54 protein-coding genes and 1 pseudogene (1 of these 55 cut by a window edge) are annotated in these 56,451 nt (G+C 61.8%); 10 read left to right on the top strand and 45 right to left on the bottom strand.

The features are described 5' to 3' along the window. Window positions 1–80: 80 nt before the first annotated feature. From ACQ4WN_RS08645 to ACQ4WN_RS08590, 12 genes and pseudogenes are all read right to left on the bottom strand, one after another. Window positions 81–1,040: a sugar ABC transporter substrate-binding protein gene (locus ACQ4WN_RS08645; protein WP_436551156.1), complete on the bottom strand. Its 960-nt coding sequence runs from the start codon at window positions 1,038–1,040 to the stop codon at window positions 81–83. A 208-nt stretch (window positions 1,041–1,248) separates the two neighbouring features. Continuing rightward, window positions 1,249–2,130: an EamA family transporter gene (locus tag ACQ4WN_RS08640; protein WP_436551155.1), complete on the bottom strand. Its 882-nt coding sequence runs from the start codon at window positions 2,128–2,130 to the stop codon at window positions 1,249–1,251. A gap of 163 nt (window positions 2,131–2,293) precedes the next feature. Then, window positions 2,294–3,379 carry a zinc ribbon domain-containing protein gene (locus ACQ4WN_RS08635; protein ID WP_436551154.1) on the bottom strand — a complete coding sequence of 362 codons (1,086 nt, stop codon included), beginning with the start codon at window positions 3,377–3,379 and terminating at the stop codon, window positions 2,294–2,296. An 8-nt stretch (window positions 3,380–3,387) separates the two neighbouring features. Then, the gene (locus tag ACQ4WN_RS08630) at window positions 3,388–4,518 is read right to left on the bottom strand and encodes a zinc ribbon domain-containing protein (protein WP_436551153.1); all 1,131 of its coding nucleotides are present in this window, start codon (window positions 4,516–4,518) and stop codon (window positions 3,388–3,390) included. Window positions 4,519–4,576: 58 nt separating this feature from the next. After that, window positions 4,577–5,299, bottom strand: a complete 723-nt coding sequence (locus tag ACQ4WN_RS08625) for a hypothetical protein (protein WP_436551152.1) — start codon at window positions 5,297–5,299, stop codon at window positions 4,577–4,579. Between the two features lie 47 nt (window positions 5,300–5,346). Then, window positions 5,347–6,099 (bottom strand): hypothetical protein, encoded by a 753-nt coding sequence (locus ACQ4WN_RS08620; protein ID WP_436551244.1) that lies wholly within the window; start codon window positions 6,097–6,099, stop codon window positions 5,347–5,349. Between the two features lie 192 nt (window positions 6,100–6,291). After that, window positions 6,292–6,399, bottom strand: a pseudogene (locus ACQ4WN_RS08615) (zinc-ribbon domain-containing protein); the annotation flags it as partial. Window positions 6,400–6,680: 281 nt separating this feature from the next. Beyond that, window positions 6,681–8,942, bottom strand: a complete 2,262-nt coding sequence (locus ACQ4WN_RS08610; RefSeq protein WP_436551241.1) for a YgiQ family radical SAM protein — start codon at window positions 8,940–8,942, stop codon at window positions 6,681–6,683. A 356-nt stretch (window positions 8,943–9,298) separates the two neighbouring features. Beyond that, the gene (locus tag ACQ4WN_RS08605; protein WP_071075022.1) at window positions 9,299–9,577 is read right to left on the bottom strand and encodes a DUF4404 family protein; all 279 of its coding nucleotides are present in this window, start codon (window positions 9,575–9,577) and stop codon (window positions 9,299–9,301) included. Window positions 9,578–9,589: 12 nt separating this feature from the next. Then, the gene (locus ACQ4WN_RS08600; RefSeq protein ID WP_436551151.1) at window positions 9,590–9,802 is read right to left on the bottom strand and encodes a VF530 family protein; all 213 of its coding nucleotides are present in this window, start codon (window positions 9,800–9,802) and stop codon (window positions 9,590–9,592) included. A 109-nt stretch (window positions 9,803–9,911) separates the two neighbouring features. Next, window positions 9,912–12,053: a M3 family metallopeptidase gene (locus tag ACQ4WN_RS08595; RefSeq protein WP_436551150.1), complete on the bottom strand. Its 2,142-nt coding sequence runs from the start codon at window positions 12,051–12,053 to the stop codon at window positions 9,912–9,914. 225 nt (window positions 12,054–12,278) lie between these two features. Further along, window positions 12,279–14,423, bottom strand: a complete 2,145-nt coding sequence (locus ACQ4WN_RS08590; RefSeq protein ID WP_436551240.1) for a M3 family metallopeptidase — start codon at window positions 14,421–14,423, stop codon at window positions 12,279–12,281. Between the two features lie 270 nt (window positions 14,424–14,693). Between ACQ4WN_RS08590 and ACQ4WN_RS08585 the strand changes: the two genes are divergently transcribed. Continuing rightward, on the top strand, window positions 14,694–15,062 hold the full coding sequence (locus tag ACQ4WN_RS08585; RefSeq protein ID WP_436551149.1) for a DUF6404 family protein: 369 nt from the start codon (window positions 14,694–14,696) through the stop codon (window positions 15,060–15,062). Window positions 15,063–15,090: 28 nt separating this feature from the next. Here ACQ4WN_RS08585 and ACQ4WN_RS08580 read toward each other — a convergent pair whose 3' ends face one another. Continuing rightward, window positions 15,091–15,309 (bottom strand): SlyX family protein, encoded by a 219-nt coding sequence (locus ACQ4WN_RS08580; RefSeq protein ID WP_436551148.1) that lies wholly within the window; start codon window positions 15,307–15,309, stop codon window positions 15,091–15,093. A gap of 160 nt (window positions 15,310–15,469) precedes the next feature. On the opposite strand from ACQ4WN_RS08580, the gene ACQ4WN_RS08575 reads away from it, so the two are divergent. Continuing rightward, entirely contained in the window at window positions 15,470–15,856 is a 387-nt protein-coding gene (locus ACQ4WN_RS08575; RefSeq protein WP_436551147.1) for a type II toxin-antitoxin system RelE/ParE family toxin, read from the top strand. Then, window positions 15,853–16,209, top strand: coding sequence for an addiction module antidote protein (locus tag ACQ4WN_RS08570; protein ID WP_436551146.1), 357 nt, complete (start codon window positions 15,853–15,855; stop codon window positions 16,207–16,209). The genes ACQ4WN_RS08575 and ACQ4WN_RS08570 overlap by 4 nt, the downstream gene beginning before the upstream one ends. 11 nt (window positions 16,210–16,220) lie before the next feature. Here ACQ4WN_RS08570 and ACQ4WN_RS08565 read toward each other — a convergent pair whose 3' ends face one another. Next, window positions 16,221–18,281: a UvrD-helicase domain-containing protein gene (locus ACQ4WN_RS08565; protein ID WP_436551145.1), complete on the bottom strand. Its 2,061-nt coding sequence runs from the start codon at window positions 18,279–18,281 to the stop codon at window positions 16,221–16,223. Window positions 18,282–18,490: 209 nt separating this feature from the next. Here ACQ4WN_RS08565 and ACQ4WN_RS08560 point away from each other — a divergent pair, with 209 nt between their 5' ends. After that, window positions 18,491–18,976 carry an SRPBCC family protein gene (locus ACQ4WN_RS08560; RefSeq protein WP_436551144.1) on the top strand — a complete coding sequence of 162 codons (486 nt, stop codon included), beginning with the start codon at window positions 18,491–18,493 and terminating at the stop codon, window positions 18,974–18,976. Here the strand turns inward: ACQ4WN_RS08560 and ACQ4WN_RS08555 are convergent. Together ACQ4WN_RS08555 and ACQ4WN_RS08550 are read right to left on the bottom strand one after the other, a co-directional pair. Further along, window positions 18,973–20,094: an HD-GYP domain-containing protein gene (locus ACQ4WN_RS08555; RefSeq protein ID WP_436551143.1), complete on the bottom strand. Its 1,122-nt coding sequence runs from the start codon at window positions 20,092–20,094 to the stop codon at window positions 18,973–18,975. The genes ACQ4WN_RS08560 and ACQ4WN_RS08555 overlap by 4 nt on opposite strands. A gap of 163 nt (window positions 20,095–20,257) precedes the next feature. Further along, the gene (locus tag ACQ4WN_RS08550; protein WP_436551142.1) at window positions 20,258–21,706 is read right to left on the bottom strand and encodes a dihydrolipoyl dehydrogenase; all 1,449 of its coding nucleotides are present in this window, start codon (window positions 21,704–21,706) and stop codon (window positions 20,258–20,260) included. Window positions 21,707–21,837: 131 nt separating this feature from the next. Here ACQ4WN_RS08550 and ACQ4WN_RS08545 point away from each other — a divergent pair, with 131 nt between their 5' ends. Then, the gene (locus ACQ4WN_RS08545) at window positions 21,838–22,728 is read left to right on the top strand and encodes an ArgP/LysG family DNA-binding transcriptional regulator (RefSeq protein WP_436551141.1); all 891 of its coding nucleotides are present in this window, start codon (window positions 21,838–21,840) and stop codon (window positions 22,726–22,728) included. A 1-nt stretch (window position 22,729) separates the two neighbouring features. Here the strand turns inward: ACQ4WN_RS08545 and ACQ4WN_RS08540 are convergent, their stop codons facing one another. Next, entirely contained in the window at window positions 22,730–24,790 is a 2,061-nt protein-coding gene (locus ACQ4WN_RS08540; protein ID WP_436551140.1) for a primosomal protein N', read from the bottom strand. A gap of 843 nt (window positions 24,791–25,633) precedes the next feature. After that, entirely contained in the window at window positions 25,634–26,719 is a 1,086-nt protein-coding gene (hemE, locus tag ACQ4WN_RS08535) for a uroporphyrinogen decarboxylase (protein WP_436551139.1), read from the bottom strand. A 198-nt stretch (window positions 26,720–26,917) separates the two neighbouring features. Between hemE and ACQ4WN_RS08530 the strand changes: the two genes are divergently transcribed. From ACQ4WN_RS08530 to ACQ4WN_RS08520, 3 genes are all read left to right on the top strand, one after another. Beyond that, entirely contained in the window at window positions 26,918–28,861 is a 1,944-nt protein-coding gene (locus ACQ4WN_RS08530; RefSeq protein ID WP_436551138.1) for a dipeptidyl-peptidase 5, read from the top strand. Further along, window positions 28,858–33,039 carry a DEAD/DEAH box helicase gene (locus ACQ4WN_RS08525; RefSeq protein ID WP_436551137.1) on the top strand — a complete coding sequence of 1,394 codons (4,182 nt, stop codon included), beginning with the start codon at window positions 28,858–28,860 and terminating at the stop codon, window positions 33,037–33,039. Before ACQ4WN_RS08530 ends, ACQ4WN_RS08525 begins: the two co-directional genes overlap by 4 nt. Before the next feature lie 67 nt (window positions 33,040–33,106). Then, complete coding sequence (locus tag ACQ4WN_RS08520) at window positions 33,107–33,595, top strand: hypothetical protein (RefSeq protein ID WP_436551136.1); 489 nt, start codon at window positions 33,107–33,109, stop codon at window positions 33,593–33,595. 119 nt (window positions 33,596–33,714) lie between these two features. On the opposite strand, the gene ACQ4WN_RS08515 is transcribed toward ACQ4WN_RS08520, so the two are convergent. Further along, on the bottom strand, window positions 33,715–33,972 hold the full coding sequence (locus tag ACQ4WN_RS08515) for a hypothetical protein (RefSeq protein WP_436551135.1): 258 nt from the start codon (window positions 33,970–33,972) through the stop codon (window positions 33,715–33,717). On the opposite strand from ACQ4WN_RS08515, the gene ACQ4WN_RS08510 reads away from it, so the two are divergent. Both ACQ4WN_RS08510 and ACQ4WN_RS08505 read left to right on the top strand, forming a co-directional pair. Then, entirely contained in the window at window positions 33,971–35,623 is a 1,653-nt protein-coding gene (locus ACQ4WN_RS08510; RefSeq protein ID WP_436551134.1) for a DUF885 domain-containing protein, read from the top strand. The genes ACQ4WN_RS08515 and ACQ4WN_RS08510 overlap by 2 nt on opposite strands. Window positions 35,624–35,795: 172 nt before the next feature. Then, complete coding sequence (locus tag ACQ4WN_RS08505; protein WP_436551133.1) at window positions 35,796–36,263, top strand: hypothetical protein; 468 nt, start codon at window positions 35,796–35,798, stop codon at window positions 36,261–36,263. An 84-nt stretch (window positions 36,264–36,347) separates the two neighbouring features. Here the strand turns inward: ACQ4WN_RS08505 and tatC are convergent, their stop codons facing one another. The 26 genes from tatC to ACQ4WN_RS08375 form a co-directional block, all read right to left on the bottom strand. Beyond that, a complete protein-coding gene (tatC, locus tag ACQ4WN_RS08500; RefSeq protein WP_436551132.1) occupies window positions 36,348–37,103 on the bottom strand; it encodes a twin-arginine translocase subunit TatC in 756 nt (251 codons plus the stop codon). After that, window positions 37,100–37,633 carry a Sec-independent protein translocase protein TatB gene (gene tatB, locus ACQ4WN_RS08495; RefSeq protein ID WP_436551131.1) on the bottom strand — a complete coding sequence of 178 codons (534 nt, stop codon included), beginning with the start codon at window positions 37,631–37,633 and terminating at the stop codon, window positions 37,100–37,102. The genes tatC and tatB overlap by 4 nt, the downstream gene beginning before the upstream one ends. Before the next feature lie 48 nt (window positions 37,634–37,681). After that, complete coding sequence (tatA, locus tag ACQ4WN_RS08490) at window positions 37,682–37,918, bottom strand: Sec-independent protein translocase subunit TatA (protein WP_436551130.1); 237 nt, start codon at window positions 37,916–37,918, stop codon at window positions 37,682–37,684. 80 nt (window positions 37,919–37,998) lie between these two features. After that, window positions 37,999–38,370 carry a histidine triad nucleotide-binding protein gene (locus ACQ4WN_RS08485; RefSeq protein ID WP_436551129.1) on the bottom strand — a complete coding sequence of 124 codons (372 nt, stop codon included), beginning with the start codon at window positions 38,368–38,370 and terminating at the stop codon, window positions 37,999–38,001. Window positions 38,371–38,385: 15 nt separating this feature from the next. Next, the gene (locus tag ACQ4WN_RS08480; RefSeq protein ID WP_034753849.1) at window positions 38,386–38,757 is read right to left on the bottom strand and encodes a phosphoribosyl-ATP diphosphatase; all 372 of its coding nucleotides are present in this window, start codon (window positions 38,755–38,757) and stop codon (window positions 38,386–38,388) included. Continuing rightward, window positions 38,754–39,191 carry a phosphoribosyl-AMP cyclohydrolase gene (gene hisI / locus ACQ4WN_RS08475; protein WP_436551128.1) on the bottom strand — a complete coding sequence of 146 codons (438 nt, stop codon included), beginning with the start codon at window positions 39,189–39,191 and terminating at the stop codon, window positions 38,754–38,756. Before hisI ends, ACQ4WN_RS08480 begins: the two co-directional genes overlap by 4 nt. Before the next feature lie 26 nt (window positions 39,192–39,217). Beyond that, a complete protein-coding gene (gene hisF / locus ACQ4WN_RS08470) occupies window positions 39,218–39,979 on the bottom strand; it encodes an imidazole glycerol phosphate synthase subunit HisF (RefSeq protein WP_436551127.1) in 762 nt (253 codons plus the stop codon). Between the two features lie 57 nt (window positions 39,980–40,036). Next, a complete protein-coding gene (gene hisA / locus ACQ4WN_RS08465; RefSeq protein ID WP_436551126.1) occupies window positions 40,037–40,810 on the bottom strand; it encodes a 1-(5-phosphoribosyl)-5-[(5-phosphoribosylamino)methylideneamino]imidazole-4-carboxamide isomerase in 774 nt (257 codons plus the stop codon). Window positions 40,811–40,879: 69 nt separating this feature from the next. Beyond that, on the bottom strand, window positions 40,880–41,518 hold the full coding sequence (gene hisH / locus ACQ4WN_RS08460; RefSeq protein ID WP_436551125.1) for an imidazole glycerol phosphate synthase subunit HisH: 639 nt from the start codon (window positions 41,516–41,518) through the stop codon (window positions 40,880–40,882). Window positions 41,519–41,558: 40 nt separating this feature from the next. Further along, window positions 41,559–42,149 carry an imidazoleglycerol-phosphate dehydratase HisB gene (gene hisB / locus ACQ4WN_RS08455; protein ID WP_436551124.1) on the bottom strand — a complete coding sequence of 197 codons (591 nt, stop codon included), beginning with the start codon at window positions 42,147–42,149 and terminating at the stop codon, window positions 41,559–41,561. A gap of 19 nt (window positions 42,150–42,168) precedes the next feature. After that, window positions 42,169–43,263, bottom strand: coding sequence for a histidinol-phosphate transaminase (gene hisC / locus ACQ4WN_RS08450; protein ID WP_436551123.1), 1,095 nt, complete (start codon window positions 43,261–43,263; stop codon window positions 42,169–42,171). A gap of 33 nt (window positions 43,264–43,296) precedes the next feature. Further along, the gene (locus ACQ4WN_RS08445) at window positions 43,297–44,235 is read right to left on the bottom strand and encodes a DNA-methyltransferase (RefSeq protein ID WP_436551122.1); all 939 of its coding nucleotides are present in this window, start codon (window positions 44,233–44,235) and stop codon (window positions 43,297–43,299) included. Continuing rightward, a complete protein-coding gene (gene hisD / locus ACQ4WN_RS08440; protein ID WP_436551121.1) occupies window positions 44,232–45,557 on the bottom strand; it encodes a histidinol dehydrogenase in 1,326 nt (441 codons plus the stop codon). Before hisD ends, ACQ4WN_RS08445 begins: the two co-directional genes overlap by 4 nt. A gap of 24 nt (window positions 45,558–45,581) precedes the next feature. Further along, entirely contained in the window at window positions 45,582–46,250 is a 669-nt protein-coding gene (gene hisG, locus ACQ4WN_RS08435) for an ATP phosphoribosyltransferase (protein WP_436551120.1), read from the bottom strand. 12 nt (window positions 46,251–46,262) lie between these two features. Next, window positions 46,263–47,513 (bottom strand): UDP-N-acetylglucosamine 1-carboxyvinyltransferase, encoded by a 1,251-nt coding sequence (murA, locus tag ACQ4WN_RS08430; protein ID WP_436551119.1) that lies wholly within the window; start codon window positions 47,511–47,513, stop codon window positions 46,263–46,265. 4 nt (window positions 47,514–47,517) lie between these two features. Continuing rightward, entirely contained in the window at window positions 47,518–47,754 is a 237-nt protein-coding gene (locus ACQ4WN_RS08425; protein WP_436551118.1) for a BolA family protein, read from the bottom strand. Window positions 47,755–47,827: 73 nt separating this feature from the next. After that, a complete protein-coding gene (locus ACQ4WN_RS08420; RefSeq protein ID WP_070290316.1) occupies window positions 47,828–48,589 on the bottom strand; it encodes an ABC transporter permease in 762 nt (253 codons plus the stop codon). Further along, the gene (locus tag ACQ4WN_RS08415; protein ID WP_436551117.1) at window positions 48,586–49,503 is read right to left on the bottom strand and encodes an ABC transporter ATP-binding protein; all 918 of its coding nucleotides are present in this window, start codon (window positions 49,501–49,503) and stop codon (window positions 48,586–48,588) included. The genes ACQ4WN_RS08420 and ACQ4WN_RS08415 overlap by 4 nt, the downstream gene beginning before the upstream one ends. A 211-nt stretch (window positions 49,504–49,714) precedes the next feature. Beyond that, a complete protein-coding gene (locus ACQ4WN_RS08410; protein WP_436551116.1) occupies window positions 49,715–50,062 on the bottom strand; it encodes an STAS domain-containing protein in 348 nt (115 codons plus the stop codon). Between the two features lie 52 nt (window positions 50,063–50,114). Continuing rightward, complete coding sequence (locus ACQ4WN_RS08405; RefSeq protein ID WP_436551115.1) at window positions 50,115–50,750, bottom strand: MlaC/ttg2D family ABC transporter substrate-binding protein; 636 nt, start codon at window positions 50,748–50,750, stop codon at window positions 50,115–50,117. 72 nt (window positions 50,751–50,822) lie between these two features. Continuing rightward, window positions 50,823–51,707 (bottom strand): MlaA family lipoprotein, encoded by an 885-nt coding sequence (locus ACQ4WN_RS08400; protein ID WP_436551114.1) that lies wholly within the window; start codon window positions 51,705–51,707, stop codon window positions 50,823–50,825. Continuing rightward, complete coding sequence (gene mlaD, locus ACQ4WN_RS08395) at window positions 51,704–52,174, bottom strand: outer membrane lipid asymmetry maintenance protein MlaD (protein WP_101483233.1); 471 nt, start codon at window positions 52,172–52,174, stop codon at window positions 51,704–51,706. The genes ACQ4WN_RS08400 and mlaD overlap by 4 nt, the downstream gene beginning before the upstream one ends. Before the next feature lie 78 nt (window positions 52,175–52,252). Beyond that, on the bottom strand, window positions 52,253–53,038 hold the full coding sequence (gene mlaE, locus ACQ4WN_RS08390) for a lipid asymmetry maintenance ABC transporter permease subunit MlaE (protein ID WP_332861853.1): 786 nt from the start codon (window positions 53,036–53,038) through the stop codon (window positions 52,253–52,255). Continuing rightward, complete coding sequence (locus ACQ4WN_RS08385) at window positions 53,035–53,844, bottom strand: ABC transporter ATP-binding protein (protein WP_436551113.1); 810 nt, start codon at window positions 53,842–53,844, stop codon at window positions 53,035–53,037. Before ACQ4WN_RS08385 ends, mlaE begins: the two co-directional genes overlap by 4 nt. Window positions 53,845–54,103: 259 nt before the next feature. Continuing rightward, entirely contained in the window at window positions 54,104–55,567 is a 1,464-nt protein-coding gene (locus tag ACQ4WN_RS08380) for a glutamate synthase subunit beta (RefSeq protein WP_436551112.1), read from the bottom strand. Between the two features lie 69 nt (window positions 55,568–55,636). Next, window positions 55,637–56,451: the final stretch of a glutamate synthase-related protein gene (locus tag ACQ4WN_RS08375; protein ID WP_436551111.1), read on the bottom strand. It continues 3,886 nt past the right edge of the window; 815 of the gene's 4,701 nt are visible here — the last part of the coding sequence; its start codon lies off the right edge, out of view; it ends in the stop codon at window positions 55,637–55,639.

Raw genomic sequence — 56,451 nt, 5'->3', positions numbered from 1 at the left:
AAACTCCGCGGTAGTGGCGGCGGGGCCAGCGGCGCCTGCTCGGTGAGCAAGCGGGCACCGGCCCCGGCGGGATCAAACGATCAGGACTTGGCGCCCTTGGCGACCAGTTCGACCTTGGTTTCGATGACGCCACCCAGATCGGCTTGCTTCTTCTTCTGCGCCAGGGCTTTCAGCACGGTCTCGATGCCGAACACGGCTTGCTGCGAACCGAACTGGTCGGCGGTAGCCAGCACGCGGCCATCGGCCAGCATCGGCTTGATGGCGTTGATGTTGTCGTAGCCGACGACCAGCACTTTGCCCGTCTTGCCGGCCGCCTTGATGGCGGAAATGGCGCCGATGGCCATGTTGTCGTTACCGCACAGCAAAGCCTTGATATTCGGATTGGCGTTCAGCATGGCGGCGGCCACCGTGTTGGCAGGGGCGATTTCCCACTGACCCGACTGTACGCTGACGACCTTGGCACCGGCCGCGTTCATGGCATCCTGGAAACCCAGGGTGCGCTGCTGTGCGTTGTAGGTGGTGGAGACGCCTTCGATGATGCCGACGGGATCGTCCTTCTTGATCTGCTTGGCCAGGAAGTCGCCGACGACCTTGGCGCCCTTGCGGTTGTCCGGACCGACGAATGGCACGATGATGCCCTTCTCTTTCAGCGCACCCTCGTCGAGCTTGTTGTCGATATTGACGACGATGATGCCCGCGTCGATGGCTTTCTTCAGCACCGGCACCAGCGCCTTCGAGTCGGCCGGCGCGATCACCAGCGCATTGACGCGCGAGACGATCATTTGCTCGACCAGCTTGATCTGGCTCGACGTATCCGTTTCATCCTTGATGCCGTTCGACAGCAAGTCGTACTTGGCGGCATTCGCCTTCTGATGCGCCTTGGCGCCGTTTTCCATGGTCAGGAAAAATTCATTGGCGAGCGACTTCATCACCAGCGCCACCTTCGGTTTGGCAGGTGTCTGCGCCATCGCCGGCACGGCGGGCAAGGCACACACCAGGACAGCGGCGGCAATCATTTTCAGGCGAATACGGGATGTCATGAGCGTCTCCAGAGTTGTTGGTCAAGCACGTGTAGATCATGCTTTTATGGAATTTCGTTGTGCGCAAACGTTTGCGCGAAGCGAATAGTGCCTCAATGCCACACATCAGTGCAAGCAAAACTGTATGTGCGGTGCAGCAAAAAAGGGGGGTACAGAGATGAGCAGGCAGGCTGATACGTTCAGCCTGCCAAAGGGAAGTGCGCGGAAGTCAGGACTTTGTTGCGGGACGGGCACTGGCCCACTGCACGGCCAGCACGCTGGCCAGCACCAGCAGCAAGCCCAACATCGACCAGCCCGTCATGGCCTGTCCCAGCAAGGCCCAGCCCAGCACGACAGCCATCAGGGGGCTGAGCAGGCCCAGCGAGGAGACGGCCACGGGTGTGAGGCGGGCGATGCCGCGGAACCACAAGGCATACGCCAGCAAGGCGCCGGCCAGGCACAGGTAGGCGTAGGCCAGGACTTGCTGCAAGGCTAGCGCTGGCAAGGGTGCGTCGACCAGCCAGGCGACGGGCGCCAGCATCAGGCCACCGAGCAGCAATTGCCAGCCCGTCAGCGCCAGCACGGGCAAGTCCGGCTTCCAGCGCCGCGTCAGGTAGGTGCCGGCCGCCATGCAGGCCGTGCCGCCCAGTGCGGCGGCGATGCCGATGGGTTCCCACACCGTGCGCGGCGACAACAGCAAGACGCCCATGCCAGCCACACCCAGCACGCTGGCCAGCAGCGCCAGGCGGGCCGGACGGCGCCCTTCCACGCCCCAGGCCAGGCCCATCACCAAGAGCGGCTGGATGGCCCCCACCACGGCCGCCAGGCCACCCGGCAAGCGGTAGGCGGCCACGAACAGCAGCGCCTGAAACACGCCGATATTTAATGCAGACAAGATCAGCACGCGACCCCAGTCGTGCCGCGCGGGCAGGCGCCGCATCAGCAGCAGCAACAGCAAGCCGGCTGGCAACACGCGGATCAGGGCCGCCGTGAAAGGCCGATCCGGCGGCAGCAGTTCGGATGTGACGATATATGTGGAACCCCAGATCAAGGGCGCCAGCGCCGTGAGCACGATATCGCCCCAGGCGGGACGGGCAGGAGAGGCGGACATATACTATCTCGACGCTAAGATAAAAATCGAGTGTGGATGCAAACTATCTTGATGTCAAGATAAATATCCACCTCCTTTGCCTGGCTGGCGGCGAAAAAAAACCCGGCATGGCCGGGCTGCGGGGACTGCGCCAGGCGGCACGCTGCGCCGCCTGGCCTGATGCTTAATCGCGTACGCGCTGCAGCACCGTGATTGGCATGCCGCCGATGCTGAGCGTAGCCGTGTTGTTGCTATTGCTCAGGCTGAGTTGCATGGCCATGCCGCCTGCGCCTTCCGGCGCGAACGTCACGACATTGCCTTCGGTGGTAAAGGTGCCTTTGCTTACCTTGTCGTTCTCGATGACGCTATCACGCGTAAATTCCAGCACACCGCCCATTGGTGCCTTCCACTTGCCCGCCAGCGGATGGCTGCCAAAACTGAACAGGCCTTTCAGTTTGTCCAGCATGCCCGGCCCTTGCGCGCCGGACGCCTGGCGCATGGCGCCGGCCATGCTCATGGCAGCCTGCTGCAATTGCGCGCGGTCGGTGACTTGCCATTGCTTGTCCACCAGGGCCAGCGGCAATTCCACTTCCAGATCGCTGTGCGGCAAGCGTTGCAGGATCAATGCGCGGTCCGGCGATTTGGCGAGCCACGCCGCCTCATCGGTCAGCGCCAGCGTAGCCGTGGCCATCGCCACCTGCTGCCCGCCCATCTCGCGCACTTGCTCGTAGCCGCTGACCTTGGCCACTTTCACGCCCTTGGCCACGCACAGCTTGTCGCCGCGCAAGGCGGCCTTGCCCGGTGCGGCCAGCGCGTAGACAAATTGCGATTGCGCAAGCCAGCCACCGCTGCTTTGCTCGACGGGAGCGCTGTACAACCCGCCACGCACGAGGATATCGAGCCATTGCCGGGTCGAACTGTCGTACGAGGCCACGCGGATTTCTTCCTTCTGGTACGGCAAGTTGGTCAGGCACAGCAACTTGTCGCGCGCCGCCTCGTCAGCCGCCAGGTGAGCATCGATGGCACGGCTGAAACTGCTGGCCGATGCCGCTTCTGGCGCCAGCAGCCACGCCAGCGCGCCACCGGCCACGATGAGCACCGCCAGCACGCCGCCGGCCAGGATGAGGTGGCGCCGTTGCACGCCGGCGCCGGCCGGCCTGACCGGCGCCGGCGCTGCCGCTGCCGCGGCAGGCAAGGTATTGCCGCATTCATCGCAAAAGCGCGCGCCCGGGGCATAGGCCGTGCCGCATTTGGTGCAGAAGTGAGCCATGGTCTGCCTTACTTGAGTTTATGCGCGCATTCGCCGCAGAACACGTCATCGGACGCGACCGGTGCCTTGCAGTTCGGGCATTGCAGGCTGTCAGCCGGCGCAGCAGCTGGCGCTGACGGGGCGGCTGGAGCGGCTGGTGCCGTCGCCTGCTCGGTCAGGGCACGCGCACGTTCACGCGCTTCCTCGGCTTTTTTCTTGACCACGGCCAGGCCATCGTTCAGGCTCGCCTCCGAGGCGCTGAAATCGACATTGCGCGTGGCGTTCAGGTAAATGATGCACACGCCCTTGGTGAAGATCAGGCCCGGCACCACGGCTGCGGCCGCCATCAGCAAACCGCCGCCCAGTCCGGCAGCGATGATATAGCCGGAACCGCTGCCGCTCCCCAGGCCCGAGGCCAGCGCGTACATGTTCATCTGGCCGCCCAGGCCCAGGATGCCGGCCGACATGCCCGTGGTCAGCGACACGCCCGTGCCCAGCACGCCAAAGATCAGCAGCGCGGTAAACGACGTGATCAGGAACAGCAGCACTTCCAGCAGGATCACCGACACCAGCTTGGTGCGCACGATCAGGTTCAGACGGGCAATGATCTGGAACACGCTGGCGCCCGACCAGGCGGCAGGGCCGGCCAGCGGCAACATCACGTAAAACAGCGCAAACACCAGCACGCCCAGCACGATGGCCGACAGCGGGAAGACCACCGCGTACAGCACGGGGCCCAGCACGGGGATCTTGCAGACGAACAAGATGATGGCGATGGCGATCATGGCCGCCAGCACGATCAGGAATTCCAGGAAGACGACCGCGATCAGGCGATGGCTGGTGTACAGCGAGACGAGCACGGCATCAACCAGGCTCATGCCAGGCTGGCCCTGCACATCGCGCATCAGCAGGATGCCCACGGCATTGGAACCGTAAAACATCACCAGGAAAGCCATCAGGCCGCCCAGGAAGGCCAGCACGACACTGCTCATGCTACTGGCGAGCATCGTCAGCACGCCACCGACGAGCACGGCGCCGATGAAGGTCAGGGCCAGCAGGGCAATCGCGCGGAAATTCTTGATGGCGTCGGTCGCTTCGATCAGCGATCCCACGGCGGACGAAAAGGGAAAAGGTTTATGTGCTTCTGTGGAAATGGTCATGTCTAGCCTGGAAGGGGTGAATCGGGATGGGACGGCCTGCCTGGCCGCCCCGTGGTATTTAGTCGGCAAGCGCCAGTTGCAGCTCGCTCGCAGGCGCCTGGCGCTGGACGATCTGCAGTTTGACGTCCTGGCCACCGACACGCTTGCTATTCAGGTACAAGGCCGTACGCACGGGGTAAATGCCCTGCGGCACGCCTTCGGGCATGGGAATCGAGAAGCCGCCCTTGTAGGCGCCGCTGCCGTTATTGCTGCTGACCACTTTGCGCACAGTTTTGATCAGGTCGCCATTTGGCTTGTACAGGCTCAATTCCTCTTCCACCAACGGATTCGGATCGCGCGTGCCGGCCGCCACTTCAATATACGAATTGGTCTGCGCCTTCTGGCCCGGACGCACGGAAGACGGCGTAAAGCCCGTCTCATACTTCACCAGGGTCGACTGCTCGGGCAGCTTGCCCTTGTTGGCCACCTTGTAGTCGGCCTGCACTTGCTGCGCCGTCTTGACTTGCTGGCTTTGATAATTCAAGGCCACGCAGGCGAGTGCACCCAGGCTGGCGCCCAGGGCCGCGCCGCGCACGGTATTGGTGCCACCGCCCAGCAAGCCGCCGACGACTGCGCCGATGCCGGCCAGCACGGCCGTATTGCATTCACCGCTGGCCGCTTCCGTGCCTGCGGTGCTGGTGCCAGTGGCGCCTGGACCACCCGGCGCGGCGCAACCGGCCAGCATCGAGGACACGACCAGCAACGCCACCATGGGCTTGGCAATTTTTTTCAAGTTTTTCACGTTATTCTCCAGGAGGAACAAAATAGGGGGAAGGCAAGCAGCGCGGCTTACTCGATCTGGATTTGCGACAGCGCCTTGTCTTGCGCTTCTTTTGCCTTGCGCTTGATGTCGAGCGCGTAGCGGTTGCCCTTGTCCATGCGCAACACGGCATTCGCGTTGGCAATGGCACAGTCGTATTTGCGCTGGCTCATGCAGTGGCTCGCTTCCGACAGGCTCTCCGTGATCACGCTTTCCAGGCCGTCAGCCTTGTTGGCGGGGGCGGCTGGCGGTGCTGCCTTGACGGCCTTGGCTGGCTTTTCCACGACCGGAGCAGGTGCTGGTGCTGGCGTGGGTGCTGGCTCGGGGGCGGGCGCAGGGGCGGCAACCGGGGCGGGCGCGGGTTCGGCTGCGGCCGCAGCAGGTGTCGCGGCATGGTCGGCCGCCGTGGCGCCATCGAGCGCAGGGTCGCTGATGGCCAGCGGCTGCTCGGCGGCAGGCGCAGGTTCCGGCGGCACAGTTGGCACGGGTGCCGGCGCCGACGCTGGCGGCTTGCTTGACAGGAAATAGTACCCGCCTGCACCGCCCAGCAGCACTACCGCTGCGACGGCTGCGGCAATCAGTTTCATGCGGTTGCCACCCGGTGGGCTGTCGCTTGGCGCTTCGGGCACGCTGGCGGGTGCAGCAGCAGGCTCTGATGCGGGCGCGTGGACGGGTTCTGGTGCAGGAGCGGGCACGGCTTCAGGCTGGCGCTTTTCCAGCACGGGCGGCGGCGCCGGTGCCGCCACAGGTTCCGCCACTGGCGCCGGGGCAGGTTCAGGCATGGGCTCGATGGCGGGCGTAATGACGGGCGCAATGACCGGTTCACTCGCCGCTGCAATAGCCGGCGCAATGACCGGCTCCGGCAGAGGCGGCGGCACCGCTGCGGCGACGGGTGCCACGGCAAAGCTGAACGCGCACTTGGGGCAGAATCTGGCATCGGCCTTGCAATCATGGCCGCACTGGCCACAGGATTTGCCTGGCATCGGGGCGGCAACGGTCGTGGCAACGGCAAACGTCGTGCCGCAGGAAGAACAGAATTTTGCGCCCGGTTTATTCTCGGCCTGGCAGGAAAGGCATTTCAATTGGCATCTCTTTTCATATCAGCGCTGACGCCGTACGCCTGTATCGCTTGCCAGAATGGCAGCATTGTTGCCGTACGGCTAAATATTCAACGAGTATATTTTCAAACACCAAGTTGCCACAAGGGAAAATTGCTTTTTGCTCTATTCAATTTTTAAATATTAGTAAAAATCCTGCCGCGAAGGAGGTGCCGCGCCCCATCTTGGTGCACAGAGAGCAAAAAACCCGGCAACGCAGTACGCGTTGCCGGGTTTTCAGGCTATGCCCGAGGGCCGAAGGCAGCTTACTTGCGTCCGCTCCGTGCCGGCGCGGCATGGCCGCCCTTGGCAGGCGGCTTGCTGCCACGGCCCATCGGCACGGCGGCCGGCTTGGCCTTCGTCTTGATGGTCGACAAGATCGATGGCCGCACTTTCGACTCGGCAGCCGACGCTTTCGGCGCCGCTGCCGTGCCGCCCAGGGCGATGCGGTTTTTGCCCGGCGTGACCTTGAACTTGTCCGGCGTGCCGGCGCCATGCGTCTGGCGGCTGCGTTCGCCTGCGGCCAGGCCACCCGACTCCGACGACGTCCAGGCAGGAATCAAGTGTTTGTCGCCATTGCCGATCAAGTCGCCACGGCCCATGTTGACCAGCGCTTCGCGCAAAATCGGCCAGTTGGCCGGGTCCTGGTAGCGCAGGAAGGCTTTATGCGTGCGGCGGATCTTGCCGCTGCGCGCCGTTTCCACCACTTCCGAATCTGCCGTGACCTTGCGCAAAGGATTCTTGCGCGTGTGATACATGGTCGTGGCCATGGCCATCGGCGTAGGCATGAAGGTTTGCACCTGGTCCAGCTTGAAATTGTTTTTCTTCAGCCACAGGGCCAGGTTCAGCATGTCCAGGTCCGTCGTGCCCGGATGGGCAGCGATGAAATACGGGATCAGGTACTGCTTCTTGCCCGCTTCCAGCGAGAAACGGTCGAACATTTCCTTGAACTCGTCATACGCGCCGATGCCGGGCTTCATCATCTTCGACAAGGTACCCTCTTCCGTGTGCTCAGGGGCAATCTTCAACAAACCGCCGACGTGGTGCGTCACCAGTTCCTTCACGTATTCGGGCGAACGCACGGCCAGGTCGTAGCGCAAGCCCGAGCTGATCAGCACTTTCTTGATGCCGGGAATGGCGCGCGCCTTGCGGTACAGCGAGATCAGCTTGCTGTGGTCCGTGCCCAGGTTGACGCAGATGGACGGATACACGCACGACAGGCGGCGGCACGACACTTCGATCTCTTTTTCCTTGCAAGCGAGGCGGTACATATTCGCCGTGGGGCCACCCATATCGGAAATGGTACCCGTAAAGCCTTTGGTTTTATCACGGATATGCTCAATTTCACGCAGGATCGACGGTTCCGAACGGCTCTGGATGATGCGCCCTTCATGCTCGGTGATCGAGCAGAAGGTGCAACCGCCGAAGCAGCCGCGCATGATGTTGACGGAGAAACGGATCATTTCCCAGGCCGGGATATGCGCCTTGCCATAACTCGGGTGCGGCGCGCGCGCGTAATTCATGTCGTACACGCCATCCATTTCGTCCATGGCCAGCGGCAGCGGCGGCGGATTGAGCCACACATCGCGTTCGCCGTGCGCCTGCACCATGGCGCGCGCATTGCCGGGATTCGATTCCAGGTGGAACACGCGCGAGGCGTGCGCATACATCACGGGGTCATCCTTGACGACGTCGTAGGCGGGCAGGCGCACGACCGTCTTGTCGTGCTTTTCCTTGGCCATGGCCAGGCGCTCTTCGCGGCTCATGATGCGGATCGGCTTGATGACTTCGGCCGATTTCGAGGCATTTTCCGTGGCGCAGGCGGTCTTGTCTTCCTGCACCATCTCGTACGGGCTGTAATGCGGGTCGATCTTGCCGGGCACGTCGACGCGGGTGGAATTGTGCACGCCCCAGTCGTCGCCAGGCAACCAGCCGGACGGCACCATGAAGGCCGTGCCGCGCAAGTCGCGGATATCCTTGATGTGTTCGCCGGCGGCCAGGCGGTGGGTCAGGTCGACCAGCGCCCGCTCGGCATTGCCGAAGATCAACAAATCAGCCTTGGAATCGGGCAGAACGGAACGGCGGACCTTGTCCGACCAATAATCGTAATGGGCGATGCGGCGCAGGGACGCTTCGATGCTGCCGATGACGATGGGCACGTCGGAATACGCTTCGCGCGCGCGCTGGGCGTACACGGTGACGGCGCGGTCCGGGCGTTTATTCGGTTCGGCATTCGCCGTGTAGGCGTCGTCGGAGCGGATCTTGCGGTCGGCCGTGTACTGGTTGACCATGGAATCCATGTTGCCGGCGGTAATGCCGTAGTACAAACGCGGCTTGCCGAGGATGCGGAACGCTTCTGCCGACAGCCAGTCCGGCTGGCTGATGATACCGACGCGGTAACCTTGCGCTTCGAGCAGGCGGCCGACGAGGGCCATGCCGAAACTCGGATGGTCGATGTAGGCGTCGCCCGTGACGAGGATGACGTCGCACTGGTCCCAGCCCAGCACGTCCATCTCGGCACGCGACATCGGCAGGAAAGGCGCCACGGCAGCGCGGGCAGACCGCTTGGGAACGGTCGCAAATAAATTGGTAGGGGAGCTCATAGGGTACGGATTGTACCGGAATTGGCCATTTCCAACCTGACGGCCTGCTTTTTACTGTTGGATTTTCGTATAAAAAACGTTTATTTTTCAATCACTTGGGAAATTTCCATCGAGAAATTGTGACTGAGGAGCAGTTTTTATCATGGCATCAACATCGTCTCGGCGCCTCTCAAAACCGTAGCGAGCAAGCTCAATGCCGGGTTGAGTAGCGGAGCCGTACGAAGGTACGGTGAGCAACGGATGCCCGGCAGTGGGCTGCGCAGTAGGTTTTCAGAGGTGCATCAGATACCCATGTTGGCGAGAATTTCACCCAATTCACGTAAGGCCGGCTCCAGTTTAGGATGCTTGACGGCAAACTTGGCCGACAATTCCTGGCTGCGCTCGGCCAGTCCATAGGTGGTCGACTCTTCGTCCTGTTCCTGCGCGGCGCGCTTTTCCAGCAACTGCTGAATATCGCCATTGAGCTTTTGCAGCAAACCATGTGTTTCTTCATCCACAGGATCGCCAGATGCGATGGTCGATTGCAGCTGTTGCAGCGATTCCTTGAGTTTGCTATCCATATCTTTTTCCTGTCAGTCAGTAAATTGCGTGTCCAGGTACAGCTGTTCCACCTTGCTCCTGGCCCACGGGGTCTTGCGCAAAAACTTCAGGCTCGACTTGATGCTGGGATCGCTGATGAAGCAATTGATATCGATGTGCCTGGCCAGGCCGTCCCAACCGTAGTGGGCGTGCAGGCGCGTCACGATACCTTCCAGGGTAATGCCATTCAAATCTTGCTGACTCATATACTCTTTCAACTGCCTTCTTATTTACATCTTACTCAATTCTACGCCGCCGGCACGGAAAGCTTGCGTGCGCCATGTCAACGCAACGCAAGCTTCAGATGAGGACGACTTACTTGGCGTTCAAGCCACGCCGTTCCAGCAGCGGTGCCACGGTAGCGTCGCGGCCACGGAAGTCGCGGAACAGTTGCAGCGCATCGACGCTGCCGCCGCGCGACAGCAATTTGCTGCGGAACCAATCGCCATTCTTGCGCGTCAGGCCGCCGTTTTCCTTGAACCAGTTGACCGATTCCGCGTCCAGCTTTTCCGACCACAGGTAGGCGTAGTAGGCTGCCGAATAGCCGCCCGAGAAGCTGTGCGAGAAGTAGCTGGTGCGGTAGCGCGGCGGCACGGGCGCGTAGTCGACGCCCGCATCCTTCAAGGACGCCGCTTCAAAGGCCAGCACGTCGGTCGGGATCTGGCTCGGCGCCAGCTGGTGCCAGCGCTGGTCCAGCAGGGCCGCCGACAGGTATTCCGTCGTCATGAAGCCCTGGTTGAATTTCTTTGCCGCCGTGACTTTATCGAGCAATTCCTGCGGCATGGCCGCGCCGCTCTGGTAATGCTTGGCATAGTTTTGCAGCACTTCCGGCCAGATGGCCCACATTTCATTGACTTGCGATGGATACTCGACGAAGTCGCTCGGCACGCTGGTGCCGGCGAAGCGCGGGTATTTCACGTTCGAAAACATGCCGTGCAGCGCATGGCCGAATTCGTGGAACATGGTCGTCACTTCATCGAACGTCAGCAAGGTCGGCTGACCGGCGGGCGGCTTCGGAATATTCAATTGGTTGGCGACGACAGGATGCGTGCCCATCAACGACGATTGCGACACGTATTCATTCATCCATGCACCGCCGTGCTTGTTGCCGCGCGCATAGAAGTCGGCGATGAACAGGGCCAGCGGCTTGCCGTTGGCATCGAGCACGTCGTAGACGCGCACGTCCGGGTTGTACACCGGTAGATCAGTACGCTGTTTGAAGCTGATGCCATACAGTTTATTGGCGGCAAAGAACACGCCGTTATTCAGTACGCTGTTGAGTTCCAGATACGGTTTCAGCTCGTTTTCATCGAAATTGAAACGTTGCTTGCGCAGCTTGTCCGTGTAGATGGCCCAGTCGGCCGCTGCTACCTGGAAACCGCCTTTTTCCGCATCGACCACTTGCTGCAAGTCGGCCGCTTCGCGGCGCGCATTGGCGACGGCCGGTTTCGCCAGTTCCGACAGCAAGGTGTTGACGGCCGTGGTGGTCTTGGCCGTCTGGTCTTCCAGCGAATACGCGGCATAGTTGGCGTAACCGAGCAGGGTGGCCCGTTCGGCGCGCAGCTTGGCCAGCTTCAGCACGATGGCGCGGTTGTCGAACTCGCCGCCCTGGCTACCCCGGTTCAGCGACGCATCCATCAAACGCTGGCGTGTCTTGCGATGCGTCAATACGGCCAGTGGCGGCTGGCCGCTGGTGTTGACCAGGGCGATGACGAACTTGCCCGTCAAGCCGCGCTCCTTGGCTGCCGTGGCGGCCGTATCGATATCGCTCTCCGTCATGCCGGCCAGCTCGGCGCGCGTGTCGACGACGATGCTCTTGGCATTCGTTTCCTTCAGCACGTTTTGCGCAAAAGCCGTTTCCAGGCCCGCCTGCTCGGCGTTGTAGGCTTTTAATTTTTCCTTGTCCGCATCGGACAGCTTGGCACCGGCGCGCACGAAATCTGTGTGGTAGCGTTCCAGCAAGCGCAAGGATTCGGCATCGAGGCCCAGCTTGTCGCGCTTGGCGTACAGGGTATCGATGCGGGCAAACAGTTTCGGGTTCAGGGTGATCGCGTCGCCATGCGCGGCCAGTTTGGGCGACACATCCACTTCCACCGCTTCGATCACGCTGTTCGTGTTGGTCGAGGTCATGTTGCTGAAGATGCTCTGCACGCGGTGCAGCAGCTGCCCCGTGCGCTCGAGCGCCACGATGGTGTTTTCAAACGTGGGCGCCTGGCGGTTGCTGGCAATCGCATTGACTTCGGCCAGCTGGCGTTTCATGCCTTCGGCAAACGCCGGTGCATAGTGAGCATCCTTGATCAGGCCGAACTGCGGCATCTGGAACGGCAGCGGGCTGACTTTCAACAGGGGATTCTGGGCGCTGATGGCGGCGGCGGGTGCGGCGGCGGCCAGGGCGGAAGGAGCGGCGTGGGCCAGCATGACGCTGGCGGCGATGACGAGCAGTTGTGGACGGATCATGACATCTTTCAGGAAGCGCGGGAAGAACCGCGATCATGTCGCGGGCCAGTGGCAGATCATAGCAGCCTGTCACACAGGCGTCATCCAACATGGGCGATCCTGTGGTGCTGCACGCCAAATGCGCGGTTTACCACGGTTTTTAATCAACATCGCCAAATAAAAAAGGCTGCCGATCGCTTGGCAGCCTTTTTCATTGACCCGGCTTTGGCGCCGGAATCACACGACTTACTTGACGTTCAAACCACGGCGTTCCAGCAGCGGCTCGATCTTCGCATCGCGGCCACGGAAGTTGCGGTAGATGTCGAGCGCATCGGCGCTGCCGCCGCGCGACAGCAGCTTGGCACGGAACCAGTCGCCGTTCTTGCGCGTCAGGCCGCCGTTTTCCTTGAACCACTCGACCGTGTCGGCATCGAGCTTTTCCGACCACAAATACGCGTAGTAGCCGGCCGAATAGCCGCCCGCGAACGCGTGCGAGAAATACGTGGTGCGGTAGCGCGGCGGCGCCGGGGCGAAATCGACGCCCGCTTCCGTCAAGGCGGCTTTCTCAAACGCCAGCACGTCGGTGGGGATCTGGGCCGGGGTCAGCTGGTGCCAGCGCTGGTCCAGCAGGGCCGATGCCAGGTATTCCGTGGTTTTGTAACCCTGGTTGAAATTGTCGGCCGCCGTCACTTTCGCCAGCAGTTCGGCCGGAATGGCCGCGCCCGTCTGGTAGTGCTTCGCGTAGTTTTGCAGCACTTCCGGCCACAGCGCCCACATTTCATTGACTTGCGACGGGTATTCGACAAAGTCGCGCGGTACGCTGGTGCCGGCGAAGCGCGGGTATTTCACGTTCGAGAACATGCCGTGCAGCGCATGGCCGAATTCGTGGAACATGGTGTTGACTTCGTCAAACGTCATCAGGGTCGGCTGGCCCGCTTCCGGCTTTGGAATGTTGAGGTTATTCGCAATCACCGGCTTGCGGTTCAGCAAGCTCGACTGGCCCACATAGGCATTCGCCCAGGCACCGCCGCGCTTGTTGCTGCGTGCGTATGGGTCCAGCGTGAAGATGGCCAGCTGCGTGCCGTCTTCATTGAAGACGTCGTACACCAGCATGTCGGCCGTGTAGACGGGCAAGTCGGTGCGCTGCTTGAAGGTGAGGCCGTACAATTTTCCCGCAGCAAAGAACACGCCCTTGGTCAGCACGCTGTGCATTTCAAAGTACGGTTTCAACTGTGTCTCATCGAAGTTGTAGCGCTCGGCGCGGACCTTGTCGCTATAGAAGGCCCAGTCGGCGGCGCCCACCTTGAAGCCGCCTTTGCCTGCATCGATGACCTTCTGGATATCGTCCGCTTCACGGCGTGCATTGACGACGGCCGGCTTGGCCAGCTCGCCCAGCAGCGCATTCACGGCGGTGGTGTCGTGCGCCGTCTGGTCTTCCAGCGAGTAGGCTGCATAGTTCGGGTAGCCCATCAGCGCGGCACGTTCGGCGCGCAGTTTCGCCAGTTCCAGCACTTCGGCGGTATTGTCGAACTCGCCGCCACGGCTGCCGCGCGCTTGCGAGGCGGCCATGATGCGTTCGCGCACGGCGCGGTTGGTCAGCAGCGACAGCGGCGCCTGGCCCGTCGTGTTGACGAGAGCGATTACGTACTTGCCGTCCAGGCCGCGCTTCTTGGCCAGGCCGGCAGCCACTTCGATGGCGGCCGGCGACAGGCCGTCCAGTTCTTCGCGCGTGTCGACGACGACAGCCGAAGCGTTCAATTCCTTCAGCACATTTTGTGCGAACTTGGTCGACAGGGCCGCCAGCTGGCCATTGTAAGCGCGCAGCTTTTCCTTGTCCGCCGCCGACAGCTTGGCGCCCGCGCGCACGAAGTCCGTGTGATAGCGTTCCAGCAGGCGTTTCGATTCGGCATCGAGGCCCAGCTTGTCGCGCTTGGCGTACAGGGTATCGATGCGCTTGAACAATTTGTCGTTGAGCATGATCGCGTCGCTGTGGGCCGCCATCTTCGGTGCCAGCTCGCGTTCCAGGCCCTGGATCGTCTCATTCGTGTTGGAGCCGGACATCACGGAAAACACGGTGCGCACGCGGCCCAGCAACTGGCCCGATCGCTCCATGGCGACGATGGTGTTGTCGAACGTAGCCGGCTTCTTGTTATTCGCAATTGCGTTGATTTCCGCCAGGTTGGCGGCCATGCCTGCCGTAAAGGCGGGCGCGTAGTCGGCGTCCTGCACCTTGTCGAACGGTGGATACTGAAATGGCAGGCTGCTGGCCTGCGCAAACGGGTTCGAAGCGGGCAGTGCCGCCGCCGCGGTAACGGCGGTGGTTGGCGCAGTGGTGGCGGTGGCGGCAAAAGCGGCTGGCGCCAGCATCAGGCTGGCGGCGATGACGAGCATTGTTGGACGGGTCATGTCTTCTTTCAAGAAACGCAAGAGAGCCGCGATTGTGTCGCGGGCCAGCCTGAAATAATAACAGCCTGACACACTTGCGTCACCAGCAACTACCGAAGGTAGCGATACGCCCATACATGAAAGGTTTTCATGCCTGATACTCCCGACATGCACGCCAGTACGGCAGCGCCCGTGACCGGACCAATGAAAAATATCAATGCTCAGCTGACCTGTATGGCATATAGTATCCATTCGGCAACAATAGACGGAGAATCCATGAGCTTTGAACACCGCAAGGCACGCGCCCTGGAACTGTTGAGCAGCACGGGCATGGCCAGCAGCCACTATGCGCCGCCGCTGATACGCCTGTTGTGGAAGGCCGGCGTGCAAGTACCGCCGCCGCATTTCCAGTCCTTCCTGCGTGCCGCGCTCGGCATGGGGCTCTGGTTCGGCACATGCTGGGGCGTGGTCATGTGGATTTTTTTCTGGTCGCGGTCCGATCCCGCCACCCCCTTATCGCCCCTGGCGGCGCTGGTGGCGGCCTGCGCGGCAGGCAGCCTGTTTGGTCTCGCCATGGCCAGCTTCTATGCGCGTGACCGGCGCAAGCACCAGTTGCCGGCATGGACCGCGCTGGACGCTCAATAAGGCAGCAACGGCAGGCAAGGCCATTGTCTCAATAGTGCGGCGGACGTTCGTTGATCAGCCCGCCGTTCGCCTGCTGCGCCCCGTCGCGCACGTGTTCGCCCAGCTTGTGCAGCATCGCTTCGAGCTGGTCGATGCGCTTGCCCTGCTGGTACACCATCTGGTTCAGCGACTCGACCAGGTCTTCCTGCTGCGCCAGCTTGATTTCGATATCGACGAAACGTAATCCCATCTGTTCTGCATTGTCCATGGTGTTCTCGGTGATTCCTGACTGAAAGCGGCATTCTACCGCCGCAGCGGCGTGAGCCAGCACAAACAAGCGGCATTCTTTCCGAAGCGGAGCCGATTTCTGCCTATTCTCTCCGCATGGCTGAATCAAATGGCTTGACGAGTGAGAACAAACGATTACAATGGACACACCAGCGTCACCTGAACCACTACTCATCGACACGCGCAAGACGGCCGAATACCGCCGCTGGGAAGATGGCCTGCACGATGTGGCGGCTGCCACCATCGATGCGCGCATCAAGCATTTGCAACATGGAAAAAAGGGCGACTGGCGGCCAGTGGGTGAAGGTGTGTGCGAGCTGCGCTTCTTGCAGACGGGGCCCGGCTGGCGCGTGTATTTTCACGAGACCAATCTGGGCAGCCTGATCTTGTTGCTGCTGGGTGGAAACAAATCGAGCCAGCAACGCGACATCAGGCAGGCGCAAGCGATCCTCAGGGACTTGAAAGCCCGGCAGGCAGCCATGCGGAAAGCGGCGGCAGTCCCATCGACAGGAGCACGAAAGAAATGAACCAAGACATCCATAGCGACACCTTCGATCTCGACGACCTGGAAGCATTAGGCCTGAGCAAATTTGACCCGACGCAACACCTGACCAGCAAGGCCGCCGTGGCCGCCTACATGAGCGAAATCGTCGCCACCGGCAACGCGGAACTGTTCCAGTCGGCCATGAATGACGTGGTGCGCGCCTATGGCATGGGCAAGGTGGCGGCCAGGGCCGACATCACGCGCGAAGGCGCGTATAAAGCCTTGCGCGAAGGCAGCAAGCCACGCTTTGAAACCATTTTAAAGATGCTCGATGCGCTGGACATGCAACTGGCCATCGTGCCAAAAACCACGCCGGACGGCGCCGTGGAAGCGTGAACGTCCTTTAATTAAACTTTCGGTGTGGCCAAGAGCGCCTTCATGCGCGCCAGACGTTCTTTCGGCGAAATGATTTCCGACTCCGTCGGCACGGCGTCGCCCACGTCAAGCTGCATTTCCTTGATGAAGCGCGACGGGTCGCAATGGACTTGCTCACCGGCCCGCTTGCGTTTCTTGCACCAGGTGACGTGCAAGGTGCGCTGGGCGCGCGTGATGCCCACATACATCAGCCGGCGCTCTTCCTGGATGCGCGCGGCGATGGTTTCGGCTGGCGCGTCAGGGTCGCCCTTGTGCGGCAAAATCCCCTCTTCCACGCCCACCAGAAACACGTGCGGAAACTCCAGCCCTTTCGAGGCGTGCAGCGTGGACATGCGCACGGCGTCCTGCTCTTCATCCTTGCCTTCGAGCATGGTCATCAGGGCCACCATCTGCGTCAGTTCCAGCACGTTCTTTTCTTCGCCGTCGCGGTCCTTGCCGCCCCGGCCCCGTTCCTTCAGCCAGTTGACGAATTCCAGCACGTTCTGCCACTTGCTTTGCGCTTGCCGCTCCTCGAAGGCGTCGTACAGATATGACTCGTAGTGGATTTCCTTCATCATGTCATCCAGCACTTCGGCCGCGTTGTCGCCGCTGCCGGCCGCACCGGGGCGGCTGGCGCGCGATTCGAGGTCGTTGATGAAGTTGCAGAAGTCGCGCAGCGGACCCAGCTGGCGGTCCGTCAGCTTGGCCTCGATGCCGCCCTTGAAGACGGCCTGGAACAGCGAGCACTGCCACTGCCCCGAGAACGCGCCCAGCACTTCCAGCGTCGACTGGCCCACGCCACGGCGCGGCGTCGTCACGGCGCGGATGAAGGCCGGGTCGTCGTCTTCGTTGGCCAGCAAACGCAGATAACTGATGATGTCCTTGATTTCAGCCTTGTCGAAGAAGCTCTGGCCTCCCGAAATCGTGTACGGAATGCGTTCCTTGCGCAAGCATTGCTCGATGATGCGCGCCTGGTGGTTGCCCCGGTACAAAATCGCGTAATCGGAAAATTTGTTCTTGCGCTCGAAATGGTCGGCCGAAATCATGATGGCCACTTGCTCCGCCTCCTGCTCGTCCGTCTGCATGCCCAGCACCTTGATCGGCTCGCCCAGGCCGTGTTCGGACCACAGCGACTTTTCAAACAGTTTCGGGTTGTTACCGATGACGGCATTGGCCGCATTGAGCACGCGCATGGTGGAGCGGTAATTCTGCTCAAGCTTGATCACCCGCAAATCGGGGAAATCCGTTTCCAGTGTCTTCAGATTTTCCACCGTGGCGCCGCGCCAGGCATAAATCGCCTGGTCGTCGTCGCCCACGGCCGTAAACATCGGCTTCTTGCCGATGCCCGTCACCATCAGTTTCACCAGTTCGTACTGGCAGGTGTTCGTATCCTGGTATTCGTCGACGAGCAGATAGCGCAAACGGCGCTGCCATTTGTCGCGCACGGGGCCGTTGTTGCGGAACAGTTCCACGGGTAAGCGGATCAGATCGTCGAAATCGACGGCCTGGTAGGCGGAAAGCGTTGCCACGTAGCTGCGGTAGATGCGCGCCGCGTTCGCCTCGTCCTCGTCCTTGGCTTGCGCCAGCGCCATATCGGGGTCGATCAAGCCGTTTTTCCACAGCGACATGGCGCTCTGGATGCCGCGGATCACCTGTTTATCGGTGGTAATGGCAAGGTCTTGCACCAGAGAAAAACAATCATCGCTATCCATGATGGAAAAGCGGTCCTTCAAGCCCACGCCATTGGCTTCCTGGCGCAGGATTTTCACACCCAGCGAATGGAAGGTCGACACCGTCAGCTGCTTGGCCTGGCGTGGCTGCTTGAGCAGCTTGGCGATGCGTTCCTGCATTTCCAGCGCCGCCTTGTTGGTGAAGGTCAGCGCGGCGATGGTGCGCGGGTCATAGCCCCGGTCTTCGATCAAGTGGGCGATCTTTTGCGTGATCACGCGCGTCTTGCCCGAACCGGCGCCGGCCAGCACCAGGCAGGGGCCGTCGAGGTAGGTGACCGCTTCGCTTTGGGGCGCATTCAGACCGAACTGTGGTGCTTTGGACATCAGGGTACTTCCGCAGGGAACAGCAGCCCATTGTAACAGCGTCGCGCCCGCCATTTGCACGGCAGGATCTGCGTGAAAAACAGGCAATGGCATTGATATCTCGCCAATTGCCGCCATCTTGACCCATGCAATGCGTGCGGCGATGCCAGCGCTGGAGTACCATTCCGCCTGTATCGCCCGTGCGCGCCCACTTACCGAATGACAGTCCCATGAAATTTGAACACCTGATTGAAATCAACGATCCGCTGAACCCGCTGATCGACACCCTGAGCCTGGAACAAGTCTGGCGCGGCCTGGTCTTGCGCGCCGAGTCGCCCAGGCTGTTCGTGCCGCACCTCGACGAGTGCCAGATCAGCGAGCGCAGCGATGCCGGTTTCGCGCGCAGCCTGCGCTATGGCGAGCTGGTCATCAACGACACGGTGGTGCTGGTGCCGCACCTGCAGGTACGCTACGAAGTGCCGGCGCAACAGGATATCAGCGCGTCCTCGCTGGTGATGACCATCGAAATGCCCGACGAGGCCAGCCTGTGGGTGCGCTTCCAGTACGACGACGGCCACGACGCGGCCACCGATGCGGCCAACGCCTTGTACGACGACTTCCGCCGTTCCGCCTACAAGGAATCCGACATCGACACGGTGCGCATCATGCGCGAACTGGCGCTCGAAGGACGGCTGGATGCCGGCTTGCTGAATTAAACGCGCGCGCTGCGGCCCCACAACTGGTCAGGGCGAAACTGCAGACCCGCCTGCTCCGCGCTGAGCACTTCGCGGATGGCGTGCAAGTCCACGCGCGTATCACGGCGCAGCGGCACGTCCAGGCGCGCGCCACGCGGGCCGATCAGCGACTGCACGTGGGGCGTGGTGGCGTTCAAGCCCTTGCGCGTGACGACGCCGATTTCTCCATTCAACAGTTTGACGAAGGTGCCGACCGGGTAGATGCCCAGTTCGCGCACCAGCAAGGAAGCCAGCGGCGCATCCAGGGTGGCCTTGTCGGCCATCAGCATTTCGCGCAGGGCCACGTTCGGCAGCATGGGCTGGCGATAGCTGCGCTTCGACACGCGCGCGCAATAGCGGTCGGCCAGCATGATCAGGCGCGCGCCGATGCCGATCGCCTCGCCTTGCGTGCCCAGCGGATAGCCGCTGCCATCGATATTTTCATGGTGCTGCAACACGGCTTGCAGCCAGACGGCGTCCGTGACGCCGGCCGCGCGCAGCAAGTCGACGCCCGCTTGCGGATGGGCGCGCAAATAGGCGCGCTCATCTGCGTCCAGCGGCCCCGCCTTGTGCTGGAAATCCGCATGGCGTTCCAGCATGCCCACATTCATGCTCAGCGCGGCCAGCACCACGCTGCGCACGACGCCATCATCGAGCTTCAGGGCGCGCGCCAGCAGGGCCGTGATGACGGCCGTGTCGACGCTGTGGCGCACGGCAAAGTTGCCCGCGCCCTGGTTGTGCAGGATGCAGGCCAGCGCCACGTCGGCGTCCAGTGCCACCGCCTCTTCCACCAGTTGCGCCAGCGGCGCGAGGGATGCGTGGCTGCCCGCCTGCCTGGCGGCAATGGCCGGCAAGACGAGGGCCAGTCCTGCCGTGACGAGGTTCAGCATGCGCAGGGCCGAAGGCGCTTCCGTGGCCGTGCGCGGCAGGTCGGCACTGGTATCGGCGATGACGCCGCGCGCCAGCAGCAATTCAATCTGGTTCTCGCTGCTGATGACATGGCCCAGCCTGGCAAGCAAGCCGCCCGTCTCGCCGTGCACGTCCCAGGGCAGGGCTACGCCCAGGGCGAGTTCTCCCGCGTAAATGCGCCGAATTTTCACATCGTCTCCGTCATCGCTAGCCGCCACCCTTTTTACCATCGGGTGGTCGTGGGCATGAACCATTTGAAATATTTTTTGCTTTTAATCAATATTTCAATGTGGCATCGATGATCGCGCAATCATGTGCGCTTGTCTACAAAATTGTTTAAATACAAAAATTGCATCAGACGCCAGGCGAGCAATCGGCGCAGCCGGGCGCGTGTTCCGGGTCTTTTTCCAGGTGCAGCGCCAGCTCGCGCAAGGCCGTGCGCACGCCTTCCTCGATGACGGGGTGGTAAAACGGCATGTCGAGCATGGCGGGCACCGTCAGCTGGGCCTGGCACGCCCAGGCCAGCAAGTGGCCCAGGTGTTCCGCCCGTGGGCCGATCAGCTCGGCGCCGAGAAAGCGCTTGCTGCCAAATTCCGCATACACGCGCAGCAAGCCCTGGTTTTGCAGCATCACGCGGCTGCGGCCCTGGTTGCCGAACGACACGGCACCGACGGCAAAGCGGCCCGCATGGCTCACGCACAGTTGCTGGTAGGTAGCGCCCAGGGTGGCGATCTGCGGTTCCGTGAAGGCGATGGTCAGGGGCGTGCGGCGCAAGCCCGGTGTGACGTCAGGAAAGCGCGCCGCATTGTCACCTGCGATACGGCCCTCGTCGGCTGCCTCGGGCAGCAGCGGTAATGCATTGTCGGCATCCCCGGCGATGAAGATGGCGCTCTTGCCACACTGCATGGTGTGCGGGTCATGCAGGGGGATGCCGTGGCGGTCGAGTTCGATTTGCGCCGTTTCCAGGCCGATGTGATCCACGTTCGGTGCGCGGCCGATGGCGGCCAGCAGATACTCGAACTGCTCGGTTTTTTCCTGGCCCGCACCGTCGCGGCTGGTCAGCGCGATGCCGCTGCCATCCGGGCTTTTCGCCACATGCGCCACGCTGGTCTGGAAGCGGATGTCGAGTTCGCGCGCCAGCACGGCGCCGGCCTCTTTCAGCACCAGCGGGTCCGTCAGCTGCGCGACTTTATTGCCACGCGCAAACAGGGTCACGCGCACGCCCAGGCGGGCCAGCGCCTGGCCCAGCTCCAGGCCGATCACGCCGCTGCCGACCACGGCCACGGAGCTTGGCAAGTCCGTCCACTCGAACACGGCGTCGCTGGTGATGACGCGCTCGCCCGCCGCCTGCCACTCGGGCGGCACGATGGGCGTGGAACCGGTGGCGATCACCACGCTGCCAGCCTCGACGATGGTGTGCTCATCCACCTGCAATTTGCCGGGGCCGATGAAACGCGCGTGGCCGCGCAGTTTTTCCTCATCGGGGATGGCGTTGACGCCGTCGAGTACGAAGCCGACAAAGCGGTCACGCTCGCTGCGCACCCGGCTCATCACTTGCCGGCCGTCGATGCGCATGGGACCCGGATGCACGCCGAAGCCGGGCGCGCTCGCCACCGCATGAGCCGCCTCGGCGGCCGCAATCAAGAGTTTGCTGGGCATGCAACCCACGCGCGCGCATGTCGTGCCGTACGGCCCGCTTTCGATCATCAGCACGCGCTTGCCTTCCATGCGCGCCGCCCTGTGCGCCGTCATGCCGGCCGTACCGCTGCCGATCACGGCCACATCCACTCGTAGTGTTTTCATCGTGCCAGTCATCCCTGTTTCAGATTGTTCATGGCGTTCGATACTACTCGTTTGGCGAAAATAAGGTTTTACTTTGCAGCAATATATGTATTAGTATAACTAATCATTTTCAAAACTTATAAGCTGAGCTAATGGGATCACTCGATTATCGCGCGCTGGCCGTGCTGGACGCCGTCGCCAGCCATGGCAGTTTCGACAAGGCCGCCCTGGCGCTGGGCATCACCCAGTCGGCCGTCTCGCAGCGCATCAAGGCGCTGGAAGACGCCAGCGGGCGCTTGCTGATCATCCGTGGCCAGCCGGCCGTGCCGACGGGCCTGGGCCAGCGCCTGATCGTGCATCACCGCAACGTCAAGCTGATGGAAGCCTCGCTCGACATCGACCTGGGCAACAGCGTCAGCATGCCGGAAATCGCCATCGCCATCGATGCCGACAGCCTGGCCACCTGGTTCCCCGATACCTTGTCCGCCCTGCTGGCGCCGCCGCGCTGCCAGCTCGACGTGCGCCTGGCCGACAGCGACAGCGCCTTGCAAATGGTGCGCGACGGCTCCGTGTTTGGCTGCGTGGCGGCCGAGTCCGGCACAGCGCTGGATGCGGCGGCGGCCACCAGCGTCACGCCGCTGGGCACCTTGCGCTATGTCTGCGTGGCCACGCCCGTGTTTGCAGGGCACTGGTTCGGCGATGGTTTCAGTGACGAGGCGGTGCAACTGGCGCCGGCCGTAGTGGGCCAGCACGGCTTGCTGGCGCGTTTCCTCGCTGAACAGCTCAATCTGCGCGAAGCGTTTCCACACCACACCCTGCCCGTGGAAGCGGCGCGCCGCGCCTGCGTCCAGGATGGCCTGGCCTACGGCCTGATGCCGCAGCGCCTGGCCGCGCAGGCGCTGGCGACGGACAGACTGGTCGATCTGATGCCGGGCAGCACCCTGGACGTACCGCTGAGCTGGCATGCCTGGACCCTGGACACGCCGTTTACCAAGCTGCTGTCCGAGCAGATCGTCAAATCGGCGCGCGACTACCTGACTTGATTTAAATATCCAGCGGGTCCACTTCCAGCGACCATTTCACGCGCGACTTCATGGCGCGCAACTCAGTCAGCCATTCTTTTAAAAACGCCTGCAGCGCGGGCCGCGAGGGCGATTCCAGCAGCAACTGGGCGCGGTCCACGTTGTACACGCGCGTCATGCTCATGGGAATCGGGTCATTGATGGTCACCTGCGGGTGCGCCATGCACTCCTTGGCCGCCTGCAGGAATTCGATGGCCGTGGCCAGCTCGGGCGCCTCGGCGCGCAGCAGGGCCTGGAACAGATACGGCGGCAGCGCCGCCTGCGCCCGCTCTTCGAGCAAGGTGGTGGCGAAATGGTCGTAATCGTGGTTGACGACGGCGTCGTACAGCGGATGGCGTGCATAGCGCGTCTGGATCAGCACTTCGGAAACGCTGCCGCCTTCCGTCTGCGCGGCCCGCCCGGCCCGGCCCGCCACCTGCATCAGCTGGGCAAACAGCCGCTCGCTGGCCCGATAATCCTGCGAAAACAGGGCCGTGTCCGGATTCAAAATGCCCACCAGGGTCAGCTTTTTGAAATCGTGACCCTTGGCCACCATCTGCGTGCCGATCAGAATATCCACTTCGCCCCGGTGCACGGTGTCGAACGCTTCCTGTGCGCTACCCTTCTTGCGCGTGGAATCGGCATCGATGCGCAAAATGCGCGCCTCAGGAAACAATTGCTGCAAGCCCTCTTCCACCCGCTGCGTGCCGCGTCCCAGCGGTTGCAAATCGACGTTGCCGCAGGTGGGACAATGACGGGGAATGCGCAGTTCCAGGCTGCAATGGTGGCAGCGCAAGCGGTGTTCCGGCTTGTGCAGCACCATGAACGAGGTGCAGCGCGTGCAATTGCTGATCCAGCCGCACGATTCGCAGCAGATGACGGGAGAATAGCCGCGCCGGTTCAAGAACAGCAGCGACTGCTCGCCACGCTCCATGCGCAGTTTCAAGGCAGCGACCAGATGCGACGTCAGGCCATCATTCGGCCGGTCACGCTCCATGTCGAGTATCTTGACGCGTGGCAACACTGCGTTCTTGACGGCCCGTTCGCGCAACTCCAGCTTGCGGTAGCGCCCCGTCTGCGCGTGGTGCCAGCTTTCCAGCGAGGGCGTGGCCGAACCCAGCACGATGGGTATCTGCAATTGCCAGGCGCGCCACACGGCCAGGTCGCGCGCCGAATAGCGCAAGCCTTCCTGCTGCTTGTAGGAAGGATCGTGCTCCTCGTCGATGACGATCAGCTTGAGCTTGGGCAAGGATGCCAGGATGGCCAGCCGCGTGCCAAGGATGATGCGCGCCTGGCCCTGGTGGGCGGCCAGCCAGTGCAGCATGCGCTCGCCTTCGGACAGGCTGCTGTGCAGGGTCGCCAGCATGACGCCGGGAAAGCGCGCGCGGATATTGCCTTCCAGCTGGGGCGTCAAATTGATTTCCGGCACCAGGATCAGGATTTGCGCCGCCTCGTCGCGCGCCAGCACCTGGGCGCAGGCTTGCAGATACACTTCCGTCTTGCCGCTGCCCGTCACGCCGTACAGCAGGGTGGGCTTGAAACCCTGGGCGCCCCCGATGGCGTCGGCCGCCTCTTGCTGGGCGGCATTCAGCGCCGGCATGTTGAGCGGCGTGCCATCGTGGGCATTGGCCAGCTTGGCCAGCTTCTTGATGGCGCGGTCCAGCGCCACGGTGGTCAGCACGCGCAAATTCTTCGGCAAGCCCGGCAGCGCCACCTCGCCCAGCGGACGCTGGTAGTAATCGGCGGCAAAGGCGGCCAGCGCCAGCCACTGTTCCGACAACGGCGCCAGTTGGCTGCGCACGGCCAGCACGTCCTTCAATTTCGCGGCGGGCACGTCGGTGCTGTCGGACACGCCGACGATCAGCCCCATCACTTCGCGCCGGCCGAACGGCACCAGCGCCAGCTGTCCCACTTGCGGCAGAGGCACGGCAGCGGCAGCGTCCACATCAGCCGACGCCGCGTGCCAGCGGTAGTCGAACAGGGCGTTCAAGGGCGTGTCGAGCGCGATTTTCAGGATGCACGACGTCAAAATGCACTGCGACATGGGGAGTTGGCCTATCTCAATAAAAAAGCGCGCAGCAAGGTCAATGGTGCGGCGGGATGTCAGGCATCAAGCCAGCGGGCCATGATACTTGTTTCATCCATCAAACGCCTAACGGCGGACGCCACCGCGTGGCATGCTGCCTGAAAAAAATTCTGTGGATAACTTTGTGGACAAAGCAAAATTAACTTTCAGAAAAATGTGGATAGAAAATTTTGATCGCCGTCAAGAGGGGCACGCAAGAAAAATTAACTATTTAAAATCAATGACTTAAAAATTGATGCCCGGGAGGTGATAAATCCGTGGGACATTTTCGCCGCTGTGCATAACTGAACCATTTGTAATTTATTTATACAGAAATCAGCGCCATTTTGAGGCGTCCGAGCGGGAAAAACGCGGGCGGCACGCGGCAAAATTGACAATTGCCGGGCAAGCGTTCGTTTTTACCTGACGGACGACGAAACATTGTGAAATTATCATGCACTGCAACATGCACTTCAGCTGAAACCTGAACATCGGCGCTAAGTATCGGTTAACAAAATACTTTTCAATTTTATCCACAGAATCTGTTGATAACTTTGTGGACAATGAAGGAATAAGGCAAGCGAACGAAAGAACAACCTTATCAATAGCAACAAAGTTCGCCAGTCAATGGATTTTTTACCCCTTAATAATCAAGCACTTGCAGAGTCCCCCCGGGCATGGCTTTTACACTGCCTCTTATTTCCGCAGCAAAAAAAATTGTGCATAAGTCGGTATTTCTTGCTAAGGCGCAGCAAAGAAAAAGGCAGGCTTCCGCCGGAAAGCCTGCCTTTTCTTGCCCCTGAACCAGGGGGAAGCGAATACTTACTGGCCGCTGCGCATGGCGCGGCTCATGCTGTGCACTGCTTCCACCATAGCAGCCACCGACTCCGGCGGCGTGAACTGGGAAATGCCATGGCCCAGGTTGAACACGTGGCCCGTGCCTGCCGACGGCGCGCCGAAGGCATTCAAGACCTTGGCTACTTCGGCGCGGATCTGCTCCGGGCTGGCGAACAGGATGGCGGGGTCGAGATTGCCCTGCAAGCCCACTTTATGTCCCACCATCTGGCGCGCGCGCGTCAGGTTAACGGTCCAGTCCAGGCCCACGGCATCGGCGCCGATGTCGGCGATCTGCTCGATCCACTGGCCGCCGCCCTTGGTAAACACGATGGCGGGAATCTTGACGCCATCCTTGTCGCGTTTCAATTGCGCCACCACTTGTTGCATGTAGGCCAGCGAAAATTCCTGGTAGGCGCCATCGGCCAGCGCACCGCCCCAGGAATCGAAAAACATCACGGCTTGCGCGCCGGCATCGATTTGCGCATTCAGGTACTGCGCCACGGAGGTGGCGTTGATGGCCAGGATGTGGTGCATCAGGTCCGGGCGGCTGTACAGCATCTTCTTGATGGTATGGAACTCTTTCGAGCCGCCGCCTTCCACCATGTAGCACGCCAGCGTCCACGGGCTGCCGGAAAAACCGATCAGCGGCACGCGGCCATTGAGTTCTGTGCGGATTTGCGTGACGGCCTTGAAAACGTAGTCAAGCGATTCCAGGTCCGGCACTTGCAAGGCTTTCACGTCCTGCTCCGTGCGCAACGGACGCTCGAACTTCGGCCCTTCGCCATCGGCGAAATACAGGCCCAGACCCATGGCGTCAGGCACCGTCAGGATGTCGGAAAACAAAATCGCCGCGTCGAGCGGGAAGCGCTCCAGGGGCTGCAAGGTCACTTCCGTCGCGTAATCGGGATTCTTTGCCAGGCCCAGGAAGGAGCCGGCCCGCTCGCGCGTGGCGCGGTATTCGGGCAGGTAGCGGCCCGCCTGGCGCATCAGCCAGACTGGGGTGTGCTCGGTCGGCTGGCGCAACAGGGCGCGCAGGAAAGTATCATTCTGGAGCGGAGCAAATTGTGGCATGGCAGGCAATCGAGCTTGGAGAAGCGGTATTATCGCATCCAATCGCCGCCATTTCATTGATTCCAGTGCCACTTTGCAGCATTTGCCACGCACAGTGATGACTTTCGTTGTGCCAGCCCTTCCATTATGATGATGCACGCCGCCGCGCGCCCTGACCCTGCCTGGCGGCCCTTGATCCCTTCACTACACGGAGCCCGCATGACCTCGACCGCATCCAGTACCCCTTATGGCATTTGGCCATCGCCGATCAGCGCGGCCATCGTCGCCGCTGGCGCCTCGCCGCTGACGCAGCTGGCCCTGGGCGGTGCGGATGGCGCCGACGTGTTCTGGCTGGCCGGGCGCGCCAGCGAGGCGGGCCGCAACACCCTGCTGCGCCAGCGCGGCGCGCGTGTCGATGAATTGACGCCGGCGCCCTTCAATGTGCGCACCCGCGTACATGAATACGGCGGCGGCGCGTATGCCGTGGCCGGTGGCACCGTGTATTTTTCGCATTTCGCCGACAATTGCCTGTACCGCGTAGCCGGCGACGGCGCGCCGGAAGCCTTTACCACGGGCGGCAGCACGCGTCACGCAGACTTCGTCGTCGATGCGGCCCATTCCCGCCTGATCGCCGTGCGCGAGCAACATCCGGCAGAAGGCCACGCGCATCCGGAAAACTGCCTGGCGGGCGTCGGCTTCGACGGGCGCGACACGGTGCTGGCGCGGGGCCACGATTTTTATGCGGCGCCACGCTTGTCGCCGGACGGCAGCCAGCTGGCCTGGATCAGCTGGGACCATCCGCGCCTGCCATGGCAAGGCACGGAACTGTGGCTGGCCGACGTGCACGCGGATGGCAGCCTGGGTTCGCCACGCCTGATCGCCGGTGGCGCGCGCGAGTCGATTTGCCAGCCGGAATGGTCACCGGGCGGTGTGCTGCACTTCGTTTCCGACAGCAGCGGCTGGTGGAATCTGTACCGCCTGCACGGCGCCGACATCGAGGCGCTGTGCCCGATGGAAGCGGAATTTGCCACGCCGCACTGGACTTTCGGTGCGAGCATGTACGGTTTTCTGTCCGACGACGAGATCGTCTGCACGTATATCCAGGCCGGCGTCAGCTACCTGGCGCAATTGAACGTGGCGGAGGCGAAACTGGAGCCGATTCCCCACCCGTACCAGGAAATCCGCGAACTGCGCGTGGGACCCGGCTTCGTCGCACTGCTGGGCGGCAGCCCCACCATCGCGCTGGAACTGGCGCGCATCGACCTGTCGAACCATGAACTGGAAGTGCTGGCGCAGTCGATCGCCCACTTGCCCGCGCTCGACTACCTGTCCGTGCCGCGCAGCGTGAGCTTTCCTAGCAACAATGGCCGCACGGCTTATGCCTTCTTTTATGCGCCTACCAATGGCGACGTACAGGCGCCGGCAGGAACCTTGCCACCCGTCATCGTCATCAGCCACGGCGGCCCCACCAGCATGGCCAGCAATACCTTGAAACTGGCGACGCAGTACTGGACCAGCCGCGGCATCGGTGTGCTCGACGTCAACTATGGCGGCAGCAGCGGTTTTGGCCGCGAATACCGCGACGCGCTGCGCGGGCAATGGGGCATCGTCGACGTGGAAGACTGCATCGCCGGCGCGCGCTACCTGGCGGCCAACGGCCTGGCCGACCCGGAACGCCTGATCATCCGCGGCGGCAGCGCGGGCGGCCTGACGACCCTGTGCGCCCTGACCTTCCACGACGTCTTCAAGGCGGGCGCCAGTTACTATGGCGTGTCCGACCTGAAGGGCCTGGACAACGATTCGCACAAGTTCGAATCGCGCTACACCGATTACCTGATCGCTTCGCAGCCGCAAGCCGAGGCGCTGTACCGCGAGCGCTCGCCCATCCACCACACGGATAAGTTGTCGCGCCCGATGATTTTCTTCCAGGGCCTCGATGACAAGGTCGTGCCGCCGCAGCAGTCGCAGCTGATGGTCGACGCCCTGCGGGCACGCGGCGTGCCCGTCGCGTATGTACCGCTGGAAGGCGAGGGACACGGCTTCCGCAAGGCGGAAAACATCGTGCGCACGCTGGACGCGGAACTGTATTTCTACCAGCGCGTGTTCGGCTTGCCCGTGGTGGCTGGCGAGCCGCCCGTGCATATCGCCAATTTGCCCGCATGACCGACCCGCATCTCGACCAGCTCCTGCTAGACGAATTCGCCGCCCTGGAGCAGCACGAACAGATGATCCTGGCCTTGCTGGCCATCGCGGGCGAACCGGTGGGCAAGCATGCCGTGTATGAACACTTGCAGCGCGCCAATGTCGTCGAGCCGGATGGCACACCATTTGCCCTGCTCACCGTCACGGGCATGCTGCAGCATTTGACGCGGCACGCGCTGGCGTCCGAAGTGGTGGGACGGGGCTATGCCTGCGAGGCGAAGCTGCGCTGGCCCGCCATGCGCGCCGCCATCGAGCACCTGGTGTTTCGCGACCTGTGCCAGGCCATCGAGCTGATCAATCCCGTGCGCCGCAACTGGGATGGCTATGTGGAATTGCGCAGCTACCGGCAAGGCGTGGCGCGCTTGCGCATCGCCCTCTTGCGCAATGACGAGGTACGCCACGTGGCCGCCATCCTGGCCGCCTGCATGGCTTGCTATGAAGCGCAGCAGCTGCATCCGCTGATCGAGATTTTCGGCCGCCCGTTCGAGCCGGAAATGTTGTCTTTCGTCATGCCGCAACTGCAGGATGACATCCTGGCCGTGCTGCTGGGCAATGCGCCGCGCGAGCCGGCCACGGCGCACGCCATCCGCACCTATGCGCGCGCCCACCACGCGCGCCAGGCGGCGGCCGGCGACCATATCGGCGCCGCCCTGCCGCTGGCCCTGGCCGAAGATGCCCTGCTGTGCGGCGAACTCGACGCGGCTGCGCGCTACCTGGCGGGCCAGCAGGGACCGCAGGCGCTGTTTGTCGATAGCAGCATCGCCCTGTTGCGCGGCGAACATGCGCACGCCGTGGCGGGCTTTGAAACGGCCCTGAAAGGGCTGCGCAAGGAGGCAGGCAAACGCAAGCTGTGCTTTACAGGCATCGGCGGCCACCTGTACGTGCTGGCCCTGCTGCGCGGCAATGACGCCAAGCTGCTGAAAAGCGCGGAGACCTACCTCGATATCGCGCTGCACGCGCAGCCGAACCACGACAGCATCGTCTACCAGCAACTCAACACCTTGCGCCTGGTGCGCGCCGGCGTGCAACTGGCGGAAAGCATCCCCACGCGCAGCTGGGAAACGGGACTGCAGGCACAGCTGTTCCAGGCCTTGCTGTACTACTGGCTGGCGCTACCGCAATTGAGCGAACGCAAGGACCAGCTGCGATCGCTGGTGCAGCAAGCGGACGCGGCCGGCTACGATTTGATCGCCGCGCAGGCAGCCGGCTTGCTGGGCTTGATGGGCGAGCCGCAGCAGGAGCGCTATGCGACGGGCAAGCGGGCGCAGCACGGTCTGACGGACATGGCGCCGTGGTTCGAGCGCCAGGAAGCGTGGCAGCGCCAGTTGAGCGCCCTCATCAACCTGCAACAGAACGCACCCGCCGAAGCGCTGGGCGGCGTGTCGCGCCTGGTGTGGCTGGTGGCGTTCGACCCGCGCTTCGGCCTGACGGCCGTGGAAGTGCGCGAGCAGAAACGCGACGCGCGCGGCGGCTGGAGCAAGGGCCGCGCCATGGGCTTGAAACGCCTGGCCGAAGAGGCGGGCGACATCGATTTCCTCACGCCGCAAGACGCCCGCGCGGCAGGCAGCATCGCGCCCTTCAAACAATATTATTCGTCGGCACCGCGCTATGAAGTCGAGCTCGACAAGGCCGCCGTCTTGCTGGTGGGCCACCCGCTTGTCTTCTGGCTCGATCACCCCGACACAAGAGTGGAACTGATCGCCGGCGCGCCCGAGCTCCTCATCAAATCGCACGAGGGGCAACTGTGGCTGGGCATGCAACCGCCCCTGCCCGACAGCGGCAGCAATGTGGTGGTACAGCGCGAAACGCCGACGCGCTTGCGCGTGGTGCACATCCTCGACGAGCACCGGCGCATCGGCGCCATCGTAGGCCTGGGCTTGTCCGTACCCCTGCATGCGGAAAAACAGGTCATGCAGGCGATCGGCGCCATCTCCTCGATGGTCACCGTGCAATCGGATATTGGCGGCGGCGCCGGCGACGCGGAAGCGATCACGGCCGACCACCGCCTGCACGTGCACCTGCTGCCCTACCAGCAGGGCCTGAAAATGCAGATCCTCGTGCGGCCCCTGCTCGACAACGGCGCCTATTACGCACCGGGTAGCGGCGCCGAAAGCGTGTTTGCCGATGTGGCGGGCCGGGCTGTGCAGGCGCGGCGCGACCTGAATGGGGAGCGCGAAGCGCAGCGCCAGCTCATAGGCCGCTGCCGGGTACTGGAAGAAGCGGAAGAAGAGCACGGCGAGTGGCTGCTGGGCCAGCCTGCCCTGGGCCTGCAATTGCTGGTGGAATTGCAGACGCTGGACCCCGCTGGCATCGTGCTGGCCTGGCCCGAAGGCGAAACCATGCGCGTGTCGAAACGCATCGACAGCGGCCAGATGCGCCTGAATATCAAGAGCGAAAAAGACTGGTTTGCCGCCAGCGGCGAAGTGCAGATCGATGAAGACAAGGTGATGGATTTGCGCGCCCTGCTCGACTTGATGCAGAACAATAAAAGCCGCTTCGTGGCCCTGGGCGACAACCAGTTTCTGGCGCTGAGCGATGAGCTTCACCGGCGGCTGTCGGAACTGGCCGCGTACGGCGAGGCGCATGCCGATGGCGTGCACATCCACCCGCTGGCCGCCTTCGCGCTGGAAGAGCTGGCCAACGACGCGGGCGGCGTGAAGGCCGACAAATTGTGGCGCGAACACTTGCTGCGCCTGCGCGCACTCGACGACTTTCAACCGCAGCTGCCCAGTACGCTGCAGGCGGACTTGCGCGACTACCAGCTGGCCGGCTTTGAATGGCTGGCGCGCCTGGCGCACTGGGGCGTGGGCGCCTGCCTGGCCGACGACATGGGCTTAGGTAAAACATTGCAGGCGCTGGCGCTGATCCTGGCGCGCGCGCCCAACGGCCCCACCCTGGTGGTCGCCCCCACGTCCGTGTGCATGAACTGGATCAGCGAAGCGCAGCGCTTCGCGCCCACCTTGAAGGTCAAACTGTTCGGCAGCGGCGACCGGGCCGACATGCTGGAAACATTGCAGCCGTTCGACGTGGTGGTGGCCAGCTATGGCTTGCTGCAGCAGGAAGCGACCATGTTTGCCGGCGTGCGCTGGCATACCATCGTGCTCGACGAAGCGCAGGCCATCAAGAATGGCGCCACCAAGCGCTCGCAAGCCGTGATGGCGCTGCAAGGTGATTTCCGCATGGTGGCCAGCGGCACGCCACTGGAAAACCACCTGGGCGAATTGTGGAATCTGTTCCGCTTCATCAATCCCGGTTTGCTGGGTACCCTCGACCAGTTCAACCTGCGCTTCGCGGGGCCCATTGAGAAAGATCAGGACAAGCGCGCGGCAGCCGGCGCGCGCCTGCGTTTGCGCCGCTTGATCGCGCCATTCATCTTGCGCCGCACGAAGACGCAAGTGCTGTCGGAATTGCCGTCACGCACGGAAATCGTGCTGGAAGTGGAGTTGTCGCCGCAGGAAACGGCGCTGTACGAATCCCTGCGCCGCGAAGCGCTGGAAAAGCTGGCCATGGTGGAAGGGCCAGCGTCCAAGAAAGCCATCCAGATCCTGGCGGAAATCATGAAGCTGCGCCGCGCCTGCTGCAATCCGCAACTGGTGGCGCCCGAACTGGGCCTGGCCAGCAGCAAGCTGGCGGCGTTCGCAGAGCTGCTGTCGGGCTTGCTGGAAAACCGCCACAAGGTGCTCGTCTTCAGCCAGTTCGTCGACCATCTGACCCTGATCCGCCAGCACCTGGAGCAGCATGGTGTCAGCTATCAGTACCTCGATGGCAGCACGCCCATGCAAGAGCGCAAACGTCGGGTCGACGCCTTCCAGGCGGGCGAAGGCGATGTTTTCCTGATCAGCCTGAAAGCGGGCGGCATGGGCATCAACCTGACGGCGGCCGATTACGTGATCCACATGGACCCGTGGTGGAACCCGGCCGTGGAAGACCAGGCCTCCGATCGCGCCCACCGCATGGGGCAATTGCGCCCCGTCACCATTTACCGCCTGGTGGCGAAACACACGATCGAGGAAGGCATCGTCGAATTGCACCAGCACAAGCGCGACCTGGCCGACAGCTTGCTGGAAGGCAGCGACGCGGCTGCGCGCATGTCGGCCAACGACATGCTGGGCATGCTGCAAGAGGGGTTGAAGCAATGAGCTTGAAAAATAAACGGGAAGCCGCGTTCCATGCGATGATCGTTTTTCCGTTCTTCTTTCTTGCCCCATGACCGACTTTATCGCCACCACCGCCGGCCAGCGCGCCACCTTTTTGTGCGGCAAATCCTGGACCGCCTACGTCAGCACTTTCGTCATTGCCGTGCTGCTGTTTTTTGCCGCCCTGCCGCTGGCCTTCAAATACAACGCGCGCGCCGCCTTCGTCGTGCTGATCGGCTCGGCCCTGATCGTCGGCTACCGCCTGCTGACGATACGCAGCTATCAGCTGTACTACGACGAGGCAGGCGTGTGGCTGGCATCCGGCATCTTGCCGTGGAAAAAGAAACTCATGGGTGTCAAATGGCGCGACATGGATGAAGCCGTCTATGAAACCAATTTCTGGAGCTGGCTGTTCCAGTCCTACACGGTGCGCGTCAGCCAGCGCTACACGCAAGACATCGAAATCCACGCCACCGGCATGGCGCGCGGCAAGGATGCCGTGGCGACCCTGAATGCGCGCCACCAGGACATGCTGCATGGCGGCGCCATCGTCGTCTAGGCCACGCGCTCCCGGCGCAAAAAACCGCGCAGCGGCGGCAATTAATGCTAATCTTTGGGCCGCCCAGGCAAGCAAGGCCAACCTTTCAATAATTGTTTGTTACTTATATTATCAGTTCATTATTTTCTGATACTAACAAACGACAAAATATTCAAGAGATAAAATATGCCGATAAAAAACAAAGTTGTGCTCGCCGCATTGATGATGGCTTTTAGCCTGACACCGGCCAGCGCCGCCAAGAAGCCGCAGAAAAGCGGCAAGGCCAGCACCAGCAGCAGCAAGAAAAAAACCGTCAGCAAGAAGGCGGCCGTCGCCACGACTGCAACGGCTGCCACGGTCGCAGCCGTCGCCAGCGAGAACAGCAGCGACCGCTCCATGAATAACCTCAGTGGCCAATTCCTCACGGCCCTGTGGCGCCTGGACCCGGAAAGTGCGATTTCGGTCGGCAAGTACGATGGCGCCGCCAACCTGAGCATCCCCGACGCGGCCAGCCGCCAGAAGCAACTGGCCTTCATCGAAGAATGGCTGGGCAAGTTCGGCAAGCTGAATGCGAGCAAAATGTCGGACAAGCAACGTACCGATCTGGCCTTGCTGACGAATAAACTGCAATCGGACCGCTGGTATCTGACCACGTTCCGCGAATTCGAATGGAATCCCGCCCAGTACAACGTGGCCGGTTCCATCGACTTCATCCTGAACACGGAATACGCGGCCCAGCCGCAGCGCCTGCGCACCTTGCTCAAGCGCATCGCCAGCGTGCCGCAATACTATGCAGCCGCGCGCGCCAGCATCGTCAACCCCACGCGCGAACACACGCAGCTGGCCATCGCCCAGAGCGCTGGTGTGCTCAGCGTGCTTGAAGACCTGAACAAGACGGCACAGGCATCCATCCTGACGCCGGCGGAAAAACAGCTGTACAACGCGCGCATCGCCGCAGCCCGCACGGCCGTGCAAGGCTATGCCGCCTGGCTGACGGAACAGGATGCGGCGCTGGCGCAGAACGGCAATGCGCGCTCTTTCCGCATCGGCAAGGATTTGTATGAACAGAAATTTGCCTACGATATCCAGGCCAGCGTGAGCGCCGAGCAGATGTACCAGAAAGCCCTGGCCGCGCGCGAAAAGCTGCTCGAGCACATGGATAGCCTGTCCGACGAGCTGTGGCTGAAAACCATGGGCGCCACGGCCAAGCCAGCGGACCGCACGGCGAAGATCGGCATGGTGATCGACAAGCTGTCCAGCAAGCATGTGGCAGCTGCCGACTTCGTGCCGGAAATTCGCCGCCAGATCCCGGAACTGCAGGAATGGGTAACCAGCCACAACCTGCTGACGATGGACCCGAAAAAGCCCCTGGTCGTGCGTGAAACACCCGCTTACCAGCGCGGCGTGGCGGGCGCCAGCATCGAGGCCCCCGGCCCGTATCGCCCGCAGGACCGTACCTATTACAACGTGACGCCACTCGACGGCGAAACGCCGGAACAGGCGGAAAGCAGCTTGCGCGAATACAACCACTGGATCTTGCAGATCCTGAATATCCACGAAGCCATCCCCGGCCACTACACGCAGCTCGTGTATGCCAACAAGTCGCCCTCGCTGGTCAAGTCCATCTTCGGCAACGGCGCCATGATCGAAGGCTGGGCCGTGTATGGCGAGCGCATGATGCTTGAATCGGGCTATGGCAATAACGCGCCGGAAATGTGGCTGATGTATTCGAAGTGGAATTTGCGCAGCGTCACCAATACCATCCTCGACTACAGCGTACACGTACTGGGCATGACGGAAGCACAAGCACTCGACTTGCTGACGCGCCAGGCCTTCCAGACCAAGCGTGAAGCGACGGAAAAATGGCGCCGCGTGCAGCTGAGCTCGGTGCAACTGACCAGCTATTTCAGCGGCTACAGCGAAATCATGGACTTGCGCGAACAGCGCAAGCAGGCGCTGGGCAGCAAGTTCGTGCTGAAGGATTTCCACGAGCAATTCCTCAGCTATGGCAGCGCACCCGTGAAAGTCATCAAGGAATTGATGAATTAAGCGCTACGCATCCTCACCTTGCAAAGGGCGCTACGGCGCCCTTTTTGCATGCGTTTGCGCCGCCACAAACTACTCGCTGTCTTGTCCATTAAGCTGATAAGAAGGCAGGCACCACCGTTCTCCTCACTGGCAATTGCCGATTTTTCTGCTAGGCTGGATTTCAGGAGCGTCCATGCATATGCCCATCCAGTTCGACACCCTCGATTACGCCAAACGCCTCACCTCGGCCGGCGTGCCCGTGCAGCAAGCGGAAGCCCATGCGGCGGCCCTGGGCGAGGTGCTGGGGTCAGCCGTGGTCGTGCATGGCGAACTGGCGGCGCTGGAGTGTAATCTGCTGGGAGAAATCAAGCTGCTGGCGCAAAGAGTCGACACCAGGGTGGAGGCCCTTGATGTGAAAATAGATGCGCTGGAACTGAAACTCGATAGCAGAATAGATGCGCTGGAGCAAAAGTTCGATAGCAGAATAGATGCTCTGGAACAGAGGTTCGATGCCCGATTCAATCATTCCGAACAAAAATTCGATGCCCGCCTGGAACGCCTGGACTTGCGGCAGGGTGCGGACATGAAACACGTGTACTGGATGATGAGTACCTTGATCCTGCTCAACCTGGGCATCTTCAGCAAATTGATGCTGCAGTAAGCACTCACCTACTAATTCGGCGATAAAAAAGCCGCTGCTCCCGGAGGAGGTCAACGGCTTTTGCTTGCGAGTATTGTAGAGCGTCTAGGACGCTTCTTCCGGTGCCTGGGTGGCCTTGACGAAGATGGGCGCCACCAGCAGGCCCAGCTCGAACAGCAAGCACATGGGGATGGCCAGCGAGAACTGGCTGACCACATCCGGCGGCGTGACGATGGCGGCAATCACGAAGGCGCCGACGATGATGTAGGGACGTATTTCCTTGAGTTTCGCGATGCTGACCAGGCCCATGCGCACCAGGATCACCACCACCACGGGCACCTCAAACGTGGCGCCAAAGGCCAGACACATCGACATGACGAAATCGAGGTAGTTTTCGATATCGGGCGTGACGGCAATCGACGATGGCGAAAAATCACTGATGAAGTGAAATACGCGGCCAAACACAAAGAAATAGCAGAAGGCCACGCCAGCGATGAACAGCAGGGACGATGAAATCACCAGCGGCGCGATCAGGCGCTTTTCATGCGTGTACAGGCCGGGGGCGATGAAGGCCCACATCTGGTACAGCACCCAGGGCAAGGCGACGATGAAGGCGATTACCAGCGTCACTTTCATCGGCACCAGGAACGGCGAGATGACGCCGGTGGCGATCATTTTCGAACCGGCCGGCAGCGAGGCGATCATCGGCTCCGCAATAAAATCGTAGATTTGCGAGGGGCCGGGCCAGTAGAACAGCACGGCACAGACGACGGCGATGCCGATCGAGGCCTTGACCAGACGGTTGCGCAGCTCGACCAGATGCGAGATAAAGGTTTCTTCCACCGGGGATTTGCTACTCATGAGTAAAAGGAAGAGGAACTGGCGCGCGGACGGAAACGCGCCACGCGGGCGGCCGCCGACTGCACGTGCTGCTTGCCGCCATGGCGCTGCTTGTACCAGCCAGGGATGGCGGAATTGCGCACCAGCTTCTTGCGGCGAAATTCCCGCGCCTTGCGGACCAGGTCTTCATTGGTGGCGCGCAGCATCGCTTCATGGGCATCGTGGTGCCCATCATACGAGCTGGAATCGCCGCGCCAGGCGTTCTCCACCTCGGCCAGGTTGCCGGAGATCGAGTTTTCCACGCCATGCATGGATTTCTCCACGCTTTGCTTGACGGAATGGGCCGCATCCTGCACTTCCTTCTGCAGGCTTTTCAGCTCTTCCATTTCAATTTCGCGCGAGACTTCGGATTTCACCTGGTTCAGGTAGCGTTGCGCACGGCCATACAGGGTGCCGGCCATGCGTGCTACTCTCGGCAACTTTTCAGGGCCGATGACTATCAACGCAACCACGCCGATGATGGCGATTTTAGAGAGACCGAGATCGATCATAAGCTGACAAGGGCTGTTACCGGACGAGGCAAGCGCCCCGCCACGCTATCAGAACTTGCTTTTCTCTTTCGTCTCGACGTCGATGGTGCTTTTGTCGGCCACTTGCGATGGCGCAACAGGAGGGGTGTTGGCTGCCGGAGCATCATCTTCACCCTTGACGCCATCCTTGAAGCCTTTGACGGCCTTGCCGATATCACCGCCGATATTGCCCAGTTTCTTGGTGCCGAAGACCAGCATCACAATGACCAGAACGATCAGCCAGTGCCAAATACTCAATGAACCCATCACATTCTCCTTGCGGGACGGTGCCCGAATAGCGTCAACCAATGCCGATAGTATACACGTGAACCCGGCGCACGGCGAAATCAGTGCTGGCCGCGCCAGGGACGGGGACCGCCGTACACATGCATGTGCAAGTGATACACCTCTTGACCGCCGTTCGGGCCGCTGTTGATCATGGTCTTGAAGCCGCCGGCAGGCGTGCCATCGGCGTCATGGCTGACGGCGCAACCGAACTCGGCGGCGAGTTTCGGCGCCAGGCGCAGCAGCTTGCCCAGCATGTCCGTATGGCTATCGTCGCAGTCGGACAGGCTGGCCACGTGGCGTTTCGGGATCAGCAGCAAATGCACGGGGGCGGCCGGGTTGATGTCCTTGAAGGCCAGCAAGTCCTCGTCTTCATACACGATGGAAGAAGGAATTTGTTTTGCAGCAATCTTGCAAAAAATACAGTTATCCACGCACGCTCCAGTAGGTCAGTGTTTGTCTGTTTCGCCGGCGTCGCGCAGCTCATCCTTGCGCGCCGCCTTTTCTTCCAGGCCGGACAGGCCTTCGCGGCGCGCCAGCTCATCGAGCACCTGCTGCGGCGTCAGGTCGAACTGCGCCAGCATCACCAGCGAATGAAACCACAGGTCGGCACATTCGTACAAGACCTTCGATGGGTCATTGTCGCGGCGCGCATCCTTGGCGGCCATCACCGTTTCCGTCGCTTCTTCGCCGATTTTTTTCAGAATGGCATCATCACCCTTGGCAAACAGGCGTGCGACATAGGAAGTGGCGGGGTCGCCGCCGTTAGCCAGCTTGCGCGATTCGATCACGGCGGCCAGGCGCTTTAAAGTTTCACTCATTTGGTCTTGGTTTCCGCGTAAATCGTGTCAGGGTCTTTCAGCACGGGGTCGGTAATTTGCCATTCGCCCGTTTTTTCATCGCCTTCGAATTTCTGGAAGAAACACGAATGGCGACCCGTATGGCAGGCGATGCCGCCGGCTTGCTCGATTTTCAGCAAGACCACGTCTTCATCGCAATCGAGGCGGATTTCCAGCACCTTTTGCGTGTGGCCCGATTCTTCGCCCTTGTGCCAGAGTTTCTTGCGCGAACGGCTCCAGTACACGGCTTCGCCCAGCTCCACCGTGCGCGCCAGCGCGTCGCGGTTCATCCAGGCAAACATCAGCACGTCATTGCTGCCCGCTTCCTGCGCGATCACGGGCACCAGGCCGTGCTCGTCCCATCTGACCTTTTTCAGCCACTTGGCATTGCTTGCTACGATGGTTCCGTTTTGCATGTTCTTTATCCTGGGTACTATTTTGTTTACGCCAGGCGCATGGGGATGCCCTGCTGCGCCATGAAACGCTTGGCTTCCTGTACCGTGTGCTGGCCATAATGGAAGATGCTGGCGGCCAGCACGGCGTCCGCGCGCCCCACCTTGATGCCATCGACCAGATCCTGCAAGCCGCCCACGCCGCCGGAGGCGATGACGGGAATGCTGACGGCGTCCGACACGCCGCGCGTCAGGCCCAGGTCGAAGCCCACCTTGGTGCCGTCGCGGTCCATGCTGGTGAGCAAGATTTCTCCGGCGCCCAGGCTTTCCATTTTACGCGCCCATTCAAACGCGTCCAGGCCAGTCGCGGTGCGTCCGCCATGGGTAAACACTTCCCATTTGCCAGGCGACACTTGCTTGGCGTCGATGGCGACGACGATGCATTGCGAGCCGTGCTTTTGCGATGCCTCAAACACCAGTTGCGGGTTCGTCACGGCCGAGGTGTTGATGCTGACCTTGTCGGCGCCTGCGTTGAGCAGCCGGCGCACATCTTCCACCACGCGCACGCCGCCACCCACGGTCAGCGGAATGAACACTTGCGAGGCCACAGCTTCGATGATGTCGAAGATCAGGCCGCGGTTGTCGCTGGACGCGGTAATGTCGAGGAAAGTGATTTCATCGGCGCCCTGCTCGTCATAACGGCGGGCAATTTCCACCGGGTCGCCAGCGTCGCGCAATTGCGTGAAATTGACGCCTTTGACGACGCGGCCATTGGTCACGTCGAGGCAGGGAATGATACGTTTTGCAAGCATGATGATTTCCAGATTGTCGCCAGGCCGGCATGCACGCGCACACCCGGCCGGGCAGGCTTAAACGGCGGCGTCGGTCAGTTCGTCGGCGCGTTCTTGCGCCTGCGCCAGGTCGATTGTGCCTTCATAGATGGAACGGCCGCAGATCACGCCTTCGATGCCTTCGGCCTGGACCGCGCACAACGCTTCCACGTCGCCGATATTGTGCAGGCCGCCCGAGGCGATGACGGGGATCTTGACGGCTTGCGCCAGCTTGACGGTGGCGTCGATATTGATGCCGCCCATCATGCCGTCGCGGCCGATGTCCGTGTAGATGATCGATTCGACGCCGTAGGCTTCGAATTTTTTCGCCAGGTCGATCACTTCGTGGCCCGACATCTTGCTCCAGCCATCCGTTGCCACTTTGCCATCCTTGGCATCGAGGCCGACGATGATGTGGCCCGGGAAGGCGCCGCAGGCGTCGTGCAGGAAGCCGGGGCTTTTCACGGCTGCCGTGCCGATGATGATGTAGGTGATGCCGGCGTCGAGATAGCGCTCGATGGTGTCGAGATCACGGATGCCGCCGCCCAGTTGCACGGGGATTTCCTCGATGTCGTTTTCCACGGCGAAATCCTGCACCGCCTTCAGGATGGCTTTCACGGCGCCTTCGTTCTTCGGCTTGCCGGCAAAGGCGCCGTTCAGGTCCACCAGGTGCAGCCGGCGCGCGCCTTGCATCAGCCAATGGCGGGCCATGTCGGCCGGGTCTTCGGAAAATACGGTGGCAAGTTCCATATCGCCTTGTTTCAGGCGTACGCAGTGACCGTCTTTCAGGTCGATGGCGGGAATAAGCAGCATGGTCAGTGTGGTGTCAGAGTGAGTGAGAAGCGAAGCCGGAAAGGCCACGAAGGTACATCAAAAGGTACGTCAGGGTTGCCAGTGAACGAAGTTCTTGTACAGCTGCAAGCCAGCGGCAGCACTTTTTTCAGGGTGAAACTGCGTCGCGAAAATATTATCACGGGCAACGGCGCAAGCGAACGGCGCGCCATAAACAGTCTCGCCCACCGTGTGCGCCGCCTCTTGAGGTTGAGCAAAATAGCTGTGCACAAAGTAAAAATACGCATTGTCGGCTATGCCATCCCACATCGCATGGGACGCCGTTTGCCGCACTTGGTTCCAGCCCATTTGCGGCACCTTGAAGCGCGAGCCGTCTTCCTGCACCTGACCGTCGAGCTGGAAGCGCACGACTCTTCCCGGCAGCAAGCCCAGACCGGCCGCATCGCCCTCTTCGCTGCCCTCGAACAGCATTTGTTCACCGATGCACACGCCCAGCACGGGCTTGCTGTCGGTGGCGCGCAACAGCGCTTCGAGCACACCCGATTCGCGCAGGCTGCGCATGCAGTCGGGCATGGCGCCCTGGCCCGGCAAGACGATGCGGTCGGCGCTGTCGATGTCGGCAGCTACGCCGGAAATGCGCACATCGGCTTCTGGCGCAACAAAGCGCAGGGCCTGCGCCACCGAGCGCAGGTTGCCCATGCCGTAATCCACCACCACAATTTTATTCATGTGTTTAATCTCAGAATTGACAGTGTATCCCGGCCAGCGCTTACAGGCTGCCCTTGGTCGATGGAATGATGCCGGCCGCGCGCTCGTCGAGTTCGGCAGCCATGCGCAGCGCGCGGCCAAAGGCCTTGAACACGGTTTCGCACTGATGGTGGGCATTCGTGCCGCGCAAGTTGTCGATATGCAAGGTCACGCCCGCATGGTTGACGAAGCCGCGGAAAAATTCCAGGGTCAGATCGACGTCGAAGCCGGCGATCATGGCGCGCGTAAACGGGATGTGGTATTCGATGCCCGGGCGGCCCGAGAAATCGAGCACCACGCGCGACAGCGCCTCGTCCAGCGGCACATACGCATGGCCGTAGCGGCGGATGCCCTTTTTGTCGCCGATGGCCTTGGCCACGGCCATGCCCAGGGTGATGCCCACGTCTTCCACCGTATGGTGGTTGTCGATATGCACGTCGCCCATCGCTTCGATATCGAGGTCGATCAAGCCGTGGCGGGCGATCTGGTCCAGCATATGGTCGAGGAAGGGCACGCCGGTATTGAGCTTTTGCTGGCCGGTGCCGTCCAGATTGAGGGCGACGCGAACTTGCGTCTCATTGGTGTTGCGCGTGATTTCTGCGGTGCGGTTCATGGGAGGCTCTGGCGATAGGCTAAACGAGGGATGCCTTGAAGGCATCGTAAAAAAGGGAATTTTCTTCCGGGGTGCTGACGCTGATGCGCAGGCAATTGGCCAGCGCAGCATGCATTTTACTCATATTTTTAATTAAAACCCTGCGGGCAAGCAGTTTTGCGCAAACATCGTCGGAATCAGCCACACGAATCAGAAGAAAATTTGCCTTCGAGGGAAATACCGTCACGCCGGGCAGTTCCGCCAGGCGCAGCGCCAGTGCATCGCGCGCGCTGTTGAGCAGGTCCGCCTGGGCATTCAACACGTCGAGGTGCTCAAGCGCGAATTCGGCCGCCGCCTGCGTCAGCACATTCACATTGTACGGCGGACGCACTTTTTCAAATTGCGCCAGCAAGGCCGGCGCGGCCGACATATAGCCGAGGCGAATGCCGGCAAGGCCCAGTTTCGACACGGTGCGCATCACCACCAGATTCTCGAATTCGGGCAGGCGGCCCATGAAGCTGTGCTGCGCGAACGGCTCGTACGCTTCGTCGACGACGGCGATACCCGTGTCACCCAGGGCGGCGATGATGCGCTCGATGTCGGCGCTGGCAAACAGGTTGCCCGTCGGGTTGTTCGGATACGCGAGAAACACCAGCGCCGGGCGGTGCAGTTCGATGGCCGCCAGCATGGCGTCCATGTCCAGGCTGAAGTCGGCCTGCAGGGGCACGCCGACGAAATCCATGCCGGCAAACTGCGCCGAACGCGCATACATGACGAAGGCCGGCACGGGCGCCAGCAGCACGGCGCGCTTGCCCGGCTCCTGGTGGGCACAGGCCATGGCCAGGATGGAAATCAGTTCATCGGAACCGTTGCCCAGCATGACGTCGTAGCCGCTTGGCACGCCCAGCCTGGCGCAGATGGCCGCCTGCAGGCTGGCGTAGGACGGCGGATAGCGGTTCAGCGCCACACCGGCCAGGCGCGCGCCCAGTTCCTCGCGCAGATGCTGCGGCAGCGGATACGGGTTTTCCATCGCATCGAGTTTGATGTAACCACTGGCATCGGCTACCTGATAGCTTTTGACGGCCCGCACATCGGAGCGAACGGTGTTGCTGATTAACTGATCGAGGAAAGACATGCTGCAAACACTCCTGATGGAATTAAATGGAGACTAAATGACGACGTCTTCCGGCACGGCGGCGCTGCGCGCCTTGCGGGCCGGCGCTTTTTTCACAGCGGACGGCTTTTTCGCCGTTGCCGGCTTCTTGGCAGCCGCCGGTTTCTTCACGGCCGCCTTGGCGGCCTTCGCCACTGGAGCAGCCGGTTCGGCCAGTTCCAGCGCCAGTGCCGCCAGGCGCTGTTCGATGATGGCGCAGTAATCGGGATTCAATTCGAAACCGACGAAATCGCGTCCGCAGCGCTTGGCTGCCAGCGCCGTGGTGCCGCTGCCCATGAACAGGTCAAGCACCACGCCGCCGGGGGGACACGACGCCTTGAGCATGCGCTCGATGATTTCGAGCGGTTTTTGCGTCGGGTGGTCGGCCCGTTCCGGGTGTTCCTTGTGCAGGCGCGAGACACTCCACAAGTCTTTCGGGTTGTAGCCCACTTCCAGCCATTTCGCGCCAATGAAGATCGAGCGCGAACGGGCTTTCTTGGTGGCCGCGTCGTAGGCGATGCGCACCGCATCAAGGTCGAAGTAGTAATCCTTGCGCTTGACGAAGAAGCCGATGGTGTCGTGCACCGATGAAAAGCTGCGCACGCTGCCGCCCATGGACGGCACGCGGCGGTCCCAGATGATTTCATTCATCATCGCCATGCGCTGTTTCAGCATGACGAAGATCTCCGGCGAATAGCGCCAGGTCAAAAAGATATACAGGCTGCCGTTGGCTTTCAGCTTGGGCAGCGCCGCATCGATCCATTGCTCCGTCCAGCGCAGGTAGTCAGCCACGGACTGCTGATCCGAGGCATTGCCGTAATCCTTGCCCAGGTTGTACGGCGGATCCGTCAGGATCAGGTCCACTGAGCCATCGGGAATGCGCGCCAGCCCCGCCAGCGCGTCCTCGCAATAGACCCGGTTGACCCAGTCCGGCCGCTCCGCCAACTTCGTCATGGCTGCGGCTTCAAACGCAGTTCGGCGCTGCGCGCGTGCGCTTGCAAGCCTTCGCCATACGCCAGAGTGGCGGCGACACGGCCCAGGGTTTGCGCGCCAGCTTCGCTGACGTGAATGATGGACGAGCGCTTCTGGAAGTCGTACACGCCCAGCGGCGACGAAAAGCGCGCCGTGCGCGAGGTCGGCAGCACGTGATTGGGGCCGCAGCAATAGTCGCCCAGCGATTCAGACGAAAAGCGCCCCAGGAACATGGCGCCCGCGTGGCGAATCTGTTCGGCCCACTGCTGCGGGTTTTCCGCCGATATTTCCAGGTGTTCCGCCGCGATGGCATTGGCGATTTCACACGCTTCTTGCATGCTGCGCACCTTGATCAGCGCGCCCCTGTCCTGCAGCGACGTGCTGATGGTGGCCTGGCGCGGCATCGTCGGCAGCAGCTTGGCGATGCTCGCTTCGACCTTGGCGATATAGTCGGCATCGGGGCACAGCAGGATCGCCTGCGCCAGCTCGTCGTGCTCGGCCTGCGAAAACAGGTCCATGGCGACCCAGTCCGGGTCCGTCGTGCCATCGCACAGGACCAGGATTTCGGACGGCCCCGCGATCATGTCGATGCCGACGATGCCGAACACGCGGCGCTTGGCGGCGGCCACATAGGCGTTACCGGGGCCGACGATTTTATCGACGGCGGCGATCGTCTGCGTGCCGTAGGCCAGCGCGCCGACCGCTTGCGCACCGCCGATGGTGATCACGCGCGTCACACCGGCAATTGCGGCGGCGGCCAGCACCATCTGGTTTTTCACGCCATCGGGCGTCGGCACGACCATGATGATTTCGCCCACGCCCGCCACATGCGCGGGAATGGCGTTCATCAGCACGGAAGACGGGTAAGCAGCCTTGCCGCCCGGGACGTAGATGCCGACGCGGTCCAGCGGCGTGATCTTCTGCCCCAGCACCGTGCCATCGGGCTCGGTGTAGCTAAAACCGCGCAATTCTTCGCGCTGGCGTTCGTGGAAAGCGCGGATGCGCTGCGCGGCGATCTGCAGCGCCTCGCGCTGCGCCGACGGCAAGCCGTTCAGGGCCGCCTGCAATTCGGCCTGCGAAATATCAAAGGCCGCCATTTCCGCCGCGCCGCCATGCGGGATGCGGTCGAAACGGTTGGTGTATTCCAGTACGGCGGCGTCGCCGCGCGTTTTCACATCGGCCAGGATTTGCGCGACCGACGTTTCAATCGCTGCATCGGTGCCCGCCTCGAACGCCAGCAGCGTATCGAGCGATTGTTGGAAACCATCCTGGCTTGAATCGAGCTTGCGTATCTGTATCGGCATAATCGGCTTTCTGCTACTGAGTGTCTAGGCTTGCGAAGCGCGTTCAAACGCCTCGATAATCGGCTGCAAGCGCTCGCGCTTGAGCTTGAGCGCTGCCTGGTTGACCACCAGGCGCGATGAAATTTCCATGATGTGCTCGACCTCGACGAGGTTGTTTGCGCGCAAAGTGCTGCCCGTGCTGACCAGGTCGACGATGGCGTCGGACAGGCCGACCAGGGGCGCCAGCTCCATCGAGCCATACAGCTTGATCAGGTCGACGTGCACGCCCTTGGCGGCGAAATGCTCGCGCGCCGTGTGCACGAACTTGGTGGCCACGCGCAAGCGCGCGCCCTGCTGCACGGCCTTTTCATAGTCAAAGCCGGCCTGCACCGCCACCGACATGCGGCAGGAGGCGATATTCAGGTCGATCGGCTGGTACAGGCCTTCGCCGCCGTGCTCGAGCAGGACATCCTTGCCCGCCACGCCGAAATCGGCCGCACCGTACTGCACGTAGGTCGGCACGTCGCTGGCGCGCACGATGATGACGCGCACGTTCGGATCGTTGGTGGCCAAAATCAGCTTGCGCGAGGTCTCCGGGTTTTCCAGCACCTTGATGCCGGCCGCTTCCAGCAGCGGCATGGTGTCCTCAAAAATGCGGCCCTTCGAGAGCGCCAGGATCAGCTGGGAGCTGTCACCGTAGTTCGATCCGTTCATGCTCGTTCCTTGTTATTTAATACGTACGATGTTGGCACCTACGGCGGACAGCTTCACTTCCATGCGGTCATAGCCGCGGTCGAGGTGATAGATGCGGTCGATCAGGGTTTCGCCGTCGGCAGCCAGGGCCGCGATCACCAGCGACGCCGAGGCGCGCAAATCAGTTGCCATCACGGGCGCGCCGCGCAGCTGCTTGACGCCGGCGATGATGGCCGTGTTGCCCTCGATGGTGATGTCCGCGCCCAGGCGGTTCATTTCCTGCACGTGCATGAAACGGTTCTCGAAGATCGTCTCGGTGACGCGGCTGGCACCATTGGCAATCGTGTTGACTGCCATGAACTGCGCCTGCATGTCCGTCGGGAAGCCCGGGTATTCCGTGGTGCGGAAGCTGACGGGGTTCGGACGGGCCGACATCTCGGCGCGGATCCAGTCGGCACCGAAGGTCATCGTCAGGCCCATGGCGCGCAGCTTGTCGAGCGCAGCATCGAGAATGTCGGTACGCACGTTGCGCAAGGTGATATCGCCGCCGGTAGCCGCCACCGCGCACAGGAAAGTACCCGTCTCGATACGGTCGGCGATGACCGCGTGCGAGGCGCCATGCAAGGCGTCGACGCCCTGGATCACCAGGCGGCTGGTGCCGATGCCGTCGATCTTCGCGCCCATGGCCACCAGCAGGTGTGCCAAATCGGTCACTTCCGGTTCGCAGGCGGCGTTTTCCAGGATGGTCTCGCCTTCGGCCAGGGTCGCGGCCATCAAGAGGTTCTCGGTGCCGGTGACGGTGATCATGTCGGTCACGATGCGCGCGCCTTTCAGCTTGGCGCACTTGGCGTAGATGTAGCCCGCTTCGATGCGGATCTCGGCGCCCAGCGCTTCCAGGCCCTTGATGTGCTGGTCGACGGGGCGCGAACCGATGGCGCAGCCGCCCGGCAGCGAGACCTTGGCTTCGCCGAAGCGCGCCAGCATGGGGCCCAGTACGAGGATCGAGGCGCGCATGGTTTTCACCAGTTCATACGGCGCTTCCAGGGTGGTGATGGCGCTGCCATTCAAGACCACGCGGTCGCCGTCCTGTTGCACTTTCAGGCCCGTCTGGCCCAGCAGTTTCAGCATGGTGGCGACGTCGTGCAAGTTCGGCACGTTCGTCAGGTCCAGGTCGCCCGCGGTCAGCAGGCCGGCGCACAGGATGGGCAAGGCGGCGTTTTTCGCGCCGGAGATGGCGATGTCGCCGTTCAGGCGGTTGCCGCCGTTGATGAGGAGCTTGTCCATGTGCTTATCCTTGGAATTCTTCAGGTGTCAGGGTTTTCATCGACAGCGCGTGGATTTCCTCGCGCATGCGGTCGCCCAGCGCCGCATAGACGATCTGGTGGCGGGCGATCAAACGCTTGCCGACAAACGCGGGCGAGACGATCACGGCCTGGAAGTGCTGGCCATCGCCCTCCACTTCAAGGTGTGTGCATTCGAGGCCGGCCGACAGGTAGCCGTGGATCAGTTCTGGAGTGGTGGTCACGATAAGTCCTTGATATTGAATAATGTAGTGATGGGATGTGCCGCAATCAACGGCGCCGCAATTAGTGTCGCAACTAGTGACGCAAACGATAGCCGCTTTTCAGCAGGCGGATCGATGCCAGCGCCAGGATCACGAGGAAGCCGGCGACGATGGAAAGACTGAGCCACGGGCTGACGTCGGACACGCCGAAGAAGCCGTAGCGGAAGCCGTCGATCATGTAAAAGAAAGGGTTCAGGTGCGATACCGTCTGCCAGAACGGCGGCAGCGAGTGGATCGAATAGAACACGCCCGACAAAAAGGTAGCTGGCATGATCAGGAAGTTCTGAAAGGCGGCCAGCTGGTCGAATTTCTCGGCCCAGATGCCGGCGATCAGGCCCATGGTGCCCAGCATGGCGGCGCCCAGGAAGGCAAAGATGACGATCCACAGGGGCGCGACAAACGACAGGTCGGCGAACCAGCAGGTGATGGCAAACACGCCAAAGCCAACGGCCAGACCGCGCGCGACGGAAGCGAGTACATACGCCGAGAAGATTTCCCAGTGCGACAGGGGCGTCAAGAGCACGAACACCAGGTTGCCCGTGATCTTCGACTGGATCAGCGAGGACGAGGAATTGGCGAACGCGTTTTGCAGCACGCTCATCATCACCAGGCCGGGAATCAAAAAGGCCGTGTAGCTGACGCCGGGGCTTGGCTCCACGCGGCCGTCGAGCACATGGCCGAACACCAGCAGGTACAGCATCGACGTGAGCACGGGCGCGGCCACGGTTTGCGTCGCCACTTTCCAGAAGCGCAGCGTCTCTTTGTAGACGAGGGTGCGAAATCCTGTCGAAATCATACGGTACCTTTATCCATGATCTGCAAGAAGATATCTTCCAGGTCGGCTTGTTGCAATTGCATTTCGTCGATCTCGACGCCCGCTTCGCGCAGGCGGGCGAGGATTTTCTCGACTTCGCTGTATTCGTTGACGCGCAGGCTGAACTTGTTCGGCGCCTGCTGTTCTTCCGGGTGCAGCACCAGGTGCTGCAGGTCGGCCGGCAAGGCGCCGTATTTGAGGTGCAGCTGCAGCTGCGAGCCGGCGATGCGCCGGATCAGGGCCGACATGGTATCGAGCGCCACCACCTTGCCGCTCTTCAGCATGGCGACGCGCTGGCACATGGCTTGCGCCTCTTCCAGGTAGTGGGTGGTCAAGACGACCGTGTGGCCGCCTTCGCGGTTCAGGCGCGAGATGAACTTCCACAGGGTCTGGCGCAGTTCCACGTCGACGCCGGCCGTCGGCTCATCGAGCACGATGACGGGCGGCTTGTGCACCAGCGCCTGGGCCACGAGCACGCGGCGCTTCATGCCGCCGGACAGCGCGCGCATATTCGTGTCGGCCTTGCCGGTCAGGTCGAGGTTTTCCATGACCTCGTCGATCCACTTGTCGTTGTTCGGCAGGCCGAAATAGCCGGACTGCAGGCGCAGGGTTTCGCGCACAGTGAAAAACGGGTCGAATACCAGCTCCTGCGGCACCACGCCCAGGTTGCGGCGCGCGTTGCGGAAGTCCTTGACCACATCGTGGCCGTGGATCTTGACAGTGCCCGCGTCGGGGCGTATCAGGCCGGCGATGATGGAAATGAGGGTCGTCTTGCCGGCGCCATTGGGGCCGAGCAGGCCGAAAAACTCGCCTTCCTCGATGGCCAGCGACACGCCGCCCAGCGCCTTGAGCGATTTATAGCTCTTTTCTACATTCGTGATTTGAATTGCGGTCATGTGCTTGTTTCAAGTGTAATGCGTCTGGTGTGATGCGCCAGTTGCCGGGGACATCCAGGCCGGCAGGCCGGTGCAGGGTGCCTCCTTCAGACGAGGATGGCGCAACAGTCAATTATAGTTGGAAAATTCGTGGAACACTTGGAGATCAATCCGGCGGCGCTGCTGGCCTGCCGGCTTGAAAGCTACTGCTGATGCGGGGAGTGGGACAGGATCAATGATGATGCAGGTCGGACGGGCTGCGTTCGGCGTGGCCGCCAGCGCTGCCGCAGTCGTCGGCGCTCAAAGTGCTCGAGACGAGCGAGCAGACGCCATACAGCTTGGTGAGGTTTTTCAGGTTGTTCGGCAGGTTTTTCAGCTCCAGCACGCCGCCCGCATCCTGCGCGGCGCGCTGCCACGTCAGCATGACGGAAACGGCGGCAGAATCGACGGCCTTGACGTTGCGCAAGTCGAACTTGGTCTGACCCGAGCGGATGGCGTCCAGACCCTGCTCCAATGCCAAAGTGGCATTGTGCACGGTCAGGGAAGTCAGGGACTGCAAAGTGTCGAGAGAGTCGGGCATGGCGTCGGGCTGCGCTGGTCTGGAGCTGGTTCAGGAGCTATATGATAGCCGATTATTTTGCTTTGACAGCGGGACGGCTGGCCAGGGCCTTGTTTTTTGCCTGCAAGGTCTTGATCAGGCCATCGATGCCGCCCTTGCTGATCTCGCTGGCGAAGCTGCTTTTATACGTTTCCACCAGCCACGCGCCCAGCACGTTGATGTCATAGATCTTCCAGCCGGATGGGGTTTTCGCCACGCGGTAGTTCAGGGGCACGGGTTCGCCGCGCGCCACGTTGACTTGCGAGCGCACTTCCACTTCCGTATCGGCCGGGTCGGCGCGCATCGGCTTGAATTCCACGGTTTCATTCTTGATCTGCGACAGGGCGCCCGAATACGTGTAGATCAGCAAGGTGCGGAATTCCGCGGACAGCTGCTTTTGCTGGTCTGGCGTGGCGTCGCGCCAGAAGCGGCCGGCGGCCAGGGCCGTCATGCGCTGGAAATCCACGTATGGCAAGATCTTGCTTTCTACCAATTCGGTGACGCGCTTGATATCACCCGCCTGGATGGCCTTGTCGGCCTTGGCCGTGTCGATCACGTCCTGGCTGATGCGTTTGACCAATACGTCCGGCGCTTCAACAGCGGGGGCGGCCTGTGCGGCGGTGGCAAAGGCGATGGTCGCCATCGCCAGCAATTGTTTCATCAATTTCATGGTTCTACCTTTCATGGTGTTGCTATGCACCGGCTGGCGTTGATCGCAGCCGTGGTGTTTCTGTACCGGAGTTTACTCCTGGAGCTTGGCCTCGGAAGCAACGGTATTGCTACCAGATGTTACGAGGTCAGCCGGCGCCACATCGGCCGCTGCCGTGGCAGGTGGCGTTTCCGCTGGGACAGGCTGTGGTTGCGCCTCATAGGCCGGCTCATAATCGCTGGTGTCGTTTTTTGGCACTTTGCGGTCGCGGCGGTCCGTATCGCCATCGAAAACCTTGCTTTCGCGCGCCTGCAGGAAGCCGTCGCGGATGAATTCATAGCGGTCCAGCGCGGCTGCTTCCATCAGATTGGTCGCGTCGAGCAGCGCGGCGCGCTTGTCGACCACGCGCGTCACCGTGCCGATATTGCGCACATTGGCCGGATCCTTGTAGCGCCATGGGTCGCCCGTGACATCGAGCGGCAGGGCCACCGTGTCGCGCACGGTCGATGGGCCCAGCAGCGGCAGCATCACGTACGGACCAGGCTGGACGCCATACCAGCCCAGGGTCTGGCCAAAGTCTTCGTTATGCTTCGGAATGCCCGCCTGCGACGCGATGTCGATCAGGCCAAGCAGGCCAAAAGTCGAGTTCATGCTGACGCGCACGACGTCTTGCAAGCCCGCTTCACCCTTGCCTTGCAGCAAATTGTTCACGGCGCTCCACACATCGGACAAGTTGCCGAAGAAGTTGCCTACGCCCGTTTGCACGAACGACGGGGTGACCGTCTTGTAGGCCGTGGCGACCGGTTTCAGGGCCACCTGGTCAACGGTGTCGTTGAACTTGAACATGGCGCGGTTATACCCTTCGAGGGGGTCGCGCGGATTGGTGCCGGTGGCGCAAGCGCTCACGCTGGCGGCGATGGCCAGGGCCAGGCCGATACGCGCCAGACTGCCTTGGGATTGTTTGGTCGACTCGCTCATTTGCTGTCCTTTCCTTCCGCTGCCTTGCTGTAGATGAACTGATTGATCAGGTCTTCCAGCACTGTGGCCGATTGAGTACGGGCGATCTTGTCGCCCTCTGCCAGGTTCGCCAGATCCCCGCCTGCTTCCAGGCCGATATATTGCTCACCCAGCAAACCGGCCGTCAAAATCTTGGCCGAGCTGTCTTTCGGAAATTTGTAGCCATCTTCGATGTCGAGTTTCACCAGCGCCTGATACGTCTTGTCGTCAAAACGGATCTCCGCCACGCGCCCCACCACCACGCCAGCGCCCTTGACGGGCGCCTGCGGCTTGAGGCCGCCAATATTGTCGAACTTGGCACTAATGGTATACGTCTTGCTGAAAGACAGCGAGCTCATATTGCCGGCCTTGAGCGCCAGAAACATCAATGCCGCCACACCCAGCAAGACGAACAAGCCGACCCAGACATCCATAGATTTACGTTGCATAACAATCCTAAATTATTTTTACTTGCTGCCGCCTGCGCAACATCCTGCCCAGGCCCGCTGTTGTTCGCTGAACGGCAATTACTTGCTAAACATCAACGCCGTCATCATGAAATCGAGCCACCACACCATCAACGACGAAATCACCACCGTGCGCGTGGTCGCACCGGAGACATCTTCCGGCGTCGGCTGTGCCTGATACCCCTGGAACAGCGCGATGAACGTCACCGCGATGCCGAAGACCATGCTTTTTACATAGGTACCATTGGCGATATCTTTCCAGACATTCACACCACCTTGCATCTGCGACCAGAACGAACCTTCATCGACGCCGATCAGCACCACGCCCACCAGGTAGCTGCCGATGACGCCGACGGCAGTGAAGATGCCACCCAGGATAGGCATGGCGATCACGCCGGCCCAGAAACGGGGCGCCAGCACGCGCTGGATCGGGTTGACGGCCATCATTTCCATGGCCGACAACTGCTCGCCCGCCTTCATCAGGCCGATTTCCGCCGTCAGCGAAGTGCCGGCGCGGCCCGCGAACAGCAGCGCCGTGACGACCGGACCGAGCTCACGCATCAAGGACAGCGCCACCAATTGCCCCAGCGACTGCGTCGCGCCAAAGGTACTCAGTGTGTAATAGCCTTGCAAACCCAACACCATGCCGACGAACAGGCCGGAGACGGCAATAATCAGCACCGACCGGCTGCCGATGTAAAACAATTGCTCGATGAGCAAGTGTGGACGGCGCCACAAGCCCCCCGAGGAGGCGATGATAAGAAAGAACGAACGTACGGCAAAGCCGAGGTCTTGTACCGACCGCCGCAACCATGCCCCGATCGCCGCCAGGAAACGCGCGATCATCGGCCCGCTCCCGCGTGCAGACCCAGGTCGTCGGCCAGCGACTTGCCCGGATAGTGGAACGGCACGGGGCCATCGGCCTCGGCATTGACGAATTGCTTGACGTACGGATGCGTCGACGCGGCCATCTCGGCTGGCGTGCCGTGCGCCACGATCTTGCCCGATGACAGAAAATAGACATAATCAGCGATGGCGAAACACTCCTTCACGTCGTGCGATACCAGGATAGACGTGGAACCCAGCGCATCGTTCAGATTGCGGATCAAATTGGCCGTCACGCCCATGGAAATCGGGTCCAGGCCAGCGAACGGCTCGTCGTACATGATCAGTTCGGGATCGAGCGCGATGGCACGCGCCAGCGCGACGCGGCGGCCCATGCCACCGGAAATCTCGGCCGGCTTCAATTGCGCCGCATTGCGCAGGCCCACGGCGTGCAGCTTCATCAGCACCAGGGTGCGGATCAGCTCTTCATTCAAATCCGTGTGTTCGCGCAGGGGGAACGCCACGTTCTCGAACGCCGTCAAGTCCGTAAACAGGGCGCCGTGCTGAAACAGCATGCCCATCTTGCGGCGCATTTGATACAACTCGTCGGTCTTGAGCGTATGCACGATCTGGCCGTCGACATTCACGGAACCGGAACTGGGGCGCAACTGCCCGCCGATCAGGCGCAATACGGTCGTCTTGCCACTGCCGGAGCCACCCATGACGGCCACAACTTTTCCACGTGGGAAATCCATTTGAAGGCCCGATAAAATCGAACGTTCTCCATAGGCAAAGTGTAAATCACGGATCTCAACAAGATTTGGCACGACGAAGCTCACTATTTTAATGGCGTATTGTAGTGCAGAAACGCCAACCTCTGCTGAGACACCCCTTGGGACAGCCCCGTCAAGGGGAAGAATACAACACTAATGAATCGAAAGTCAGATATTGTAGTGGAAATTTGGCCGCCGCATGACGTCCCTGCCCGATCGCATTCGCAGCGGTTGACTTGACAAGCAAAAAGAGCAAAGGCCACGTCGCAATCCGCGCCGTGGCCCTGTCAAAAAACGAACAATGGCTCGTTTCTTAGCGCGGCAGCAGCGATGCCCCCATCAGGAACTCATCGACGGCGCGCGCACACTGGCGCCCTTCGCGGATGGCCCAGACCACCAGCGACTGGCCACGGCGCATGTCGCCGGCCGCAAACACCTTGGCTACCGAAGTCTGGTAGCAGACTGCGCCATCCGTTGTCGCCTTGACATTGCCGCGCGCATCCGTATCGACGCCGAACGCTTCCAGCACTTGTTGCACAGGGGAAACAAAACCCATGGCCAGGAAGACCAGGTCGGCCTTCATCTCGAATTCCGAGTTCGGCACTTCGTTCATCTTGCCGTCCTTCCATTCCACGCGGCAGGCGATCAGCTTTTCCACCTTGCCGCCCTTGCCTTCGAAACGCTTGGTAGCCACGGCCCAGTCGCGCTCGCAGCCTTCCTCGTGCGAGGACGAGGTGCGCAGCTTGGTCGGCCAGTAGGGCCAGACCAGCGGCTTGTTTTCCTGTTCCGGCGGCTGCGGCATCAATTCGAACTGGGCCACCGAGGCGGCGCCATGGCGGTTCGAGGTGCCAACGCAGTCGGAACCCGTGTCGCCGCCGCCGATCACCACCACGTGCTTGCCCGTCGCCTTGATCTGGTCCTTGAGCTTGTCGCCCGCGTTGACCTTGTTTTGCAGCGGCAGGAAATCCATGGCGAAGTGCACGCCTTTCAGTTCGCGGCCCGGCACGGGCAAGTCGCGCGGCTGCTCGGCGCCGCCGGCCATGATGACGGCGTCAAATTCCTTTTCCAGGTCTTCCGGGAAAATGGTTTCCTTGGCCCAGTTGTTGACGTGGGCAGGAAAATCCTTACCGACCAGCACGCTGGTGCGGAACACCACGCCTTCGGCTTCCATCTGTTTCACGCGCAAGTCGATGTGCGACTTTTCCATCTTGAAGTCAGGGATGCCATAACGTAACAAGCCGCCGACCCGGTCGCTCTTTTCAAACACGGTGACGGCATGGCCGGCGCGCGCCAGCTGCTGCGCCGCCGCCAGGCCGGCAGGGCCGGAGCCGACGATGGCCACTTTCTTGCCCGTGCTGAAAGGGGCTGGCTGCGGCGTGACCCAGCCGTGCTCCCAGCCCATGTCGATGATTTTATGTTCGATCGACTTGATGCCGACCGGATCTTCGTGGATGCCCAGGGTGCAGGCCGATTCGCACGGCGCCGGGCAGATGCGGCCCGTAAATTCCGGGAAGTTGTTGGTCGAATGCAAGATGTCGAGCGCTTCGCGGTAAGCGCCGCGGTACACCAGGTCATTCCAGTCGGGAATGATGTTATTCACGGGACAACCCGTAGTGCAGAAGGGAATGCCGCAATCCATGCAGCGCGCGCCCTGCACGGTGGCTTGCGCATCCGACAGGTGCAGCACGAATTCCTTGTAATTCTTCAGGCGCGCGGCAGGCTCCAGATAGTGTTCGTCCTGGCGCTTGAATTCCATGAAGCCGGTAATTTTACCCACGATGTTTCCTTTGTATGTTTAGCTGGCGGGAGCGGCGCGGCCGCTCCCTTCACATTCATCTCGGCTGGCTCAGGCGGCGACGGCTTGTACTTCCATGGCGGCATCGGCAGCCATCTCAATCAGTGCGCGCTTGTATTCGTTCGGGAAGACTTTCACGAACTTGCCGCGCGCCGCGGCCCAGTCGTCCAGCAAGACGCGGGCGCGCGTGCTGCCCGTGTGCTTGAAGTGACGCTCGATCAGGCGCTTGAGGATGACTTCGTCGGCTTCCGGCACGCCGTCGCGGTGCTGCGTATGCCAGGCATCGCGGTCGAGATGCTGTTCCGCCGCAGACACGACCTTGTCCAGGCTGACCATGGCCGTGTTGCACTTGCTGGCAAAGTCGCCGGCCGGGTCATATACATAGGCGATGCCGCCCGACATGCCGGCCGCGAAGTTGCGTCCCGTGTTGCCCAGCACCACGACGGTGCCGCCCGTCATGTATTCGCAGCCATGGTCGCCCAGACCCTCGACCACCGTGGTGGCGCCCGAGTTGCGCACGGCAAAGCGTTCACCGGCCACGCCATTGAAGAAGGCTTCGCCGGCAATCGCGCCGTACAGCACCGTGTTGCCAATGATGATGTTGTCCACGGCCCAGCCGCGGAATTCCGTATTCGGCCGCACGATGATGCGCCCGCCCGACAAGCCCTTGCCCACGTAATCGTTGCCCTCGCCCACCAGGTCGATCGTGATGCCATGCGCCAGGAAAGCGCACGCCGACTGGCCAGCCGTGCCTTGCAATTGAATGTGGATGGTGTCGTCCGGCAAGCCGGCGTGGCCATACTTCTTCGCCACTTCGCCGGACAGCATGGTGCCCACCGTGCGGTTCAGGTTGCGCACGGGCGAGA

The sequence above is a fragment of the Janthinobacterium pasteuri genome, from assembly GCF_051380775.1.
In the GTDB taxonomy this organism is placed as follows: domain Bacteria; phylum Pseudomonadota; class Gammaproteobacteria; order Burkholderiales; family Burkholderiaceae_D; genus Janthinobacterium.
Note: the sequence above shows the minus strand (reverse complement) of the source record. Positions and strands in the feature narration are given on the sequence as shown.

Bases quoted from the DNA above. Each gene is read 5' to 3' on its own strand.
- ACQ4WN_RS08645 (WP_436551156.1), bottom strand. From the start codon at position 1,040: ATGACATCCCGTATTCGCCTGAAAATGATTGCCGCCGCTGTCCTGGTG.
- ACQ4WN_RS08640 (WP_436551155.1), bottom strand. From the start codon at position 2,130: ATGTCCGCCTCTCCTGCCCGTCCCGCCTGGGGCGATATCGTGCTCACG.
- ACQ4WN_RS08635 (WP_436551154.1), bottom strand. From the start codon at position 3,379: ATGGCTCACTTCTGCACCAAATGCGGCACGGCCTATGCCCCGGGCGCG.
- ACQ4WN_RS08630 (WP_436551153.1), bottom strand. From the start codon at position 4,518: ATGACCATTTCCACAGAAGCACATAAACCTTTTCCCTTTTCGTCCGCC.
- ACQ4WN_RS08620 (WP_436551244.1), bottom strand. From the start codon at position 6,099: ATGCCTGAACCTGCCCCGGCGCCAGTGGCGGAACCTGTGGCGGCACCG.
- ACQ4WN_RS08610 (WP_436551241.1), bottom strand. From the start codon at position 8,942: ATGTCGCGTGCCGAGATGGACGTGCTGGGCTGGGACCAGTGCGACGTC.
- ACQ4WN_RS08605 (WP_071075022.1), bottom strand. From the start codon at position 9,577: ATGGATAGCAAACTCAAGGAATCGCTGCAACAGCTGCAATCGACCATC.
- ACQ4WN_RS08600 (WP_436551151.1), bottom strand. From the start codon at position 9,802: ATGAGTCAGCAAGATTTGAATGGCATTACCCTGGAAGGTATCGTGACG.
- ACQ4WN_RS08595 (WP_436551150.1), bottom strand. From the start codon at position 12,053: ATGATCCGTCCACAACTGCTCGTCATCGCCGCCAGCGTCATGCTGGCC.
- ACQ4WN_RS08590 (WP_436551240.1), bottom strand. From the start codon at position 14,423: ATGCTCGTCATCGCCGCCAGCCTGATGCTGGCGCCAGCCGCTTTTGCC.
- ACQ4WN_RS08585 (WP_436551149.1), top strand. From the start codon at position 14,694: ATGAGCTTTGAACACCGCAAGGCACGCGCCCTGGAACTGTTGAGCAGC.
- ACQ4WN_RS08580 (WP_436551148.1), bottom strand. From the start codon at position 15,309: ATGGACAATGCAGAACAGATGGGATTACGTTTCGTCGATATCGAAATC.
- ACQ4WN_RS08575 (WP_436551147.1), top strand. From the start codon at position 15,470: ATGGACACACCAGCGTCACCTGAACCACTACTCATCGACACGCGCAAG.
- ACQ4WN_RS08570 (WP_436551146.1), top strand. From the start codon at position 15,853: ATGAACCAAGACATCCATAGCGACACCTTCGATCTCGACGACCTGGAA.
- ACQ4WN_RS08565 (WP_436551145.1), bottom strand. From the start codon at position 18,281: ATGTCCAAAGCACCACAGTTCGGTCTGAATGCGCCCCAAAGCGAAGCG.
- ACQ4WN_RS08560 (WP_436551144.1), top strand. From the start codon at position 18,491: ATGAAATTTGAACACCTGATTGAAATCAACGATCCGCTGAACCCGCTG.
- ACQ4WN_RS08550 (WP_436551142.1), bottom strand. From the start codon at position 21,706: ATGAAAACACTACGAGTGGATGTGGCCGTGATCGGCAGCGGTACGGCC.
- ACQ4WN_RS08545 (WP_436551141.1), top strand. From the start codon at position 21,838: ATGGGATCACTCGATTATCGCGCGCTGGCCGTGCTGGACGCCGTCGCC.
- ACQ4WN_RS08540 (WP_436551140.1), bottom strand. From the start codon at position 24,790: ATGTCGCAGTGCATTTTGACGTCGTGCATCCTGAAAATCGCGCTCGAC.
- hemE (WP_436551139.1), bottom strand. From the start codon at position 26,719: ATGCCACAATTTGCTCCGCTCCAGAATGATACTTTCCTGCGCGCCCTG.
- ACQ4WN_RS08530 (WP_436551138.1), top strand. From the start codon at position 26,918: ATGACCTCGACCGCATCCAGTACCCCTTATGGCATTTGGCCATCGCCG.
- ACQ4WN_RS08525 (WP_436551137.1), top strand. From the start codon at position 28,858: ATGACCGACCCGCATCTCGACCAGCTCCTGCTAGACGAATTCGCCGCC.
- ACQ4WN_RS08520 (WP_436551136.1), top strand. From the start codon at position 33,107: ATGACCGACTTTATCGCCACCACCGCCGGCCAGCGCGCCACCTTTTTG.
- ACQ4WN_RS08510 (WP_436551134.1), top strand. From the start codon at position 33,971: ATGAATAACCTCAGTGGCCAATTCCTCACGGCCCTGTGGCGCCTGGAC.
- ACQ4WN_RS08515 (WP_436551135.1), bottom strand. From the start codon at position 33,972: ATGGAGCGGTCGCTGCTGTTCTCGCTGGCGACGGCTGCGACCGTGGCA.
- ACQ4WN_RS08505 (WP_436551133.1), top strand. From the start codon at position 35,796: ATGCATATGCCCATCCAGTTCGACACCCTCGATTACGCCAAACGCCTC.
- tatC (WP_436551132.1), bottom strand. From the start codon at position 37,103: ATGAGTAGCAAATCCCCGGTGGAAGAAACCTTTATCTCGCATCTGGTC.
- tatB (WP_436551131.1), bottom strand. From the start codon at position 37,633: ATGATCGATCTCGGTCTCTCTAAAATCGCCATCATCGGCGTGGTTGCG.
- tatA (WP_436551130.1), bottom strand. From the start codon at position 37,918: ATGGGTTCATTGAGTATTTGGCACTGGCTGATCGTTCTGGTCATTGTG.
- ACQ4WN_RS08480 (WP_034753849.1), bottom strand. From the start codon at position 38,757: ATGAGTGAAACTTTAAAGCGCCTGGCCGCCGTGATCGAATCGCGCAAG.
- hisI (WP_436551128.1), bottom strand. From the start codon at position 39,191: ATGCAAAACGGAACCATCGTAGCAAGCAATGCCAAGTGGCTGAAAAAG.
- hisF (WP_436551127.1), bottom strand. From the start codon at position 39,979: ATGCTTGCAAAACGTATCATTCCCTGCCTCGACGTGACCAATGGCCGC.
- hisA (WP_436551126.1), bottom strand. From the start codon at position 40,810: ATGCTGCTTATTCCCGCCATCGACCTGAAAGACGGTCACTGCGTACGC.
- hisH (WP_436551125.1), bottom strand. From the start codon at position 41,518: ATGAATAAAATTGTGGTGGTGGATTACGGCATGGGCAACCTGCGCTCG.
- hisB (WP_436551124.1), bottom strand. From the start codon at position 42,149: ATGAACCGCACCGCAGAAATCACGCGCAACACCAATGAGACGCAAGTT.
- hisC (WP_436551123.1), bottom strand. From the start codon at position 43,263: ATGTCTTTCCTCGATCAGTTAATCAGCAACACCGTTCGCTCCGATGTG.
- ACQ4WN_RS08445 (WP_436551122.1), bottom strand. From the start codon at position 44,235: ATGACGAAGTTGGCGGAGCGGCCGGACTGGGTCAACCGGGTCTATTGC.
- hisD (WP_436551121.1), bottom strand. From the start codon at position 45,557: ATGCCGATACAGATACGCAAGCTCGATTCAAGCCAGGATGGTTTCCAA.
- hisG (WP_436551120.1), bottom strand. From the start codon at position 46,250: ATGAACGGATCGAACTACGGTGACAGCTCCCAGCTGATCCTGGCGCTC.
- murA (WP_436551119.1), bottom strand. From the start codon at position 47,513: ATGGACAAGCTCCTCATCAACGGCGGCAACCGCCTGAACGGCGACATC.
- ACQ4WN_RS08420 (WP_070290316.1), bottom strand. From the start codon at position 48,589: ATGATTTCGACAGGATTTCGCACCCTCGTCTACAAAGAGACGCTGCGC.
- ACQ4WN_RS08415 (WP_436551117.1), bottom strand. From the start codon at position 49,503: ATGACCGCAATTCAAATCACGAATGTAGAAAAGAGCTATAAATCGCTC.
- ACQ4WN_RS08410 (WP_436551116.1), bottom strand. From the start codon at position 50,062: ATGCCCGACTCTCTCGACACTTTGCAGTCCCTGACTTCCCTGACCGTG.
- ACQ4WN_RS08405 (WP_436551115.1), bottom strand. From the start codon at position 50,750: ATGAAATTGATGAAACAATTGCTGGCGATGGCGACCATCGCCTTTGCC.
- ACQ4WN_RS08400 (WP_436551114.1), bottom strand. From the start codon at position 51,707: ATGAGCGAGTCGACCAAACAATCCCAAGGCAGTCTGGCGCGTATCGGC.
- mlaD (WP_101483233.1), bottom strand. From the start codon at position 52,174: ATGCAACGTAAATCTATGGATGTCTGGGTCGGCTTGTTCGTCTTGCTG.
- mlaE (WP_332861853.1), bottom strand. From the start codon at position 53,038: ATGATCGCGCGTTTCCTGGCGGCGATCGGGGCATGGTTGCGGCGGTCG.